The organism is Paenibacillus sp. EZ-K15, assembly GCF_002573715.1.
Classification (GTDB): domain Bacteria; phylum Bacillota; class Bacilli; order Paenibacillales; family Paenibacillaceae; genus Paenibacillus_AQ.
Window position 1 is genome coordinate 692791 of sequence record NZ_PDHM01000012.1, and the last position, 56860, is coordinate 749650.

Genomic DNA, 56860 nt, shown 5'->3' on the forward strand with positions numbered 1-56860 from the left:
AAGTGCGCGCATATTCATAATCTGAAAGAGTAGTGCGGGCAAGAGCCGGTTGCCCACATCATGAGGCATACGAAAACGTCTGAAGGCGCACAGCATGAAGATAAACCGCACCCCAGCGGTAGTTTTCTTTACGGTATTCGATGGCGGTGTCTAGTTGGTTTAGGCCTGTTCGATATCTTAAAAAAAACTGGACGGACTTTAAGGGGCAACCGTCATATTTTTGAACCCGGTACATATGATGTTACTAGTCCAAATGCATGTACGAGTTACGCCGCTTTGCCGTTTCCATCAAAACTCATGGAATACCGGCGGCGGGATGCTGGCGACATTGTAAAGGCTGCTCATCTGTTGCAATGGCTTTGGCTATGAGTGGAACACGAAGCGGATGCTCTTAAAGCATTTTTCCTTCGGAGTAATTTGAGGAGGGGATCTCTTTTGGAAAAAGTGGACATTTTTAAGGACATTGCCGAACGGACCGGAGGGGACATTTACTTAGGTGTTGTCGGTGCCGTCCGTACGGGAAAATCAACCTTCATCAAGCGGTTTATGGAGACGGTTGTTCTCCCGAACATTACGAACGAGGCGGATCGAGTAAGAGCTGTCGATGAGCTGCCTCAAAGTGCTGCAGGGAAAACAATCATGACAACCGAGCCGAAATTTGTGCCGAACAACGCGGTACAGATCAAAGTTACGGAAGGTCTTGAGGTCAACGTAAGATTAGTGGATTGTGTAGGCTATGCCGTTGAAGGCGCTAAGGGCTACGAGGATGAGAATGGCCCGAGAATGATCTCGACGCCATGGTTCGAAGAGCCGATTCCGTTCCAGGAAGCGGCAGAAATCGGAACCCGTAAAGTCATCCAGGAGCACTCCACACTTGGCGTTGTCGTCACGACAGACGGAAGCATTGCGGAAATTCCGCGAAGCTCTTATGTTGAGGCTGAGGAGCGCGTCATCGAGGAACTAAAGGAAGTCGGCAAGCCATTTGTGGTGGTCATTAACTCGACACGTCCACGCAGTGAAGAAGCGCTTCAGCTGCGCAATGAGCTGGCTGAGAAATACGACATTCCGGTAATGACACTAAGTGCAGCTACGATGACCGAAGATGATGTAACCGGTGTTCTTCGTGAAGTATTGTATGAGTTCCCAGTGCATGAAGTGAACGTCAATCTGCCTAGCTGGGTTATGGTGCTTAACGAGAACCACTGGCTGCGCAGCAACTATGAGAACTCGGTCAGAGATACCGTGAAGGATATCCGCCGTCTGCGTGACGTGGATCGGGTGGTCAGCCAGTTCATGGATTATGACTTCATCAACCATGCTGGACTTAGCGGCATGAATATGGGTCAGGGCGTTGCCGAGATCGATCTCTTCGCACCTGATGAACTGTATGACCGGATCTTGATGGAGGTTGTGGGTGTCGAGATTCGCGGTAAAGATCATTTGCTGCAGCTGATGCAGGAGTTCTCCCATGCCAAACGGGAATACGACCGCTTCGCTGAAGCGCTTGAAATGGTTAAAACGACAGGTTACGGTATTGCTGCTCCTTCCCTGGCTGAGATGGCGCTGGATGAGCCTGAGCTTATCCGTCAAGGCACTCGCTTCGGGGTAAGATTGAAAGCGACCGCGCCTTCCATCCATATGATTCGAGTCGATGTGGAATCCGAGTTCTCGCCGATTATCGGCACAGAGAAGCAGAGCGAAGAGCTTGTGCGCTATCTGATGCAGGATTTCGAGAACGATCCGATCAAGATTTGGGAATCCGATATATTCGGACGCTCGCTGCACTCGATCGTCCGTGAAGGCATTCAAGGCAAAATCGCGATGATGCCTGACAATGCGAGATATAAATTGCAAGAAACTTTAGGTCGGATCATCAACGAAGGTTCCGGCGGTTTGATCGCGATCATTCTTTAAGTGAGTATCGATAAGGTGTTGAATACGCAGTCGCTAACGGGTCTAAAGTCCCGATTAGCGGCTGTTTTTCGTGTTTTCTTTGGTTGGGCAGAGCAAAACGCTTGAAATTATGAGGTGGCTGTATTACTATAAATTTGTTCCGCGTCATGCATTCTAAACGCGAGATAGGGGTAAAATACCCGATTGCACGTATAATTTGCGGTAAAACGGAAACAGTGAATAGCAAGTGGAGCACATTCCTTGTTGGGGAGGTGAAAGAATGAATAAATCGGATCTGATTACACAAGTAGCTGAATCTACTGAGCTTTCTAAGAAGGATGCAACTAAAGCGGTTGATGCCGTTTTCGATGCAATCTCCGAAGCGTTGCAAAGTGGAGACAAGGTACAGCTGGTCGGCTTTGGCAACTTCGAGGTTCGCGAGCGTTCCGCACGGAAAGGCCGCAACCCGCAAACAGGTGAAGAAATCGAAATCCCTGCGAGCAAAATTCCTGCATTTAAACCTGGTAAAGCGCTCAAAGACGGAATCAAATAAAGATTTCTACATATTACCTAAGAGCACAGGTCGTGAATTCGTTCACGGCCTTTTCTTTTAGCTTACGGTGAGGAGGTCTGAACAATGGAGAACGTTCAAAACGGGGATTATTTTATCGTTAAAGCGCTGGACCATGGCGTGCAGGTGATTGGCCTTACCCGCGGTCAGGACACCCGGTTTCATCATACCGAGAAGCTGGACAAAGGCGAGGTCATCATCGCCCAGTTCACGGATCATACATCTGCGGTCAAAATCCGCGGCAAAGCTGAGGTCATGACCAAACACGGGAAGATTGAATCCGGCATCTGATTAGACTTATCATCTTGGCTAAGCCCCACCAAATTGGTGGGGCTTTTTTATGTTTGATGTTTCCGTGGATAGATTGTGTGGTAACCAATTGTTAAAGGACCCTTGTTGGATTCGCGAACGTTGTATATACTAGCGGAATGAATAAAAATACGAAAGGATGTTTAAAGAAATCATGGCAAAGCAATTTAGAGAGGGACAATATGTGGTGGTCCCTGAAAATCCGGTATCCCTGTTTCTGTTCAGCAGTACTCGCTCCGGCTGGATTTGGCTGCTCGTGAGGCTGTATCTCGGTTATTCCTGGTTAACGTCGGGACTGAAAAAGCTGACGGCGGAAGCCTGGACGGGAAGCGAAGCCGGCGCGGCCATTCAGGGGTTTGTCGGGGGAGCGCTGGCTAAGGCGGAAGAGGGGAAGGACGTCACCGGATGGTATGCTTCTTTTCTCGAAGGGTTCGTGCTTCCCAACGCCAAGCTGTTTTCGTATATGGTGTCCTTCGGCGAGGTGTTGGTCGGACTCGGGCTGATTTTGGGTCTGCTGACGGGCATTGCCGCGTTTTTCGGCGGATTAATGAATGCCAGCTTTTTATTCGCGGGCACGGTAAGCTCCAATCCGTTATTCTTTATATTGGCCACATGGCTGGTAATGGCCTGGAAAGTGGCGGGCTGGTATGGTCTGGACCGCTGGGCGCTGCCGCTGCTGGGTACGCCTTGGAGCCGCAGGCGCAAGGATCAGGACATTCCGGAATAAATTTGATTTTGCTCTAAAAGTAACATTCGTCACTTTTGCAAACGCGTTTGTCAAGTACAATTCCAACAGACCGCGGCCATGAAATCCTTTAATCTGAAATCAGATCAATTGGATAAAGGATGATGGTCATGGGAATCCGAGCTTTTTTTAAACTGGTGGAAATTCAGACAAAGGTAGCCAGCATGATTCCGTTTCTGTTCGGAACTTTGTATGCACTGTTTCGTTTTCAGCAGTTCGATGGGTATCATTTTGCCCTGATGCTCGCATCATTGCTGTCGTTTGATATGGCAACGACGGCGATCAATAACTATTACGATTATAAAAAAGCGATTAAAAAGAACGGCTTCGGTTACGAGGAGCACAATGCCATTGTACGTTATAATCTTAAGGAGCCTGCGGTGGTGTCCGCCATCATCTTGCTGCTCTTGACAGCCATTGGTGCGGGGATCGCGCTATTCCTGTCTACGGGCTGGTTGATCCTGCTGCTCGGGGGAATGTCTTTTGCCGTAGGGATATTATATTCGTTCGGACCGATTCCGATCTCGCGGATGCCGCTAGGCGAGCTGTTCTCCGGATTGTTCATGGGATTTGTCATTATATTTATTTCGGCTTGGATCCATTCGGAAGGCAGCCATCTGGCGGTTTTGGACCTGCACGGCAGCGTTCTGTCCCTTCAGGTGAACCTTCCTGAGGTACTGCTGCTGCTGGTGGTATCACTGCCGGCCATCCTTGGGATTGCCAACATCATGTTGGCCAACAACATCTGCGACATGGATGAGGATATGGAGAACAAGCGGTATACACTGCCGGTATATATAGGATTCAGACCTTCTCTAAAGCTGTTCCGAATTCTGTATTGCCTTGCTTATCTGGACCTGGCGGCTCTTCTCCTGATGAAGGTGCATCCCGTGTTAGTGCTTCTGGTGTTTGTCACCCTTGTCCCGATTTATAAAAAAAGCGCCGTTTTCACCGCCCATCCTTCCAAAGAGAAGACATTTGTGATAGCGGTGCAAAATTTCGTGCTCATGAATCTGGCGCGGATCGCCGCGCTGGGGGTAGCAGTGGTATTGACTTCTCGACCCTTTTTCTAAACCGAATACGGTTTGTTTTACCTGAAGCAGGCATAGCCTGCTTTTTTTCTTTATACAATGAGGTATGGACTAATGAGGACCGGAAGAAACTAGGAAAAGAGGAGGTTTAGGATATGAAGCACTGGCAATCTGTACGAGCCGTACTCCTACCCGCGGCGATTGCATTCATCATGCTCGCACTGTTAATGGGGCTTCAATCGCAAGCCCGTTATAAGGTCGGCGCTGTGACCGCGGCGATACCCTATCACAGCCGCGAATTAAGCGATGCCGGATTAGTGGACTCCCTAAAGAATCTTCCTCTTCATCTGAAAATAAGCCGGGCAGATTATGATGAAGGCGCGTTGACGCTGGATATCAAATTGAGCGACCCCGCGGAGACGGCTGCCGAGGTTTATGTAGATATCGCCAGCATTATGTCCTTTGCGTTCGAAGGAACGGATAATGTGCAGCAGTTGTATCTAAGAGTAGTAGCCATCGATCGTTGGGGAGGGAAGCGGTATATGCTGCTGGCTTCGAATATGAGCAAGGATACCTGGGACTCACGCTATGCAGAAGCTCTAACCCAACTTGAGAACGGCGATGTTCCGCCATCTATTGCTGCCGCTCTTAACCTAACGTTTACGAATCTTTGGCTAAAGCAGTTCAGCAGCCCATGATAGGGGTAAAATAGTAAGTGACAGGGCATGTACGTGTCTTGAACATGTGTTATAATAGATTGGATTGTGAGCTCAATTGGACAAAAGAACATCAAGTGCACGGAGGCTGAGAATGAAATCGTATCGCGTACCAGAACTGGCAGAGAAATATTTAAATTATGATATGATTCAAAACCACACGGAACTTCCGAATTTTCCGGATGCCCGTGTTCATTTGCTATACATATTTTTAAAGGATTCGGGACGAAATCTTGCCGGTCATGAAGAATTGTACGCACTGGTTACCTCACTGGTTCAAGTGGGACTCGATACGCATGAGAGCATCGACGTTACGGAGGGCAATCAAGGAGAGGCGATGATGCGATCCCGGCAGTTAAAAGTGCTTGCAGGGGATTACTTCAGCAGTCGTTTTTATCAACTCCTTGCCTTAAAGGGCGAAATTGCTGTCATCTCGCTTCTTAGCAAGGCTGTTAGCGATGTGAACGTGTTGAAGATGAGATTGTACGGCAAAATGAAAAAAACGCTGCTGCCTTCTGAAGAATATCTACGGCTAACGGTACAGCTGAATATGCAGCTGTTTCTTTCTTTTACTCCGCTGCTTGAGAAGTCCGTACAAGAAACATGGGAGAAGCTGCTCAAGGAATTTACGGAATGTGAAACACTTGTGAGGGAGATGGAACGCTGTGTGACGCCTGAAATTGGCAGATGCGGTTACGTGTACTGGCATCTGATCGAATCGGGGAGCGACGAGGAACGGAAAATGCTGGTTGGCAAGAAGACGGATATGAAGGACTGGAGGAAGTTGATCCTGAAGCACAAGGTTTCGGAGAAGCTGCTGGACAAGCTGCGCGAATCCGTTAATGCCGTACAGCTGCTGCTGGCAAGCCGTGTAGGAGAGAGCCCGTACGCCGGTATGCTGGACCCGTTCCTGAAACGGCTCAGCACGTATAGGTCCGTCGTTAGTGAAGGGTAGGGGGATGCTGTGGATAATCAAACAACGAAGTTAGACATGAATAAGCATGATGGCAAAAATCCGAAAGAGCAATACGTCCACTCCGTCTTTGAAAGCATTTCGGGAAAATATGATATTATGAATGATATTCTGAGCTTTCGAAGACATAAAGCCTGGCGCAAGTTTACGATGAAAAAGATGAACATGCGCCAAGGCGATACAGCTATCGATTTATGCTGTGGTACTTGTGACTGGACGATCAGTATGGCCCAGGCAAGTGAATCAGGACACATAGTCGGACTCGATTTCAGTGAGGGGATGCTGAATGTCGGCCGGGGGAAGGTTGCCAAACAGGGGCTGGACCAACAGATAGATCTGATTCAGGGAAACGCCATGAGCCTGCCGTTCGAAGACAATCAGTTCGATTACGCGACGATCGGTTTCGGTCTTCGCAATGTGCCGGATTACATGCAGGTTCTGCATGAGATGAAACGCGTGGTTAAGCCTGGCGGGATGGTTGTATGTTTGGAATTGTCCAAGCCGACTTGGCAGCCGTTCAAAGGCATTTATTATTTCTACTTTCAACAAGTGCTGCCTCGGATGGGGAAACTGGTAGCCAAGCGTTACGAGCAGTATAAGTGGCTGCCGGAATCGCTGGCTTTGTTCCCAGGACGAGAGGAGCTTGCCGAAGCTTTCCGTCAGACCGGACTTAAACAGGTTCAGGCCTATCCCTTGACTGGTGGCATAGCAGCCTTACATATTGGGATCAAGGAGAATCTGGATGTTTAAGAAAATAGGAACTTATCTTGAAATGATTAAAGTGGAGCATACACTGTTTGCTCTGCCTTTCGCTTTTATGGGGGCGATTCTAGGATCGGCCGTTGTGTTTGACCAATTACCATCCTGGGGAGATATCGGCTGGATCTTTCTTGCCATGTTCGGCGCACGCAGCGCAGCCTTCGGATTGAATCGGCTCACGGACCAGCATATCGATGCCAAGAACCCCCGCACCGTAAATCGCGCCATTCCGGCAGGGCTGCTGAAGCCGCTGGAAGTTATCTTATTCATTATTCTGTCTTTCGCGGTGTTTTTCTGGGCCACTTACATGCTGGATCCATTTGCTTTCCGTTTGCTGCCTATTGCTATTTTTATGCTTATTATTTATTCATACACCAAACGGTTTACTTGGCTTTGCCATCTGGTGCTCGGGCTTACAACAGCGTTGGCTCCGCTTGGCGGATGGGTTGCGGTAACCGGTCAAATCGACTGGAAGGCCATTGTGTTCTATATCGCGCTTGCGTTCTGGACGGCGGGATTTGATATTGTTTACGCTTGCCAGGATGAGAAGTTTGATGCTACAGAAAAGCTGTATTCGATTCCATCCCGGTTCGGCTTGCATAAAGCATTGTGGTTCGCACGCGGATTTCACGTTGTAACAGCCATCGGTTTTATCGTTCTTTTCTTTGCCACACCGGTTGGCTGGTGGTATTTGATCGGCATGATCATCGCCTGCGGAATTTTGTTCTATCAGCATTACATCTTGTCGCCTAACGATATGAGCCGTCTGCAAACTGCCTTTTTTACGATGAACAGTACACTGAGCATCATCCTATTTGTATTCACTTTAATTGATTTGGTGGTGCGGTATATCTGATGAAATCCATGCGCAGAAAAAGCTGGGTTGTCGGTATTACGGGAGCCAGCGGCAGCATCTACGGTGTTCGCCTTACCGAGAGCCTGCTCTCGCTGGGATATGATGTGCATTTGATCATTTCCAATGCGGGGTGGCGTGTCCTGAAGGAGGAAATGGGCTTTCAGGCAGGCAACCGCGAAGAAGTGCTGGCCGAGAAATTCGGCGGATACGAGGGGAGTGTGATGTACCATCCGATCTCCGACATTGGGGCCACGATCGCCAGTGGATCTTTCCTGGTGGAAGGCATGATCATCATGCCATGCTCCATGGGGACATTATCCTCAGTGGCACACGGATCTTCCGACAATCTGATGGGACGCGCCGCGGATGTGATGATGAAAGAAGGCCGTCCTCTGGTGCTTGTCCCGAGAGAGACGCCTCTGCATGCCATTCACCTGGAGAACATGCTGACGCTGGCCAAGCTTGGCGTCAAAATCATTCCCGCAATGCCCGCGTTCTATTACGGACCGAAGACCATTGATGATGTCGTGAATTTTCTGGTCGGCAAGGTATTGGACAGCTTGCGCATCGAACATCAACTGTATACGAGATGGGGAGACTAGCAGGCCCGGGGTGCATCGAAGGCGTTAGCGGCTGTTGAAATGACGACTCTACGAACCTGTGCTGCGATTTTGACGAACGACAACAGGAAGGGTTAAGCTTATATTTCAAGTCGTAGATCAACTTGGCTTGCTAAGATCGCAAGGTAGTGCCGGAGTTATGGAATGAGAATCTAAGCATATGGGTGAAAAGATGAAACGATTTGACATATTCGGAACATTAAAAAAAGATATGGACGTTATCGAGAAGGAACTCTATCTCAGCGTCGAGGGCGACAGCCCCGAGCTGACAGAGACTTCCTTGCATCTGCTTAGAGCAGGAGGCAAGCGGCTCCGCCCTGTTTTTGTACTGATGGGCGGTAAGTTCGGCGACTATGACATTGACAAGCTGAAACATGTGGCCGTGCCGCTTGAGATGATTCACAGCGCATCGCTCGTTCACGATGACGTGATCGATGATGCGGACACGCGGCGCGGCAAGCCAACGGTAAAAGCGAAATGGGACAACCGGATTGCCATGTATACCGGCGACTATATTTACGGCAAGGCGCTGGAGCTGACGACCCACCTGAAGCAGCCAGAGATTCATCAGATTCTCGCCAAGGCCATGGTTGAAATGTCCATCGGCGAAATGGAGCAGATTCGCGATTTCTTTAATACCGATCAAGACGTCAGAAGATACCTTCTTCGCATTCGCCGCAAGACGTCGCTCTTGATCGCCGTCAGCTGCCAGCTCGGAGCACTGGCTGCGGATGCGGACCGCAGAGTCGCAAACAGCCTGTATCGATTCGGATATAACGTCGGCATGGCCTTTCAGATTCAAGACGATCTTCTGGATCTATGCGGGACGGAGAAGCAGATTGGCAAGCCGCCGGGGAGCGATATGAGGCAGGGAAATATTACGCTGCCCGTTATATTTGCGCTCGAAGATAGCAAACGGAGGGAGCCGCTGCTGCAAGAGCTGGATCGAATTCATACACTGAATGGTCAGTGTGATGTGACTGACGCTGTGAAGCTTGTAACCTCTAGCGATGGTATATCGAGATCTGAGGCACTAGCTGATCGGTATATCCGTAAAGCATTGGACGCATTGGATACTTTGCCTGACATCAAGACCAAAAAACAGCTTAGAGATATCGCAAATTTTATTACGAAGCGGTCATATTAGCCTTAACCATGAGGTTGCTTTCTGTTAAAATACGGGTACAAACATGTAACATCACCTGAGCATGGAATGATTGTTCAATATCCTAGAATGAGGGGAAGCGTGATGAGGCCAATGGAACGTACTTTTTTAATGATTAAACCGGATGGTGTACAGCGTGGGCTGATCGGCCGAATCGTCGGCCGTTTGGAGGATAAAGGATTCAAGCTGGTTGCAGGCAAGTTCCTGCAGATTTCAGACGAGCAGGCCAAGCGCCATTATGCGGAACATGAAGGCAAAGATTTTTTTGAAAACCTGGTTGGGTTTATAACGTCCGGACCGGTGTTTGCGATGGTGTGGGAAGGGGACGACATTATAGCTTTGTCCCGCCAAGTGATCGGCAAAACGAATGTGAAGGATGCGCTGCCCGGGACGATTCGTGGGGATTTTTCAGCCCATACACCGCACAATCTGATTCATGGATCGGATTCACCGGAGAGTGCGCAACGCGAAATTGCCAATTTCTTTGAAGAGAAGGAATTGGTTGAATATAACAAGACGCTGTCCCCTTGGCTGTAAGCTAAGGAAGCGGCATAATCTGATTAAACAGGATGATACGATGACGGAACATGAACCTGTGCTGGATGATCCGGATTATATAGGCTTTGTTCGCAGTATCGAACGAAGCACGGGGATCAATCTGGCAGATTATAAAGAAGCGCAGATGAAGCGAAGGCTGACAACACTGCGTTTGAAGAAGGGGTTTGAAACCTTTTCGGCCTTCTACGACGCGATGATGAAGGACAAGCCATTATTTCATGAGTTTTTGGACCGGATGACAATTAATGTCTCGGAGTTTTGGCGCAATCCCAACCGGTGGGAAGTTCTCCGTGACAAAATATTACCAGAGATATCCCGGCAGAATCCCGGGGTATTGAAAATATGGAGCGCCGCCTGCTCCACGGGTGAGGAGCCATATACGCTTGCCATGATACTGTCCGAACAGAACATGCTGAGCCGTGCGCGCATCGTGGCGACAGACATTGATGATGGGGCATTACATAAAGCGAAGGAAGGCCTATATGTCGAGAGGTCATTGAAAGATGTGCCTCCGGATGTAGCCACCCGCTATTTTAAGGAAGAAGGTTCGGTGTATCGCTTCAGTGAGCATTTGAAGAAGGAAGTAACCTTTCATAAGCAGAATTTGCTGACGGACCGGTTTGAGACTGGATATGATCTGATTGTTTGCCGAAACGTGATGATTTATTTCACGGAAGGGGCCAAGCATAAGCTGTACCAGAAGTTTGCGTCAAGCCTGAAGCCAGGCGGATTTTTGTTTGTGGGCAGCACGGAGCAGATCTTTAATCCTGGACAATATAATCTGGAGAGCAACGAGACTTTCTTCTACCGTAAAATTTAATAGAAATGGCTATCATAACGCATAAGCGCTTTTCAATCCGGAGGATGAGAGGCGCTTTTGCTTGTCCTGCGGCATTCTTGTCAAAGCGTTAGACCTATACTATAATGAGCAGAAGATATTTACGGAGTTTAGCGGTTTAACGCTTAAAAGTTTAAAGGGGGAAAAGCATCATGAGCTTACGCTTTTTAACTGCTGGGGAAACACACGGTCCTCAGTTGACTACCATAATCGAAGGACTTCCAAGCAATTTGGAGCTTGATTTCGAAGCATTGAACTTTCAGCTTCATCGGAGACAGAAGGGGTATGGCCGGGGACGCCGCATGCAGATCGAGAAGGATACCGCGCAAATCCTTGGGGGTGTGCGTCACGGATATACAACGGGTGCGCCAATCGCGTTGGTCGTGCAGAATAACGACTGGAAGCATTGGCAGAACATTATGAACGTGGAGCCGATTGAAGGCAACGACGAGGTGAAAAGACGGGTGCACCGCCCAAGACCGGGGCATGCTGACTTGAACGGCGGTTTGAAGTACAACCTGAAGGATCTGCGTAATGTGCTGGAACGCTCCAGTGCCCGTGAAACCACAGTCCGCGTAGCGGTTGGCGCTATCGCCAGACAATTCCTGGCACAATTCGGCGTCAAAGTGGCAGGCCAGGTCATCCGGATTGGCGAGATCGAAGCTCCCCCGCATAATCTTTCGATTGATGAGCTGATCGAGCGTACGGAAGCCTCCTCGGTTCGCGTGGTGGATGAAGAGACGGAGAAGAAGATGGAAGCCTACATAGATCAGATCAAAAAAGAAGGCGACTCCATTGGCGGCATCGTGGAATGTATCATCGAAGGCTTGCCGGTCGGACTGGGCAGTCATGTCCAATATGACCGCAAGCTGGATGGCCGCATCGCACAAGGCGTGATGTCGATCAATGCCTTTAAAGGTGTTGAGGTCGGCATCGGATTTGAAGCAGGCGAACTGCCCGGTTCCAAGGTGCATGACGAGATTATGTACAGTGAAGAGCGCGGATACTACCGCGCAACCAATCGCCTAGGCGGATTTGAAGGCGGGATGACCAACGGCATGCCGATCGTTGTTCGCGGCGTCATGAAGCCGATTCCAACGCTGTACAAGCCGCTTCAAAGCGTGGATATCGATACGAAGGAAGCTTTCGCGGCGCAGGTTGAACGCTCGGATGCCTGTGCGGTTCCCGCAGCCAGCGTTGTTATGGAGCATGTGGTGACCTGGGAGGTAGCGAAGGCGTTTCTTGAGAAGTTTGGCGGTGATTCGATGGAAGAAATTCATGCGAATTACCAGAACTACCTGAAGCAGCTGGAGAACTACTGATATGAGAACACTTCAGGTGGAGCTGGGAGAGCGTTCATATCCGATTTATATCGGAGCTGGGATTTTGGATACGATTGGTGAGTTAAGCATGAAGCATGGAATTACACGCAAGAGCCCGCATTTGATCGTAACGGATGATAAAGTGGCGCCTCATTATTTGTCTCAAGTGGAAGAGCAGTTAAAGTCGGAAGGATATACGGTTATTTCTCACATTGTCCCTTCCGGTGAATCCTCCAAATCGCTTCAGGTCTATGAAGAGGTAATGACGACAGCGATCAACGGTAAACTGGACCGCAGCTCGGCAGTATTTGCGCTGGGCGGAGGCGTTGTAGGTGATTTGGCTGGATTCGTCGCGGCAACGTACATGCGCGGCGTGACATTTGTCCAGATCCCGACTACTATCCTGGCCCATGACAGCAGCGTCGGCGGCAAAGTGGCGGTCAACCATCCGTTAGCTAAAAATATGATCGGCGCGTTCCATCAACCCGTCATGGTGGTTTACGATGTGAATACGCTGATGTCTTTGCCTCCGCGTGAGGTATCTTCTGGTCTTGCGGAAATGGTGAAGCATGGCTTGATCCTGGACCGTGATTTTGCCTATTGGTGCCGGGAGAACGGATCGAAGCTGCTGAGCCTCGATCCCGATACATTGATATACGGCCTGGAGCGCGGATGTGCGATCAAGGCGAACGTAGTATCCCAGGATGAGCGGGAAGGTGGTTTGCGTGCCATCCTTAATCTGGGGCATACCATCGGCCATGCCATTGAAGCCGTTGGCGGCTACGGACGCTTCTTGCACGGTGAGGCGATTGCAATCGGAATGGCGGGCTCGGCCCGCCTTGCAGAAAAGCTTGGCAGATCTGCGGATCTGCACAACGAGACAGTGAGCATGCTGAAGGCGGTGAATCTGCCGGTAATCTTGCCAGGTGACGTCTCGGTTGAGCGGATTATGGATGCGATGCAGCACGATAAAAAGTTCGCCGAGGGGAATATGGTATTTATCGTACCGGAATCCATCGGCTCCGTTAGCATCGTTAAGGATGTACCGGTAGAAGCTGTTCGAACTGTGGTTGAACAGTTGAAGGGAGAGGGATAGTTCATGATGAATCGGGGAATCCGGGGGGCGACAACCGTCACCCGTAACGATGAGCAGGAAATTGTACAGGAAACGCTGCGGCTGCTTGAAGAGATGGTGAGACGCAACGAGCTCCAGCCGGAGTATATCAGCAACATATGGATTACGATGACACAGGATCTGGATGCGACGTTTCCAGCCAAAGCGATACGCCAGCTGGAGGGCTGGGATCTCGTCCCTTTAATGTGTTCGGTTGAAATACCGGTTCAAGGCAGTCTGCCGCGCTGCATCCGGTTTATGGTGCAGGTCAATACGGACAAAAGCCAGAGCGAGATCAAGCATGTGTATTTGAACGAAGCCAAGCGGCTGCGTCCGGATTTATCAGGCTCCAACGCTTGATGTTGAAATTTAGGGTTGCAGTAACACGGCATCATCCTGTATAGTGATATCAGAATAGCTGAGTAGAGTTAGGTTTTACAGATGAGTTGAGTTGAGAAGAGCTGAGGCATTTTAGGCAATAACATAATCGGGATTAAGGATGAACTTGATTTCATGATGAATAGTACAGCACGTTCACACGGCTGGTTACAAGCCTATTTCTTGTATCCGTCTAAGGAACAACAGCCGCTGTAGTTTGTCGTTGAATAGTTGGAATTCCTTGACCGCGCTCTTTTTTCATAGACTTATTCTGAACGTTAACCTCTACTTCGGTAGAGGTTTTTTTGTTGTATACCATCAATTAAGGAGGGATTGACATGGCGAATCCATCAATGGAGCAAGTGGTGGCTATGGCAGGTGAATATAACCTGATTCCGGTAGCGATCAGACTGTTAGCCGACATGGAAACCCCGATTCGCATTTTTCAGCGGTATGCGGAACGGAAGCGGGCATTTTTACTTGAAAGCGTTGAGGGTGGAGTACAGTGGGCACGGTATTCGTTTATCGGAACAGACCCCTTCTTAATGATTACGGGTAAAAAAGGCAAGATCGAAATTGAAAGGAACGGAGAGCGTTCCCTGCTGAAAGGAAAGCCTGTCGAGGAGTTAAAGGCGCTGCTGCGAACGTACCGCAGCCCGCAGCTGAAGGAGATGCCACCTTTTACCGGAGGGGCTATCGGATTTTTCGGATATGACTTGCTCCAATATTATGAGAAGCTTCCGGCACATGCGATGGACGATCTCGGAATGGATGATATCCGGTTCATGTTTTGCGATCAAGTCATTGTCTTCGACCATGTGAAACAGCAGATCATGCTGGTTGGCAACGTACACGTGAAACCGGGTGATTCGGACGAAAACATTCGGCAAAGCTATCGGGATGTATGCCGCACCTTGGAAGCAGCAGCCGAGCAGCTGCAAGAGCAGGGACCGCGGGAGAACGTGAACTCCAAAGGCATTCCGGCGGATGTTGATATGGGAGACATTAAATCCAATATGACAAAAGAGAAGTACCTCTCCAATGTGGAGCAAGCGAAGGAATACATTCGCGCAGGGGACATTTTTCAGGTGGTATTGTCCCAGCGCTTCCATATTGAGACCGAAGTATCGCCGCTTCACGTATACCGGGTGCTGAGAACGCTGAATCCTTCGCCATATATGTATTACCTCAAAATGGACGACGACATTATCGTAGGAACCTCCCCGGAAGCCCTGGTGAAGGTGGATGGACGAAGATTGGAAACTAGACCGATTGCAGGCACCAGGCCTAGAGGCAGCGATGAGGCCGAAGACCAGGCGCTGGCCGATGATCTGCTGCAGGACGAGAAGGAACGCGCCGAGCATTTGATGCTGGTGGATCTGGGGCGTAATGACCTGGGCCGTGTGTCAGAGTTCGGCACGGTGAAGTGCGACACGTTCATGGAGATTGAAAAATACTCCCATGTGATGCATATGGTATCCAGCGTTTCAGGTCAGCTGAGTGAGGATAAGGATTTCTTCGATGCTTTTCTGTCCTGCTTGCCGGCAGGAACAGTATCCGGTGCTCCGAAACTAAGGGCCATGGAAATTATTGCGGAGCTAGAGCGGGAGGCCAGAGGCGCGTATGCCGGGGCCATCGGTTATCTCGGCTTTGGCGGCAATATGGATTCCTGCATTACGATCCGTACGATCATTTTCCGTCAGGGCAAAGCTTATGTTCAGGCGGGGGCAGGCATCGTATGGGACTCCGTACCGGAGAAGGAATATGAAGAAACCGTCAACAAAGCCAAAGGGATGCTGAAGGCGATCCGCGTCGCTGAAGCGATGTTCCCGTCCAGCACGGATGCTAACGATTTAATTAATCAGGATTATCTGTACCAATACACACCTTAAACCGAAGGAGGAGAACGTAATGAACGTCATGGAAACGATGCAATCCAGCCTTACGAAGCTGATTCAAGGTCATGATTTGAGCCGGGACGAAGCACGCGGGGTCATGCAGTCCATTATGGAAGGCCAGGCAACCCATTCTCAAATCGGGGCGCTGCTTACTGCCCTGAGAATGAAGGGGGAGACAGTTGAAGAGATCACCGGCTTCGCCGAGGCGATGCGTGGTGCGGGCGGGCGCGTCGTTACCGAGCGGAACCAGCTGCTGGATACATGCGGCACAGGAGGATCCGGGATTCACAAGTTTAACATTTCTACCGTATCCGCCATTATCTCCTCCTCGGTTTCGGTCAGAGTGGCCAAACACGGCAACCGCTCGGCATCTGGAAGAGCGGGCAGCGCCGATGTGCTGGAAGCGCTGGGCGTGAATATCCACTTGACGGCAGAGCAAGCGACAGCCTGTCTGAATGATATCGGAATCTGTTTCCTGTTTGCCCAGATCTATCATCCATCGATGAAATATGCGGCAGGTCCTCGCAAAGAGCTCGGGGTTCGAACCGTATTTAACATGCTGGGGCCTTTGACAAATCCGGCGGGCGCAGATCGGCAGATGCTCGGGATATACGACATGAACAAAACGGAAACCATCGCACAGGTGCTCAAGGAGCTTGGCTTAAAGCGTGCCATGGTGGTGACCAGCCATGATGGTTTGGATGAAATCAGCATCTCCGCGCCTACGCGAGTCTCCGAGCTCCGTGGCGGAGAAGTCCGTACTTATGATATTCATCCGCATGATCTGGGACTGTCAGTTCATCCGATGAGCGATATTCTGGGCGGTGATGCCAAAGAGAACGCAGCCATTATCGGATCGGTGCTGCGTGGTGAGCGCAGTGCTTATCGGGATATCGTGCTTGCTAATGCCGGTGCCTGCATCTATGTGTCTGGGCTTGCGGATAGTTTGGCCGAAGGTGTGCAGCGCGCAGCGGGAGCCATCGATTCAGGGCTGGCTCAGTCTAAGCTGGAGCAGCTGATCTCAAGAACGGGGGAAATGAGTTATGTATCTTGATCGAATAGTCGAAACGAAGCGCAGAGAGGTTGCGGAGCTGCGAGAAACATTCAGCATCTCGGAGGCCAAGAGGCAAATCGCGGATTTACCGCCGACTCTCGGTTTTGAGAAGGCGTTGTCCACGGGGCGTAAACGCAGCATGGGATTAATCGCCGAGGTGAAGAAGGCTTCGCCGTCCAAAGGATTAATTCGTCCGGACTTTGACCCGGTTATGATCGCCAAAGCTTATGAGGCAGCCGATGCCGATTGCCTATCCGTGCTGACCGACAAGGACTATTTTCAGGGCAGTGGAGAGTATTTGAAAGCGGTAAGGGCGGCTGTCAACATTCCTTTGCTGCGCAAGGATTTTATTATCGACGAAACTCAGATTTACGAAGCGCGCCTGTTGGGTGCGGACGCGGTTCTCTTGATCGCGAGCATACTGGAGCCGCAACAGATCGCGGTGTTTATAGACATCGCCGGCTCTATTGGCTTGGATTGCCTGATTGAGGTCCATGATGGGCAGGAGCTGGAATCGGTTCTTAAGCTGGGAACAGCACAGCTTATCGGAATTAACAACCGCAATCTGCGGACCTTTGAAACATCGCTGCAGACAACGGCGGATATCGCGGCACAAGTTCCGCAGGGAGTTACGTTGATCAGCGAGAGCGGAATATCAGGCCCCGCCGATATTTCCTACTTGCATTATGTTGGGGCACATGGTGTTCTGGTAGGGGAGCATTTCATGCGCCAGCAGGATGTGTTCCGTGCAGTAAACGATTTGATGGGACCCTTGCCGATCGCTGCAGACATAGAATAAAGGGGATATTAAGTGATGAGTACGGCGCTAAAAATATGTGGACTTCAAAGCGTTGAAGTGCTAAAATCTATGATAAACTTACCTGTGGATTATATCGGATTCGTATTTGCCAAGAGCCGGCGGAAGGTATCTCCGCAGCAGGCTGCGCAGCTTATTCAAGTATTGCGGGAATGGGATCATGACATGATTCCCGCAGCCGTCGGCGTCTTGGTTAACCCTGATTTGGATGAGCTGGAAGAGCTTCTACGAGAAGCAGCGCTCGATGTGGTGCAGCTGCATGGTCAGGAATCGCCGCAATTTTGCCGGGAAGTGAAGGAGCGCTTCCCGGTTTCCGTTTTTAAGGCGGTATCGATCGAGAGTGACCGCTCGGAAGCGGAACGTCTGTCAGCACTGGATACGTATGCGGGCAGCATCGACGGATTGTTGATCGACACGTACGATCCGGTATATGGCGGAGGGTCTGGTAAGACATTTGCCTGGGATCTCATCCCACCTTACCAGCAGTGGGCGAAACGGCAAGGGATCCCCTTGTTTGTAGCCGGCGGATTGGATTCGGATAATGTATCGCATTTAATAGGTCAATACGCTCCGTACGGCGTGGATGTATCCAGCGGCGTTGAGAGTGAACCTGGCGTGAAGGACATAAACAAAGTGATTGCATTCGTAGAAAGGGTGAAGGGGAAATGACACAGCTTCCTGATCGTAATGGACGTTTCGGAGTGTTTGGTGGCCGGTTCGTACCGGAAACACTCATGAACGCTTTAATAGAGCTTGAACAAGAGTATAACCGCTTTTCGGAGGATCCTGCGTTCAAAGAGGAGATTGCCTATTTGCTTAAACAGTATTCCGGACGGGAAACGCCGTTATATTTTGCCGAGCGGCTCAGCAAACACCTCGGCAAGGCTAAAATTTATCTGAAGCGTGAGGATTTGAACCATACAGGCGCACACAAAATCAACAACGCCATTGCTCAGGGCGTGTTAGCCAAGCGTATGGGCAAAGGCAAGGTCATTGCCGAAACGGGAGCCGGACAGCATGGCGTTGCCACTGCAACCGTGGCCGCTCTGCTCGGTCTCGAATGCAAGGTGTTCATGGGCGAAGAGGATACCAAGCGGCAGCAGTTGAACGTATTCCGTATGAAAATGCTTGGAGCCGAAGTGATTCCGGTGACGTCGGGAAGCCGAACGCTGAAAGATGCCGGCAATGAGGCGCTTCGCTACTGGGTCAGCAACGTAGAGGATACCTTCTATGTACTTGGCTCCGCAGTAGGTCCGCATCCGTATCCGATGATGGTGCGGAACTTCCAGCGGATTATTGGTGACGAGACCCGCAAGCAGATTCTGGAGACGGAAGGAAGACTGCCCAACATGATTCTTGCACCAATCGGTGGAGGGAGCAATGCGATCGGCATGTTCTACCCGTTCCTGGAAGATGAGGAAGTCGGTTTGGTTGGTGTCGAAGCGGCTGGCAAAGGGGTAGATACCGATTTTCATGCGGCTACCATGTCCAAGGGGACCCATGGCGTATTCCAGGGATCGATGAGTTATTTGCTACAGGATGAGTATGGACAGGTTCAGGAGGCGCATTCCATTTCTGCCGGCCTTGATTATCCCGGCGTTGGACCTGAGCACTCCTACTTAAAAGATATTGAGCGTGTGCAGTATGTGCCTATAACCGACCAAGAGGCATTGGATGCCTTGCAGCTGCTATGCCGCACGGAAGGTATTATTCCTGCGCTGGAATCTGCGCATGCCGTAGCGCAAGCAGTAAAAATGGCGTCTGACTGGACCGAAGACGATATCGTCGTCATTAATTTGTCCGGTCGCGGTGACAAGGACGTGGAGTCCATCATGGCTTACACGGGAGGGAAAACCGAATGAACCGAATTGACCAGACCTTTGCGTCGTTGAAACAACAAAACAAGACGGCCTTGATTCCTTATCTGACCGTTGGGGATCCGGACGTGAAATCGACGCTCGATATCATTCATGAGCTTGAAATTGCAGGAGTCGATATTATCGAACTCGGTGTTCCTTATTCTGATCCCCTCGCCGATGGCCCGGTCATCCAGCGTGCTTCCGAGCGCGCCCTGAAGAGCAAGGTGACCATTCGCACTTGCATGGAGACTGCGCGCCTGGCGAGAGAACGGGGCAGTAAGCTGCCGTTCATCCTGTTCACCTATTACAATCCGGTTCTGCAGACCGGACTGGATGTTTTCTTTGAAGAAGTGGTAAGGAATGATATCAGCGGCCTGATCATTCCGGATCTGCCGGTGGAAGAATCCGCAGAGATTCGGAAACGGGCTCATGCTGCGGACGTTCACCTGATTCCGCTGGTGGCACCTACCTCCCATGAACGGATTGCTAGCATCGCTTCGGAAGCGACCGGCTTTGTGTATTGCGTATCCTCGCTTGGCGTGACAGGCGAGCGCACCGATTTTTATTCGGGAGTGGAAGCCTTTCTTGAAACGGTGAAGCAATATAGTAACGTGCCCATCGCGATTGGCTTTGGCATTTCGTCCGGGGAACAGGTCGCCAGGTTCTCGAAAATCTGCGACGGCGTTGTTGTTGGCAGTGCCATCGTGCGTCAGATCGAATCGACGATTCCTCTTCTTGAGAAGGAAGAGACAAGACAGCACGGACTTTTGCAAATCAGGGAGTTTGTGGCACAATTAAAGGGTTAGTGTTGTCCATAGCAGTTATGAAAGGTGAGGCGAATATCGTATGAAACCGAAAGCGCAAATTGTTAATCTTCCTGTATATCAACCCGGGAAGCCCATCGAAGAAGTCAAAAAAGAATTAGGCCTGGATGTTGTCATTAAACTGGCCTCCAACGAGAATCCATACGGCTGCTCGCCGCGAGCAACCGAAGCCATTACCGCTGAACTCGGTACGCTCAGCTTGTATCCGGATGGAAGTGCGGCTGATTTAACGGCGGAGCTTGCTGAGCAGCTTGGTATTGAACGCAATCAGATTATTTTCGGATGCGGATCCGATGAAATCATCGCTCTCATTATTCGGGCGTTCCTGGAGCCGGGAGACGAAACCATTATGGCCGATCAGACCTTCTCGGTTTATAAAACGAATGCGGATATCGAAGGCGCAACAAGCATTGAGGTACCTCTGGTTAATGGGAAGCATGATCTGCCGGGCATGGCTAAAGCCGTTACGGACCAAACCAAAATCATCTGGGTGTGCAATCCGAATAATCCGACCGGAACTATCGTTTCCGAAAGCGAGCTGGTATCTTTCCTGGATGAAGTCCCGGCTCACGTGATGGTTGTTCTCGATGAAGCTTATTTTGAATATGTAACGGACGCTTCGTATCCGGCCAGCATCAAGTTAATGGAACGTTATCCGAACTTGGTAATCCTGCGTACCTTCTCCAAAATATACGGCCTGGCTGCCCTTCGCATCGGCTACGGCATCGGGCAATCTGAGGTTATTTCCTTGATTAACCGGGTACGTGAGCCGTTTAATACAGGACGCCTGGCCCAAGTGGCGGCGAAGGCAGCCCTGAAAGATCAGGAATTCGTTGCTAAATGCCGACAATTGAATGCCGAGGGAATCACTTATGTCCAGCGGGAGTTTGATCGTCTTGGATTATCCTATTTCCCTGCGAACGGTAACTTTATCATGGTGGATGTGAAGAAGCCGGGCACCGAAGTGTTCAAGTCCCTGCTAAGTAAAGGCATTATCGTACGTCCGGGATTTGAAGTTTATCCGAACTACATTCGCGTAACCGTTGGCTCTGAAGAACAGAATAAGGCTTTCATCGGCGCATTGGAACAAGTGCTCCAGGAAGTGAATGCTCCAGCCTAATCTAATGACATACAATAATCGCAGCTAGAAACGAGTGAGAGAGAGAACATGACCATGGAAATTTCTATATTCGGCGTCGGCTTGATCGGCGGTTCGTTAGCATTAAACTTCAAAGGAAAACCAGGCATAACCGTGACCGGTTATGCCCACACGCAAGAGTATGCCGACCAGGTTATCGCTAAGGGAGTTGTCGATAAAGTTACGCTTTCGGTAGAAGAAGCTGCCCAGGGCGCGGACATCATATTTTTGTGTGTTCCGGTAGGAAGTCTCGAGATGTACATAAAACGTCTGAGTGAATTGCGGCTTAAGCCCGGATGCATTATTACGGATGTAGGCAGTACCAAAGCGAGTATTGCCGAATGCGCATCCCAACTTGCGCTGAAGGATGCCTACTTTATCGGAGGACATCCGATGGCTGGTTCGGAAAGATCCGGTGTAGGCGCTGCTTCCACCGTATTATTCGAGAATGCATATTATGTGCTTACTCCGCCGGATGAAGTCCCTCAGGAGAAGGTGGACGTACTTGTAGAGCTTCTATCGTATACGCGTGCACACATTGTAAAGGTGGAGCCGAGACTGCACGATGAGATTGTTGGAGCCATCAGTCATCTGCCTCATGTGATCGCAGTGGCTTTGGTGAACCAGATCAGCTCCTACAATGACGATAATCCGTTATACCGTACGCTGGCTGCAGGCGGCTTTCGGGATATTACCCGTATCGCTTCCAGTGACCCGGTCGTTTGGCGGGACATTCTATTAAATAACCGCAATGTCATGCTGCCGCTTTTACGAGACTGGAACGAAGGAATTCAGCGTTTCATGGATATGCTGGAGTCGAAGGACGGGGCAGCTATTGAAGAGGCCTTCCGCAGAGCGGGGGAATTCCGCAGCGTGCTCCCAGAGCGACGGAAGGGGATGATTGTATCCCAATACGATTTGTATCTGGACGTGCCTGACCATCCGGGTATCATCGGCCGCATCGCGACGGATTTGGGGACAAATAGCATCAACCTCAGCAACATGCAGATTATCGAGAGTCGGGAAGATGTGCCGGGCGTGATGCGGCTTTCCTTCCGCAATGAAATTGAGCAGGAGCGGGCTAAGGAGCTATTGTTGTCGCAAGGGCACTCGGTGTACCAGTAATTTTCCGGTTGTTTTTAAACAACCGGAAATAAATGCGTTTTCAGTGTTGACAAAATGAAAACGTATACATATAATAAAAGTACAGTATGGTTTCTCTCCACTCCTATCCAAAATATTGCACTGTGTGCAACCGCCTTCAATGTTGAAGGCGGATTTTTTTTGTTCTTTTTCCTATCTGTGGGAAACCTACTGCCACAAACCTGAACTTTTCTCCAATATGTGCTATAATGCTAGAGTGCTAGTGTAGAAGATTTGGGGAAATTGCCAAATACATAGAATAGTCAGACATCTTGAGGCGTAACTATATATGGTTTGACGGTACTTTTGCACAAATCCTTGATCATTGCATCCGTGGAGATGTATAGGACAGGGAAGAGGCACCGGATGGTGAAGGAGGAACGAAAAATCATATGACGGATTCCCAACTAATCCAAGAAATTAAGCAAGGCAACACCGAACTTTATTCCGAATTAATGCGGCGTTATCAGAGAAAAATATTAGCATTTGTCTATCATATGTTAAAAAGTTCGCACATGGAGCTTATGGCTGAAGACTTATGTTCGGAAACATTTTATAAGGCTTTCCGGAGCTTGCACTCATTCCGGGAAGTGGATGCATCCTTCTCGACCTGGCTCTATACCATTGCCCGCAACACCGTGCTCAGCGAATTGCGGAAGCATCGAAGCGGCACATTGCCGCTGGAGGAGAGCGGGGTCGTGCCAGTGGCTCCGATGGAAGTTGCTCCGGAGCAGGCCATACTGCGCAGTGAACGAGTACATATGGTAAGGGAAGCAATAAATAATTTACCGGAGAAACAGAGGTCGGCGCTGATACTTCGGGAGTATGATCAACTGGATTATCAGGAAATCGCAGATATTTTAGGTCAAAGTGTCAGTTCGGTTAAGTCGTTGTTGTTCAGAGCTCGCGGCAGCGTCAAAATTCAGCTCGAACCCTATTTTTATGAGCCGGTTTTTGAGGATCTGAGAGGGATGAAGAATAGATGACTTGCGATGAAGCCCAAGAGCTGATGGAAACTGTCTGGGATTTGCCGGACAATGATCTGCGGCGACAACGGCTGATCGCACATGTTCAAACCTGCAGCTCATGTGCAGCGGAGTACGAAATGTGGGTGGAAAGCCAGAACATGGTTCATGTTCTGGAGCATGAGATCCCCGACATGGACGCTGAACAGATCAACCGCAACGTGATGGACCGCATTTATCGTGATTTCCCATGGCTGGTGGAGGAAACGTCTAAGAGTCGGGCGGTAAGCCGAGTGTTCCGCAAACGGCTGACACTTATGATTGCCGGTTTTTTGGCTCTGTTTGTATGCAGCTTCGTTTATTTTGCAGCGACCGGCAACCAGCCGAAGCCGGTTCCGGAAGCGGTAACGACAGGGATAATCCCTACAGGGGTGGCCGACACGGCCCAAACCCTGAACACTAAGGACGATTATAACATTCCGAAAACCAACAGCGGCATTATTGATCCTTTTGTGGTTGATATGAGCCCGACCCAGCCAGAATATTGGATGATACTATCCCTATTGGGCATCGGATTCGCCATGTTTTTCCTGAAGAAATTAAATCGGGTCAGAAGATAAAAAGTGGTTAGGATGGAGGAGATGCGGCATGCAAATCGGCTTGGTTCGTCATGGATTAACGGATTGGAATGCGTTAGGCAAAATCCAAGGTCAAACGGACATTCCACTGAATGAGGAAGGCCGTCGTCAAGCGCGTTTGCTTGGGGAAAGACTTCTGCAGGAGCCTTACCGATGGGAATTTGCAGTTAGCAGCGGGCTTTCCCGTGCTGAGGAAACAGCAAAGATCATCTCGTCCATGCTGAACATTCCATTGATGCCACCGGATAATCGTTTGCGCGAGCGCAAGTACGGTCAGGTGGAAGGGTTGACAGCGGAAGAGCGTGAATCGCGGTTTGGTGCCGATTGGCACCTGCTCGATTTGGGACAGGAGACGGATCTGGAGCTTCAATCCAGGGGGCTTGTCTTTCTGGATGATATGTGGCATAAACACCCGGATGCCAATATTCTGGTTGTCAGCCACGGTGGTTTTTTAGCGCAGCTATATAAGCTGGTGTGCCGCGGCGTCCTGAGCGAGAGGATCGGCAATCTGTCGCTCACCGTCCTGGAGAGAAAAGATGATGATTGGTCGCCCTTGCTGTTTAACTGTACCAAACATCTGTTGACAAAACAGTCGCAGCATGGAGCTTCATGAATAGTAAAAAGAGCCTTCCCGCGGGAAGGCTCTTTTTACATCTATACTGGCGGTAGCTGACGGCCTTTTACTATATAGTCACACACGAATCGGTCAGTTCAAAATACCACTCTAGGAAGGAGTTAAAGCTTTTCCATTGCGATTTCAATTTACCAGCAAAAAAATCCCCATCGGCTGGCCCAATCCTAAGCCTAACACTTCGTCTGCGTTCTTATTATAAAAAAGCCGAACTCTCCTTCAAAGCTATCCAACGGAATATATTCTTCAGGCAGGTTTAAAACGACATGAGTTCTATCTACGCCTAACATATAATCCGAAGAATTGATCATAAACCAACAAATCTGATAAATTTCACGTCGTCTACTATAGAAAGTCGGACCATCCTCTGCATGCAAATAAAAGGCAGCAAAATCTGAACTCAAATCGATGCCTAACTTTACTAATGCGTGTTCATACTCCTCTGTAATGTCATCAAACCACCAGTTTTTGCTTTTGCAATAATGGACCACTTTTTCCGATAGCATCTCGACTTCTCCTCCGATATAAAATAAACGATTAGAATGGTTTCCCTAAGCATATCACATCGCCTTTCCTATCGTTGTTCGTGTCTTGCTAAATTACGCTTTATAAGTCATTCGGGTACAGTCGATAAAATGGATAACTATATAGGACAAAGTTTTATGCTTGTGCTATTAAAATAAACCGATGCTGCTGCACCTCGAAGTAGCCCTTCGTTCGGATAACCTGATGAATCTGATATAAAGGTTCGAGGTAGCGTTCCACCGTAAAATCAGGAATCTGCCAAGGGATCGCCTGTAGGTAATAGATCAGTGCACCGACGTCGTAAAACCGCTGCGGTGAAAAGTCCTCCCGGCTGAAGGTGACGTTGAAACCGTGATCCTGCAGTTCTTGAACAGCGGTTCCCAGATTCCAATGAGCGAATTCTTCATTCAAGGGAACGCCAAACCACTCGTTGATGCCATAACAGTCGGTTCCTCCGGATTGCTGGGTAACGAACACGCCATGATCGTTTAGAATTCTTTTGATTTCCGCCACAGAATAGGATTCATGCTGATTGATGATCAGATCAAAAAAATGATCCTTCAACGGAAGTGAGGAATCCTCTTCAAAATAGACAACCTTTACGCCAAGCGGTTCAAGTTTTTGCTGTGCAATCGGTACGTTTGGTTTATACCCTTCGGTTGCATAGACCGTTTCCGGCAGTGGCTGGAGGGAGGATAAGAACTCTCCTCCGCCCGTACCCATGTCCAGCATCGTAGCGGCATCTCGCATCAACGGAATTACCATGCTGCCCAAAGACCAGGGGAGAGCATGGGACTGCATGCGGCCTGAAGCCGTAATTCGTGAGAAGTCCCATCCTGAAAATGGTTGATCCATATCTTGAATAAAGGCCATAAATTCTGCTTCTTTTATCATTTCACATAACCTCCAAGCTTTTTATAATGAATGGTACTTTCATTTTTTATAAAAAGCTCTTAAGGGAGGCCCTCGAATTCGATTTGCACCTAGTTATATCTCATGTTCTGGAGTTCTCATGATTTTATTCCTCCTGTAGTGATTGAATAATTCCTTCATATAAAGCGGTTTTTTATTTGATTTAGATGTAATACATTATATGTAAATTCTCTGCAACACTTAGTAAGTATTCTATCATTTAATAAGAGAGCATAGTCATTTCTATATACAAAAAAACAAAAAAATATTTCGTTAAACCGAAGCGTATCAGGTATCAAATGTCTCAAACCTTCCCATAATGGTTGTAAAACGGCGAGGCGATGGAAGATGAATCTAGCGGATATGCTCACATATGCCGATATTGGACAGCTTAGCAATATAGCGAATCACTATGATTGTGACGCTAAGCGGAATTCAAAGCACGAACTGATCCAGAGTATTCTGTCCAAGCTCGGACGCAGAGAGTTTTTCGAGGAGCAGGTCAGCAGCTTGTCACCAAGCGATTTGCGTTTTCTGAACAACCTGGCATTTGACACTCGAACAGGCTACAGTCTGGAAGAATTGACGGCTGCGATCCGTCATACGGCGGAATTGGAGGAGAAGGATGATCAAGCTTCTTCAAACAAGAAAGCTGCCGCCGCCAAAACCGAAAGTCCGCGTGAGGCGGTCGCACGTTATCGCCGAAGCGGCTGGTTGTTTAACGGTTTTACCCATTCCACCAAGTATTTGTTTCAAGTGCCATCGGATTTGAAGGAGCGGTTTCGTGACGTGCTGCGTCAACGGCTTCATCAAAATCTACAGCGATTAAGTGATGACCCGGAAGTGTACCGGGATGAGCAGGGACTAGCCGCAGAAGATCTCATGCTGATTCTTAAATATGTCGGCAGACATGATATTGAGTTGAATCAGGAAGGATTTATGTATAGGCGAAATCAGCAGCAGCTCATGAGTACGCTGCATATAACGGAACCGCCCATTACCAAGGGAGCATGGCGGTTCGGGTATGGGCGCTCCTGCATTGAATATCCCGATCGGTTTGCGCTGCTGTACGATTATGCTTACGCTAAAAAATGGATCAGGGAAAACAATGCCCGGTTGATTCTCACCGAAAGTGGAACTGCGTTTATGGAGGAAGGAAATCAAGTTAGCGTGATACAGATATTCCGCTTTTGGTTAAGACTTTATAAAGGCGCAATTCCCAATATCTCTTCTCTTGTATACTGGATCAGTCAATGTGCAAGAGATTGGGTCACCGCAGCCTCTCTTTACGAATCGCTGGGCTGGCTAATCCGTCCTTTCTATTATGACAGTCCGCAAAATATTTTGGAGCAGAGGATTATCCGTATGCTAATGCATTTGGGGATGCTCAGAATAGGGGAGAGTCAGAGCATGGGAACTTCGTACAAAATGACCGCGCTTGGCCTCAAGGCAGCGGAAGCCGGCATACATATCAGCGATTCGAATGATTTGATCCTCTAGCATGGTTGTTTGGTTACATTTATTTGCAGCAGCCGTAAAAAATTTTTGAAAGTAAAGTATTTAAAGGGAAAGAATATAAGGTATACGCAAATTTAGTTTGGAGGTGCATCCTAATGGATAAGATGAAGGTTACTTACGAGGTTATGTTAGGCCTGGCGGCCGAAATGGTGTGGGACGAAGCATTGCGCAAGCATCGGAGTGAAGAGCTGTATAAAGAAATTGATGAAGCGCTGGCTTCCGGCGACGAAGTGGCTTTCCGAAACCTGACGGATGAACTGAGGACTTTGAATTGAAGAAATGCTTCATCGCATTTCTTCTTTTTTTTTTGCTTTACCCGTCCCTCCACTCGTATAATGATAACAAAATGATGATGAGTGAGCAGAAAGGATGTACCTTGCATGAAATTTAGTGAAGTAGACGAGCAGACTTGGCCGGAACTTAAACCTTTTTTGGATACGTGCCTGATTCCGTTTACCGGATTATCGGGTTTGGAAACGCCATGGGAGGCTACAGCTGCGCTTGAAAGGCTGCGGGATTTTATGGATTTAGCAGAAATTCCGTTTAAGGGAAGATTGGTTACATATCCTGCTATGCAATATGGAAATACTGAAGATATAAAGCTTCTAAATGAAGTTTGTCACAATGTCAAATCCATCGGGTTTAAATTTGTTGTTATCATGACAGCGGATGTTGAGCTCTCTAAAGAGGATGTTCCTGAAAGCACGCTTGTACTGTCCCGGCGCAGGTTGGAAGGCAATGAAGGTATCCCCCTGTCAGCCACCGTTTCCGGGCAAATCAGTGAAATGTGGCAGCAGGAAAGCTGAGTTCAAATGTGACAAAAAACCAACAATTTGCGAAAGGGCTATTGGAAGCGAACCCAAATTTGGGGTTCAAATTCTTGACGGTCTTGGGTGCCTAAGATATTATTAGTATGTCCTAGTAAGTCGTGTGATTTTAATCATTGATGACACTTAAGAACGGTTGACAAAGGGGGTTGAACACAGAATGAGCAGCAACCACAATGACGAGCATGAAGAATCGCACAATCCACCCCGACAGAAAGAGATGTCCCGCAGACAATTTCTTACATACACGTTGGGCGGTGCCACAGCTTATATGGCTGCTGGAGTAGTTTTGCCAATGCTTCGCTTTGCCGTTGATCCGATTCTTCAAAATAAAGAAGAAGGGTCTTTTGTAAAGGTCGCGGAAGAGAGCAAAATTACTAACGATCCACAGGAATTCCATTTTGAGCTCAAACAGCAGGACGGCTGGTACAACAGTACAGCTACTTTGACGGCGTGGATTCGTAAGAACGATCAAGGTGAAATTGTAGCGCTTTCACCAATTTGTAAGCATTTGGGATGCCTTGTTGGATGGAATAACAACAAAAATTTCCCTGATGAATACCACTGCCCTTGCCACGGTGCGCGTTATACACCGGACGGTAAGAACCTGGCAGTCGCGCCGAAGCCGCTTGACCAGTACGAGACGAAAATCGAGAACGGCTGGATTTACCTCGGCGCCATCGTGCCAAATACCGTAGTTAAATAGGAGGCGTAGATTCAGATGTTGAAGAATGTCTACAACTGGATTGATGAACGTCTCGATATCACGCCGATTTGGAGAGACGTTGCAGATCACGAGGTACCGGAACACGTAAACCCGGCGCATCATTTCTCCGCGTTTGTGTACTGTTTCGGCGGCTTGACGTTTTTTATCACAGTCATCCAGATTCTGTCGGGGATGTTCCTGACGATGTATTATGTACCGGATATCATAAACGCTTACAACAGTGTTGAGTACCTGCAAACACAGGTAGCCTTCGGACAAATTGTCCGCGGCATGCATCACTGGGGCGCCAGCTTGGTAATCGTCATGATGTTCTTGCATACGATGCGCGTGTTCTTCACAGGCTCTTACAAAGCGCCGCGTGAAATGAACTGGGTCGTTGGTATGCTCATTTTCTTTGTTATGCTCGGTCTTGGTTTGACAGGTTACCTGCTGCCATGGGATAACAAAGCTTACTTCGCTACAAAAGTTACATTGGAGATTGCGAACTCCGTACCTTGGCTTGGACCTATCATTAAAGAATTGCTGCAAGGTGGTACGATCGTAGGTGCCGAAACGTTAACGCGTTTCTTCGCGATTCACGTATTCTTCCTTCCGGCTGTCCTTCTTGCTCTATTGGTAGGACACTTTATCATGATCCGCAGACAAGGTATTTCCGGTCCACTATAAGAAGAAGGGAGGCGCATATTTATGGCACATGGTCATAAATCTGATGAGAAAGTAGTTTATGTCGGCGATTCGCGTGTGAAAAAAGGCAGCGGTTGGGTTACGCCGCCGGATTACACCGCTTATCCCGGCAAATCAGAAGCGTTCATTCCTAACTTCTTGTTGAAGGAATGGATGGTTGGTGTAGTTGTATTGGTCGGTTTCCTTGTGCTGACCATCTCGGAGCCGGCTCCGCTCGGTTATCCGGCGGATCCGGGAGCTTCTGTAATCCCGATGCCGGACTGGTACTTCCTGTTCCTGTATGAATACCTGAAGCTTCCATACGCTTCCGGTGATTATGTAGTACTGGGTACCCTTGGCGTTTCGGGCGTTGCCTTTGGCGCATTGCTCTTGGTTCCTTTCCTTGATACGGGGAAAGAGCGACGCTTCTACAAGCGCCCTATTACTTCGGCCCTTATGATTCTGTCGTTATTTGCAGTCATCTATCTGACAAATGCAGCATGGACCCACTATGCGCATGAGCTGGAAGCGACTGGACAGAAGCCTGAGCATATCCAGCGTGAAGAAGAGGCGGAAGAGAAACATGCAGCTGGTCTACCAACGACTAGTGGCAAGCAGGCTGAAGACAGTGTTGTAGCGATCGTTGATAAGGATAATCCCGCGATGGAAACCTTTAAGACAGCTACCTGTATCTCTTGTCATGCTGCAGATTTGAAAGGGGCATCTGGACCATCGCTTCGCGGTGTCGGGGATACCCACACGAAAGAAGAGATCGTGGCTATTATTGAAAATGGCCAAGGTGGCATGCCACCTATGAAAGACATGGCCCTGGGTGCTGGTGTCACCGAAGAACAACTTGATCAGCTGGCTGATTGGCTTGCAAGCCAAAAGGCAGAAGCAGCTGCAGAGTAAGATAAATAGAAGAACCTGACCGCATTCGGTCAGGTTCTTTTTTAAATGTTGTACATAGATGAAAAATATGCACAGTTTAGGTATAATCGGCATTAGTCGTAAAAGTAAGAATACAAGGAACAGGACAGGAGGACGGAGTTTGTCGATTTCGTATTTTTGGAGCCGGGAATTTCTAAGCAAGCGATCGATTCTCTGGCTGCTGCTCATCTGCAACATCCTTGGAACGATCTATGGATACATATGGTACGGGGGGCAAATGGTCGATACGGTGGATCATGGCTTGCTATGGCAGGTCATATTCGTACCGGACAGCCCGACGGCCAGTTTATTCTTCAGTTTGGCGCTTCTGCTGCTCCTCTACCCGCCTCGGGGGCTTGGGGGCTCCTTGTTTCAGCAATTCATTGAGGCGCTGGCGGTCGTGACATCCGTGAAGTATGGGATATGGGCTGTTGCCATCATATTTGCCGGACAAGCCCAAGGGGATGTGCTGGGATGGCAGGATTGGATGCTCGTCGCTTCGCATACGGCGATGGCGGTGGAAGCGCTATTGTTTGTACGATTGTTTCATTATCGCTGGACAGCGCTCACCGGGGCCATTGCCTGGACACTGCTGAATGATACCGTAGACTATACGTACGGCGTATTTCCTTGGCTGCCGGGTCAGTTATATGACGACCTATCAGCGGTCGAGCTGTTTACTTATCTTTTGACTCTTTTCAGCGGTTTCGCCGGCTGGATCTTCATGAAATATGGGAATTCCAAACAACGTTAGCCGTTTAGGTTACACGGTTCTATGAGCATCCCTTCTGCCATACATATACGGTAGGAGGGATGTCCCATGTTTCGAACCTTTCCGAAGCTCCTGCTGTGTCTGTTTGCACTGCTTATGCTGGTTACTGTCAGCATGGGTGATCCTGTGGTGTGGGCTACCCCGGCAAACGGACAGTCGGAGACTTCGCCCGCTGCATCCATACAGGCTAAGGCGCTGAACAAGGAAGTGGAGCAGCTATACCGCCATGTGGAGGAAGGCAATGTACAAGCTGTGCTGGAGGATGTTCGCCGGGTATCCGGGATGTTTGAGGCTTCGTCATTTCAGGGATTGACCGGTGTAGAAGGGATTCATGCGTTGGCTGAGAGCATTTTGGAGATGAAAGAAGCCACGGCAAGGGCCACGCAGGAGCCGCAGCACTGGATGGTGTCCGCAGGTAAACTCCGAATGGCAACCGATAGCCTGATTCATACCAGAGATGCGTTATGGCTGCAATATTACAAGGTCATACGTGAAGACCTGAGGGTCATGGGGGAGTATGCCGTCCAGCAGGATCAGGCTGGCATGAGACGAGCGTATGACAGCCTGAGTGAACATTATGAACTCATCCGTCCTTCTGTTGTCATACAGCGAAAGCCTGAGGAGGTTAACATGATGGAGTCCTGGATTTCTTATGCCGGGGGTCTGGTGTCATCTGGGGACACGGCTCAGGTGCAAAAAATGGTTCCGCAGGGCGAGGGAATGATCAACACGCTGTTTGGCAAGAAAAAGGATGAGCCCGCCCTAGCTCCGCTGGGAGAGGTCAAGGAGCCATGGACGTGGCAGCTGGTCATCGGCGCTTTCATTTTGGCGGCATTAACGTTTGCGGGATACCGCAAATACCGAGGTCAGTTGTATAGCGCAAAACCCATGTTCCCTCGCAAAATGTAGGCGGGAATCCATAGTTGTTCTGATTGAGGCCCGGTGCAAACCGGGCTATTCTTCTTTAAATCCTTCGCCATGCACATCATTGACATCATTAATGATAATAAATGCCTGAGGGTCCAATGATTTGGCGATTCCCGTTAGGCGGCGAATTTCCTGCCTCGATACGACGCAGTACACCATATGCTTGGCTTGCTTGGAGTAGGCGCCGATGGCCGGGATCAGTGTTACTCCGCGTTCCATCTCGGTTGATATGCGATGGGCGATATCGGGTGCGTGATCACTGATGATAGTGAAGGCTTTGGCGGCGTAAGCTCCCTCCTGTATGAAATCGATGACCTTGGAAGCGATGAATACGGCAACGAGGGTATACAATATCCGCTCGAGCGGGATAAAGAATAAAGAAAGCCCAATGATCAAGATATCAAGGGATAGAATGATCTGGCCCATACTGAAGCCGAATTTTCGGTTGATGATTCTGGCAATGATGTCTGAACCGCCTGTCGTCCCGCCAAACCGGAACACAATGCCGAGTCCAGCGCCCAATGTGACACCAGCGTAGAGCGCAGCAAGAATATAATCCTGCTCGGTCTGAAACGGTACAACATAGCCGCGATCGATCAAAGCTTCAAACAGCCACAAAAACAGGGTTAATGAGGCGATACCGAGACCTGTGTAAATCGACTGGCGTTTACCGAGGATTTTCATGCCGACCAAGAATAACGGGATATTGAGCGCCATAGTTGAGATGGACGGCGATATGTTAAAGGCATAGTTCAGCAGTACGGTAATACCGGTGACGCCCCCCTCCATGAGTTCATTCGGAATGATGAAATACAGAAGGCCGAATGCGTAAATGGCGGAACCGGCGATGATCGGAATGATCGTATGAAGCTGAATTAACATCTTGGACGTTTTCATAAGACCCCTCACATTTCCAATTGTGGATATTACCCGTATGGCAGGTTGCTTGTACACCTGCTTAGTATGTGCCGATCATGTTCCAGCCATAAAAAATTATTTGTTTTCAAATCCGCTTTACGATAACATAGGTTTAAAACCAATCGCTCGTCATAAGAGAATGCTGCTTACAGCTTGGATATTGCAAGTTGAGGCAGACTGCGCAGTGAAGGGAGTTATAGAGTCTTGGAAAAATCAATGGCTGAAATGCAGCAGGAAGTCGATCAATACATATCACAATTCAAGGAAGGTTATTTCAGTCCTTTATCCATGATGGCCCGGATGTCCGAAGAGGTGGGCGAACTCGCCAGAGAGGTTAATCATCAGTTCGGTGAGAAACCGAAAAAGGCCGATGAAGCAGACAATTCAATCGAAATGGAACTTGGAGATATATTGTTTATTACGATTTGTTTTGCCAATTCCCTTGGCATCGATCTCGCGGAAGCGCACGCTAAAGTCATGCATAAATTTGCGACGCGTGATGCTGATCGTTGGACGAAAATAAACACCGATTAGGCTGCTGCTACATATGCTGTACCAAACCCGCTGTGGGGAGGGACAGCCCGTGAAACCTGAAAGTTATATACAAAAAGCATATCGATGCATCCTTCAAAATGATTTCGAAGAGGCGTTACGTTGGTTTGAGCAAGCGATCATTGCGAATCCGGGAGATGCCGAAGTGCATTACCGATGCTCCATTACCTACGGTAGAAGCAACAAACTGGAGATGGCGATTACTCACGCGGAGGAAGCCGTCAGGCTGCAGCCGGACAAACCGGAATATGCGCTTCACTTACAGCATATCAAGGCGGCGGAGCTGGTGCAGCGTGCCAGAAAAATGGTGGAAAACCGCAAGGATGTGACCAAGTCTGAGCTCTATCAGGCCGTGTCTCATCTGAAATCAGCCGTAGCGATGGACCCTTTGTACGCTCAAGCCTACGTGTGGCTTGCTCTGGTATATAGCGAACTCGATGAGCATGCGCGCGCCATTTCTACACTAAAAGAGGTCATCTCATTGTACCCGCAGGAGAGTGGGCTTCAGCATATAATGGAGGAACTCAAACAGCGCTTGAAATCATATATGCAGGATACAGCATCGGATTGAAAGTGAGGACATGTACAATGGCAAACAAATGGACAGTTGCGGTCGTCGGTGCCGGCGGCCGTATGGGTAAAGAAGTAGTGAAGCTTGTTTTGGGCGATGAGGAACTAGAACTGGTTGCCGCTGTGGGCCGATCGGATGAAGGTGCTGATGCAGGGACGCTTGTGGGTCTTCCTGCCTGCGGCATTACGGTGACATCCGATCTGGAGATGGCGCTGGTCGAATCGAAACCAGATGTTATGGTTGACTTTACAGCACCGCAATTTGCCTATAGCAACACGGCTCTGGCCATCAAGCACGGCGTGCGTCCGATCATGGGCACTACTGGCTTCACGCCAGAGCAAATCGAAGAGTTGGACAAGCAGTGTATGGAGCAGAATATCGGCGGTTTGATCGCACCGAATTTCTCCATCGGAGCGATCCTGATGATGAAGTTTGCAGCTGCGGCTGCCAAATATTTGCCTCATGTTGAAATCATTGAAACCCATGGCGACCAGAAGCTTGATGCGCCATCCGGAACATCGATCAAGACAGCGGAAATGATTGCCGCAAACCGCGAGGAGATCCGGCAAGGCAATCCGAAGGAAGAAGAGGTCATTGAAGGCGCCAGAGGCGGATATTATAACGGCTTCCGTATTCACAGTGTTCGTCTGCCGGGTGTATTTGCTCAGCAGGAAGTTATATTTGGCGGTTACGGACAAAGCTTGAAGATCCGACATGATTCCTATGAGCGTGCAGCTTATATGCCGGGCGTGAAGATGGCTATAGAGAAGGTAATGGGTTACACCGGCTTGGTCTATGGATTTGATCATTTTATCGACTAACATAGGGGAGAAATTACTATGAATATTTCATTTATCGCTCATGACCGTAAAAAAGAGGAAATGGTCAACTTCGTTATTGCTTATGAAAATGTATTCGAAGATCATAATCTTTACTCGACGGGAACGACGGGGACCCGTATTATGGAGCAAACCAAACTCAGCATTCACCGTTTCGCTTCGGGACCGCTTGGTGGCGACCAGCAAATTGGCGCGCTTGTTGCGGACAATGAGATGGATCTCATCATTTTTTTACGGGATCCTTTGATGGCACAGCCTCATGAACCGGACATTAATGCACTCCTTCGTCTGTGCGACGTGCAGGGAATTCCGCTTGCTACCAATGTGGCAACGGCCGAGATTCTTGTTAAAGCGCTGGACCGTGGCGATTTTGCATGGCGGGAACTCGTTCATAAATACAAACCGGGTGTGGATAGCTAATGAACAGCCAACTGGACATCTTAATTTTCGGAGCACACGCTGACGATGCCGAGATCGGAATGGCAGGAACGATTGCGAAGCATACGGCGGCTGGACTGTCGGTCGGGATCTGCGATCTGACGCAGGCTGAGATGTCGTCTAACGGCACCGTCGACATGCGCAAGCAGGAGGCGGAGCAAGCAGCCCGGATTTTGGATCTTACGGTCCGGACGAATTTGGGACTGCCGGACCGCGGTTTATTTGTGACGCCGGAGCATATTGAACGGGTCACGGCCGAGATTCGCAAGTTTTCTCCCTCGATTGTGTTTGCTCCCTACTGGGAGGATCGCCATCCGGACCATGTGGCTTGCAGCCGTTTAGTTGAGGAAGCGGTATTTAATGCCAAGCTTCGTCGTTACATGCCTGAGCAGCCACCGGTTAAGGTGGACGAGCTTTATTTTTATTTCATTAATGATATCGGAAGAACGGACCTGGTCGTTGACGTTACGGATCATTATGCCGTTAAGGAGCAGGCCCTGTCTTGTTACCGTTCCCAGTTCCAGAAGGCTGAAGAAAATGCAGTCTCTACCCCGTTGACTGAGGGGTACATCGAGCGTGTGCGGGCCAGGGATTCACTGCTTGGAGCGCGCAGGCTTATTCCATATGCAGAAGGTTTCGCTTGTAAAAGTCCGTATGTTGTTCATCTATTCGGCTCCAAGCAGGCATAATATATAGAGGCGTACGTAAAGGAGGCCTGACATGAATCAACAACCATTAAAAATCGGCATTACCTGTTACCCTTCATTGGGCGGGTCGGGCGTGGTGGCGACAGAGCTGGGGAAACTCCTGGCCGAGCAAGGACACCAGGTTCATTTTATTGCTCACAGCATTCCGTTCCGGTTAGGGACTTTCCATAAAAATATTTTTTATCATGAAGTTGAAGTGAACGACTACTATGTGTTTCGATACCCGCCATATGATTTGTCGCTAGCGACAAAGATGGCTCAGGTAGCCAAAATGCAGCAGCTTGATGTGCTGCATGTGCACTATGCGGTACCACATGCCGTGTGTGCCTTCCTAGCGAAGCAGATGGTCGGAGATCAGCTGAAGGTCGTTACGACGCTGCATGGAACCGATATTACGGTTCTGGCGCAGGATGAATCGCTGAAGGACTTGATTCGACTCGCTATTAATGAAAGTGATGCGGTTACGGCTGTTTCTCAGGATCTCATCCGAGAAACGCGGGAGCTGCTGGATATAAGCCGGGATATTGACCTTACCTACAATTTCGTGGATCCGCGGGTGTATTATCCACGGGATTCGGAATCGCTGCGTAAAGATTATGCAGATCCGAATGAGAAGATCTTGATGCATATTTCCAACTTCCGTCCGGTAAAACGGGTAGCTGACGTGTTGGAAATATTCGCCCAGGTGCAGGAACAGGTGCCGGCGAAACTGCTGCTTGTCGGGGAAGGGCCCGAGCTTCCGAAAATCCAGTGCCGGATCAATGAGCTGGGACTCGCTAGCAAGGTACATTTTCTAGGCAAGCAAGATGAAATTGCGCACGTGATATCGATGGCGGATGTGCTGCTGCTTCCTTCGGAGAAAGAAAGCTTTGGCCTGGTTGCTCTGGAAGCGATGGCCTGCGGAGTGCCTACCGTCGGCTCTACGGCGGGCGGGATTCCCGAGTTGATAACACATGGCGAAACCGGATATTTGGCTCCTATCGGAGACACCTATTCGATGGCTCAACATGTGCTTGAAATTTTAAAGGATGAAGCGCTTAGTGAGCGGCTGCGCAAGGCTTGTTTGCATCGTTCCAAGACGATGTTCTGCAATGAATTAATACGGGGCAAGTACGAAGAAATCTATTACCGAGTATTGGGACGGGAGGTTAGCGAGCTGAAGCCGGTATGCGGTTAAGCTCGACCCTCTCGTTGTTTTTCGGATAAAGGAACGGGAAACTATGGCAGATATGTTTAATTCAATACGATGGCGCAACGCGGATCCCGATATGGCCGAGCGGAGTGCGGACGTGATCCGGACTCTGCTTCGGCATGGACATGAAGCGTATTGGGTCGGAGGCTGTGTCCGTGATGAATACATGGGACGCAGGGTCAGTGATATGGATATTACCACCTCCGCCTTGCCGGAAGTCACCTGTTCCGTCTTTCCCAAGGTCATTCCTACAGGAATCAAGCATGGGACCGTGACGGTGCTGATGGAAGGTCAGTCTTTCGAAGTGACGACTTATCGGGTGGAGAGCGGTTATGAGGATCACCGTCATCCAACGGAGGTCGCTTTCGTCAGGGATGTGAAGGAAGATTTGCGACGGCGCGATTTTACGATGAACGCAATGGCTAGGGGGATTGATGGATCCTGGGTGGATCCGTTTGGCGGACGAGCGGATGTTGACAGGCAGGTAATCCGCTGCGTGGGCGATGCTCGTCTTCGTTTCCGTGAAGACGCCCTGCGCATGGTTCGCTGCATCCGTTTCGCCTCCGTGTTCGGTTTCTCCATCGCGGTGCATACATGGAGAGGGATTCTCTCGGAGAGAGATACCTTAAGCTGGATTGCGATGGAGCGCATTCGCAGTGAATTTGAAAAGATATTGACAGGACCGGCCCCCTTACGCGGATTGGAGATGTTTGTCCGCAGCGGCTTGTACACCCGAATGAAAGCGCCGTTTCCGTATACCGGGCATGACACGCAGGCGATAGAAGCAATGAATCGGATCGAGCCGGAGCAATCTACGATCCGCTGGACGCTGCTGCTGCTTGCTTGTGGCATTTCAGCCCAAGCAGCAGAGGGACTGCTACGATCATGGACGTTCTCCAATAAGCAGCGGGAAGCCATCGTTAAGCTGCTGGCGCTTCATGAATCCTATCTGCAAGGTCAGGAAGAAGATACCAAGAGCGCTAGGCTCCAGTGGATTAAGCTGGTTCTTTTCCACGGAGCCGAGGCAGCTCAAAGCTGGCTGCATTTGCAGACGGCGTTGAACCGAACGGGAGCGGCGTCTGCCTCACTTAGCGTAATCGAGCAGCTTGAAGGTTGGCTCCGGGAACTCCGAATTCGGAGTTTGAAGGATTTGGCCATCACCGGAAACGAACTGCTTGAAGCGCTGGACAAGCGTGGGGGCCCATGGCTAGGCGAACTTCTCGGGCAATTGCTGGAGAAAGCGGCAGCAGGTTTAATTAACAACGATAAGGAATCGTTGATTGAAGAAGCAAAGCGGGTGGTAATTCATAATGAAGGATTATGATCAAGACAATGCACTTCTGAAAATGTTCCAGGAGCATTCCGGCCAGTTTTTGTCCGGAGAAGAGATCAGCCGTAAATTGTCCATCAGCCGGACGGCCGTATGGAAGCAGATCAATAAGCTTCGTCATTTGGGTTATGATTTCGAGGCCGTTCCGCGGCTTGGCTACCGCATGATGGATGAGCCGGACAAACTGAGCGTGGAACAACTGACAGCGGGGATGACTAGTCAAACCTTCGGGAAACCGCTGAAGTTGCTTGACAAAACGACGTCAACGCAGGAAGATGCCCGGCAATTGGCGGAAGAAGGGGCAACCGAAGGCACGCTTGTGATCTCGGAAGAGCAGACGGGCGGCCGCGGGAGAATGGGAAGGAAATTCCACTCTCCGAGAGGCAAAGGCATATGGATGAGCCTGGTGCTCAGACCGAAGCAACCGCTGCATTTAACCCAGCAGCTCACCTTGTTGACAGGCGTAGCGGTATGCCGTGCGATCACGAAGTGCGCCGGTGTCCAGACCGATATCAAATGGCCAAACGACATTCTGTTTCAAGGCAAAAAGGTGTGCGGCATTCTGCTGGAGTCTGCAACAGAAGACGAAAGGGTGCGCTACTGCATTGCCGGTATCGGCATCAGCGCCAATCTGAAAGAATCGGATTTTCCGGAGGAGCTGCGCAGCGTTGCGACTTCGATTCGCATGGCTGGCGGAGCAACCGTCAACCGGACAGAGCTGATCCAGTCCATCATGGCGGAGATGGAGGTTTTATATGAACTGTACAACGAGCAGGGCTTCGAACCTATAGCCTCTCTCTGGGAAGCTTTATCCGGCACGGTGGGCAGGGAAGTTCAAGTGCAGACGGCCCGTGACCGTTTTAGCGGGATTGCCACAGGACTCAACCGAGATGGTGCCCTGCTGGTTCGCAATCAAGATGACGAGCTGATCCCCGTGTATTCCGGTGAAATTCTTTTTTAATACCAGGTAAATGAAACATGGTGAAATCGTAGTTGGATTTTGTTATACTATGACCAAGAGGCGGTATCGCCATGAGCGAATTGCACTCTACAGCAAGTGGTATTGAACAGCATTATTTTTTTAGAACACCTTCATAACTGTTATGCCGGTTACGTTGGATTCTGCTCTGAGCCGAAAGGACCGAGACAGAAGGGACGATCGCGAGTGACTCTTTTTTGCCTTTCGGACTTTTTAGCAAGTATGTGCTAAAAGGTTTTTTTTATTGTGTCTAACTTATTTACACAAAGGAGGCTGTGTCACAATGGCAGGCAAACAACCACTGAACATCGTGAAGATGAAGAACATGAAGAAGAAGGGTGTACCGATCACCATGCTGACCGCGTACGATTATCCTTCCGCCAAGCTGGCGGAGGAAGCGGATATTGATATGATATTGGTAGGCGATTCCCTCGGCAATGTCGTGCTCGGCTATAACTCCACAATTCCGGTAACGCTGGACGACATGGTATACCATACCCGTGCCGTCGCTCGTGGAGCGGAAGAAACTTTTATCGTAGCGGATATGCCGTTTATGACCTATCACGGAGATATTGATGAAAGTCTGCGCGGGGTGCGGAGATTGATGCAGGAAGGTCATGCGCATGCCGTGAAAATGGAGGGCGGCGAAGAAATCGCCGGCACCGTGAAACGGATCGTACAGTCCGGCGTACCGGTACTGGGTCATATCGGGCTGACGCCTCAGTCGGTGAATCAAATTGGAGGCTACCGGATCCAAGGCAAGGATGCCCAAGACGCGCAGCGGCTCATGAATGATGCAAAGGCACTTGAAGCGGCTGGAGCATTCGCAATTGTATTGGAGCTGGTTACGGAAGAGGCAGCGGCGGAAATATCCAAAGCGCTGAGCATACCGACGATTGGCATCGGAGCGGGTCGTTACTGCGACGGTCAGGTTCTGGTATTCCACGATTTAATCAAATATGCGTCTCCCTATCGGGACAAACGCTTCGTGAAAACATATGCTGATGTGGGCTCCGTCATCCGTGAAGGCATTACGCAGTATGTGAAGGAAGTGAAGGACCGCTCATTCCCGGCAGAGGAGCATGTCTTCAAGGCGGAGAATCATGCAGGTTCAGAAACGACAACAACATTATATGGAAGCAAAAAGGAAAAGGTGGGCACGACATCATGAAAGTGATTCGCACCATTGCGGAATTAAGATCAGAACTTAAGGACCGCCGGGAATCCGGCAGTGGTACGGTAGGACTTGTGCCTACGATGGGTTATTTGCATGAAGGACACGCCAGCCTGATGCGTAAGGCGCGAGAAATGGCAGGTACGGTGGTTGTCAGTATCTTTGTCAATCCGATTCAATTCGGACCGGGTGAGGATTATGAGACCTATCCCCGGGATGAGGCACGCGATCTGGCGTTGGCGGAATCCGAAGGGGTGAACGTGGTTTTTATTCCCACGGTTCAGGAAATGTATCCCCAGCCGACCAAAACCAAAATCGCTGTATCGGAAATTACGTCTTTGTTGTGCGGGGCCTCCCGTCCCGGGCATTTTGACGGTGTTACCACGGTTGTTAATAAATTGTTTAATATCGTAAAACCTGACTATGCTTTCTTCGGAATGAAGGATGCCCAGCAGGTAGCCGTCATTGAGCAAATGGTTCAAGATTTGAACATGGACGTAACCATCGTGCCTTGTCCGATCATCCGCGAATCTGACGGCCTTGCTCTAAGCTCACGCAACGTGTATTTGAAGCCGGAAGAGCGGGAACAGGCACTTGTGCTGTCGGGCTCTCTGCGGACCGCTCAGGAGATGATCCAGCAGGGACAAGCGACGACGGCAGGAGAGATCCGTGCTCATCTTCGGGATTTTATATCCCAGTCCCCGCTCGCTGATATTGATTATGCAGAATTGCTCACTTTCCCGGAACTTGTTCCCGTGGAAGATTCATATCGCATTGCGGATGAAGGCAGAACCGTCATTATGGCGCTGGCCGTACGATTTGGCCGCACCCGTCTCATTGACAATGCGTTACTTCAACCAAAAGTAGGGGGATCCCATGTTTAGAACAATGATGAAATCCAAAATCCACCGCGCAACGGTGACGGAAGCCAATCTGAACTATGTGGGCAGCATTACCATTGATGAGGATCTAATGGAGGCTGCAGACCTTTTGGAGAATGAAAAAGTTCAAATCGTGAACAATAACAATGGCGCCCGACTGGAAACGTACGTGATCAAAGGCGAACGCGGCAGTGGCGTGATTTGTCTGAACGGTGCAGCTGCAAGGCTTGTACAGCCTGGCGACAACGTCATTATCATTTCTTATGCCATGATGTCTAAAGAGGAATACGACAATCACACCCCAACGGTTGTGATCGTTGACGAAATGAATAAGCCGGTTAACACGGAATACCGTGAGGTTCACGCCGCGGTTCTCTAATTGGTCTCCTAAGAGCCAAAATGTGTCGGGACCTTAAAGGGATGAAAAGACCGACTTCTACAGAAAATGAGTTCAGGTCGACGCACTGATCTCATTTTTCCGCTAAGGGTGGGATGCAGCTATGTTTCAACATGTATTCGCTGAAATGAACAACATGTTAGATGAAATTGTGAAGCATTACCCTTCTGCTCAAGGTCCCCAAAAACAGGCGCTGGTACAAAACTGGAACATGCTCAAAAGCATGAGCGAGGGCATTATCGAGGAATGGCTCCATTTTGAAGAGAAGATGGCTATCTTCCGCGAGAGTGCCGCCTCACCTCCTGTTTTTCCACCGACCGAAGCGCCTGAACTGCAGCTTGATGCATTCATTCGCGGCCAAGGTTATTACAAGTTGTTGATGTTCCAGCCGGCTATACAGCAATTTGAGGTGGCCGCCACAGTATTTCCGGATAGCCTTCTGATCAAGCTGTATATTGCGATGTCCCATCTTTATTTGGGGCAAACCATACCAGCGTCCGATGTATTGGTGTCCATCCTGCCCCTGGCAGACAACAAGAAGATGCGAGCGATGATTTACAACGCGCTTGGATGCATCGAGGTGTTGAATGGACAACAAGGGAAAGCCGAGGAGCATTTTGCACTGGCGATTCACAGCGACCCGACGCTTCCCGACCCCATTATCAATTTGGAGGTCTGCAAGCAGAATCGCGGTGAGCTCCAATACGGCAGCCAATTAATCTCTTTGCTGTAGAAATCAAGCCATTACAAGAAGCGATGCCAGAGCTCATTCCTGAGTCCTTGGTATCGCTTCTTGTCGTATGGAGCGATGGAGGAGTAACAGGGGATTTTTTACCCGGAATGTTCAAAACCCGCAACTTCTGGTATGCTGTTAATTAGTCTGGAGGAAAGGGATTTTATCGAAATGAAATTTGCCGTATTGGATTTTGAAACCACGGGCAACCAGTCAGCAGATGAGATCATTCAGGTTGGACTGGCCATCATCGAAGAGGATCGAAGCATCTCCCGCGTATACGGCACCTATGTCAATCCCGGGATTCCGATCCCTCCTTTTATTACCGGTTTGACCGGCATTTCCGACAGTGATGTAGCGAATGCTCCGTCATTGGAAGAAATGATGATGGAACTCGTGCCCATGCTCGACGATGTTGTATTGGTTGGGCATAATGTCGCTTTTGATTTTAACTTTTTGCAAAATGCACTCGATCGCTGCGGCTATTTACCGTTCAGCGGCCGAATTCTAGATACGATGCACTTCTTAAAAATATGTTTTCCCTCGCTGCCTTCTTATCAGCTCGGGATGGTCTCTTCTCATTTCGGTCTGGAGCATGACCGTCCGCATCAGGCGGACAGCGATGCGCTTGCCACAGCCTATGCGCTGCTGAAATGCCTGGAGGAGATCGATGAGCTACCTCTGCTTACCGTGCAGCGGTTAAGCGACCTGTTTGCCGACGAGGACAGCGACCTGGCCTGGTTCTTTGACGGCATCCGTGCTGACAGGGAGTTTCAGGCTGTACAAGCCGGAGACACCCATACGTACTATCGTCAATTTGCCCTGGCCGTTGACGATTGGAACGATATTGCGCCTGTCAGGGATGAGTCGGAGCCTAATCCGCTGGCGGATGTAAGCTTTGAGCAATACATGAATGATGTCCGTGAACGCCTAAAGGAAACGCTGCCTCATTATGAGAGCAGGGATGCCCAGGACATGATGTTTCAGGAAGTGATGCAGGCCCTGGATGACAATAAACATTTATTGATCGAAGCCGGCACGGGAACAGGCAAATCCCTCGGGTATTTGCTGCCGTCGATTTATCAAAGCGTGAAGCAGGAACAGAAGGTTATGGTGAGCACGCATACAATCAACCTTCAAGAACAGCTGCGTGACCGGGATATTCCCCTGCTCACCCAGGTTGTTCCTTTTCCTTTTAAAGCGGCTATTTTCAAGGGAAGAGGCCATTATTTGTGTTTGAGAAAATTTGAACATAAAATAAATAGAAGAGATTTTCATTCCCCGAAGGAAGATGTGATCACCGCGGCGCAGATGCTGGTCTGGCTGACCCAGACGGAGAACGGGGATGATGAAGAGCTGAACTTTGGCGGTCGCGGAGGGGATTTCTGGGAAACGATCTCCAGCGATTCGGATTCCTGCCTTGGCCGTGCCTGCCCATGGTTCCGCAAATGCTACTATCACAGGGCCAAACATGAAGCGGGCATCGCGGATGTTGTCATTACGAACCATTCGAAGCTGTTCACCGACGTAAAAGCGAATCATCAGCTGCTTCCGAGTTATGAGCGTCTCGTTATTGACGAAGCGCATCATCTGGAGGACGTCGCCGGCAAGCACCTTGGCTTGCAGATGAAATATTTTTCGGTTGTCCATACGTTGACCCGTATGTACAAAGACAGCCGCAGCGGTCAGCTTCCGGCTCTTCGCCAGCTGCTGCAAGCATCATCGCATGAGAAGGCTGTCGAGTGGTCCTCCATCATAGACCGGATTTATCCGGATCTGATCACCGCAAAAGAGAATTGGGACCGGCTCAGCGATCAATTGTTCGGACTCCTTCCGGAACGCGGAGACGCGACTCCGGGGGATGCCGGTCAATTCTCGCTTCGCTTATCGCCTCTGAAGAAGCCGAAGGATTGGGATTCGCTGGCCGAGCTGGAGCATCAAATTCATGTGACGCTGGGCGATGTCGTTCGCAAGGGTGACAAGCTGATCGCCGAGATGAAGGAAGATCTGGACGACTACAGCGCGGACAGTTTGTTAACAGACCTATCGGGTCTGTTTAAGGACCTGGCCGCACACCGCGAGGACCTGAGGTCCTTCATGGCTCTGAATGATGAAGGCACGGTATACTGGATGGAGGCTAACGGGAATTTCCGCGGCAAATCGCTGCAGCTTTATGCAGTGCCTGTCGATGTAAGCACCCACTTGAAGGAATTGTTTTTTGACAAGAAACAAAGCGTGATCCTGACATCGGCGACCTTGTCGGTGGACAAATCGTTTCAGTTCATGATCGAGAACTTGGGTCTTCAGGAAGCGGCAGATAGCGGCAACCTGAACACGGTTCTGCTGCCGTCCCCGTTTAATTACAGGGAGCAGGCCCTCCTTGTCGTGCCGCGCGATTTTCCGAGCGTGAAGGGCTCGGTCGGGGATGCACTCTTTGTGAATACACTTGTGCAATCATTGGCCGATACGGCAATCGCTACGCATGGCCGCATGCTTGTGCTGTTCACCTCGTACCGCATGCTGCGTCAGGTGCACGAGCCGTTGAAGGAGGCGCTGGCATCCAGCGATATTACGGTACTGGGACAAGGGATGGACGGAACCAGCCGTACCAAGTTAATCCGGAGATTCCAGGATAGCAGCGCTTCCGTCTTGCTGGGTACCAGCTCCTTCTGGGAAGGGGTAGACATACCCGGTGAGGCGCTCACTTGCCTTGCGATCATCCGGCTGCCGTTCCAGCCGCCGAATCATCCCTTGGTCGAAGCCAAGAGCGAATTGCTGCAGCAGCAGAAGAAGAACCCGTTCATGAAGCTTTCGGTTCCGCAAGCGGTCATTCGCTTCAAACAGGGATTTGGCCGACTGGTGCGGACCGCGCAAGATAAGGGGATTGTCATCGTCTACGATACCCGGGTCATTGAATCCTATTACGGGAAATATTTCTTATATTCTTTGCCGGGGCCGAAGATGGAGCACATGCCGACAGAGGGGATCGTTCCCCGAATTTCGGAATGGCTGCAGGAAGAGGCAGGCGTAGAGAACCAAGCTGAATAAAAGCGAAACAATGAACGAAATGATCGGTCACAAAAAAATGTAGTTATTAACCTATTATTAGGGGGAGCATGAATGAAATCGGAAAAAATTTCGGAAGCCGTGGTCCGCAGATTACCTGTATACTTGCGCTATTTGAATGAGCTTCAGAAAAGGGAGGTCTCCACGGTTTCCTCCCAGGAACTGGGACAAAAACTGGACCTCAATCCTGCTCAAATTCGTAAGGACCTAGCGTATTTCGGTGATTTTGGACGGAAAGGGATCGGATATGACGTATCTTATCTGATCGAGAAAATTCGCCAGATTCTAAAGCTGGACCAGAAGATCAATGTCGCATTGATTGGGGCCGGTAATCTTGGACATGCATTATCGAATTACAATGCATTTCTGAAGGACAATATGAAGATTGTGGCGGTTTTCGATTCGTATTCTCCCAAAGTTGGTATGAAAATTAACAATTTGGTTGTACAGCCGATGGAGGAACTGGAGAAGACGGTTCATGAGTACGGCATTCGTATCGGGATAATCACCGTTCCGGATTTTGAAGCGCAGAATGTAGCAAATCAGCTTATCGCTGCAGGCATCGAGGCTATCCTGAATTTTGCGCCAACCATCCTGAAAGCCCCATCCCATATCCGGATTCATACGGCTGATTTTACTACGGATTTGCAGAGTTTGGCCTATTATTTGGATAACGGCAAGGAGGATGCAGCACATGACGACAACGAAGTGGATGGTTAAGAACGGAACGTTTGCGGTACTAGAGGAAGGAAGATCCGTGCTACGCGGATATATGGTTGTGGAGAATGACCGGATAACCTACCTAGGTGAAGAAGAGCCAACCGTCCAAGAGGGAACAGAAGTTATCGACGGAACTCATCTGTTTTTCCTACCTGGGTTGGTGAACACGCACGGACATGCGGCGATGTCGCTGCTCCGCGGTTATGGCGACGATCTGGCACTGCAGGTATGGCTTCAGGAAAAAATGTGGCCTATGGAAGCCAAATTCACGGCCGACGATGTATACTGGGGAACCGCACTCTCCGTGCTGGAGATGATCAAAGGCGGAACCACGACGTTTGTGGATATGTATGATCATATGGATCAGGTTGCTAAGGTTGTACAGGACTCAGGAATGCGCGGCGTTCTGACACGCGGTGTGATTGGATTATGTCCGCCTGAGGTGCAGCAGCAGAAGCTGGATGAGGCGGTTGCATTCGCAAAAGACTGGCATGGCAAGGCTGACGGGAGAATTACGACTATGATCTCGCCGCATGCACCTTATACATGCCCACCGGATTTCATCGAAAAATTCGTTCAGGCATCCCATGATTTGAATCTGCCTTTGCATACGCATATGTCCGAAACGGAAACGGAAGTAGCTCAGAATGTAAATGACTACGGACTTCGCCCTGTTGCCCATTTGGAGAAGCTTGGCATGTTCTCCCGGCCAACGCTGCTTGCGCATGCCGTCCATCTGACCGATGAAGAAATCGAAATCCTGGCCAAGCATCAAGTTATGGTGTCGCATAATCCAGGCAGCAATTTGAAGCTTGCCAGCGGCATTGCACGCGTGCCTGCACTGCTGAAAGCCGGGGTCACCGTGTCATTGGGTACCGATGGACCTGCGAGCAATAATAATCTGGATATGTTTGAAGAGATGCGTCTGGCGGCATTGATTCATAAAGGGGTAAGCGGGGATCCTACCGCAATTCCTGCATCCGAAGCGCTTCGGATGGGTACAGAGTATGGAGCCAAGTCAGCCTTCCTTACGGATATCGGTACGCTTGCGGTAGGTATGAAAGCAGATATGATCGCACTGAACACGGATCAGGCGCACTTCCTTCCGAAGACGGATTACATTTCTCATGCTATCTACTCCGCAAGTACGAAGGATGTTGAGCATGTATGGGTTGACGGTAAGCAGGTAGTAAAGAATGGCGCGAGTCTTACTCTCGATGAGGAACGTATCCGCCGGGAAGCGCAGCGTGCCTTTGAGCGTCTTACAACCCTCTAGGGAATAATCAAGGGGAGCGAGGAAGACGGAATTGAAGAAAAAAACGAAGTGGATATTGCTGAGTGTGTCCAGCGTGCTGCTGTTACTGCTTGGTCTACAGCTCTATTATTCATATGTTATGAAAGATACTTGGAATGAAGAAAGAATGGCGATTGTTGCCGCCAAACAACATGGCCAATTGGTTACGTCCGGGAAGACCTATAAATCGGTGTGGGGCGAGGATAATAACTATTGGGTGGTAACCGGGAAGGATCAAGACAATCAAGATCGTATGGTATGGGTAAAATTTACGGATGACAACGTACCTGTTGAAGGTGCTGACGCTGTCCAGTCCGTTTTATTGAATACGGGGATGTCAGAAGCCCAAATGCGGGATCAGATCTATAACGAATTGCCTGGAGTGGAAATTAAGCGGTTGCTGCCTGGAATGTATGAGGGCGAGTATGCATGGCAGCTGCAGTATGAACACAACGGTCAGCGCGGCTATCGGTTTTATCGTTTTCAAGATGGTAACACTATCGGGAATGACATTATTCTTCCAAATCAATAAAAATGTAGAAGAGAGGCGCCCTTTAATATTCATTGGGCGCCTCTCTTTTCCTTTAGTAATTGTAAGCGCATTCAGAAAGAATATGGAAAAACTGTTCTAAATATTTTCACAGACATGCATGAAAAAGTATATAAGATGTGATATACTCGTACTTGTACAAAAAGAGCATACAAAATACATGCATCGCAATATATCGTTGTTATATGTATTATTGTGTCATAGAATGATAGACAAAATTTCATATAGGAAATGAAGGAGGAACTTCATGAAACTACGCATTGTACCTATCATGCTGACTGTCGTGATCTCAGCATCGGTTCTCTTTGGCGGATGGTTTCTGTATCGGCAGATGGCTTTGCAGAACCCGCTGGCAAATGTTGTGTCACAATATGACGGCGTGAAGGATTCTCATATAGATATTAAACAGAATACCGTTACTTTGAATCTTGATTTGGCTCCGGATACGAATTTACAAGGCTTGGTTCAGCATATTAAGAAGGAAGGCAAGTCTGTGATTGGTAAGCGGGAATTGAAAATCCAGGTGGAGGACCATTCCTCGGAAGCACTGGATCAATGGTGGGAGAAGGCGATGCTGTCTGTCGCTGAAGCGATGGACAATAAGCAGTATACCGATATTCAATCATCGCTTGAGCAGCTTGCTGATCAGTCGCCGAATTTGAAAGCAAAGGCAACGATTGATGACACCCATGTCTATGTCAGCTTGTCAGACGGCAAGTCTGGTAAATTTATAATCTTGCCGCGTCAACCTGGCAAAATGGAGGTGTGGAATCATGCCTAAATTAGCTAAAGAAGTCATGTTAGGCTTTATTCCCGTTTTGTTGGTATTCCTAGTGTTTGTCGGCGTGAACATCGTGCCCTTGCTCATCGCTGCAGCACTTGTAGGCGGCTTGTTGTTTATTGCTAAGATGAAGGGCGGCATCGCTGTAGGCGCAGGGAATGAGCGCAAGCGGAAAAAGAGCGGACCTGCCAAGCTGACGTTCGAAGAAATCGGCGGGCAGGATAATGCCAAGCAAGAGCTGCGAGAAGCATTGGATTTTCTGATTCGTCATGAAGACATTAAGAAATTCGGCATTCGTCCGTTAAAGGGCATTCTCCTCACCGGGCCTCCGGGAACAGGGAAGACGTTGATGGCGAAAGCCGCTGCCCATTATACGGATTCGATTTTTGTCGCTGCATCCGGCAGTGAATTTGTTGAGATGTATGTCGGTGTTGGTGCAGGTCGGATCCGGGATTTGTTCAAGGATGCCCGGAACCGTGCGGCAAAAGAAAACAAGCAAAACGCCATCATCTTCATCGATGAGGTTGATGTTATTGGCGGTAAACGCGAAGGTGGCCAGCAGCGAGAGTATGACCAGACGCTGAATCAGCTGCTAACCGAGATGGATGGCATCTATTCACAGGATACTCCTCGCATCCTGGTTATCGCCGCAACAAACCGGAAAGAAATGCTGGATAGCGCACTGCTGCGTCCAGGTCGATTCGACCGTCATATTCAGGTGGATCTGCCGGATAAGAAGGGGCGCACCCACATCTTGAATCTGCATGCGGGTAATAAGCCGCTGCATGAAGATGTTGACCTGGAGAAAATCGCCGAGGAAGCTTACGGCTTCTCGGGTGCACAGCTTGAGAGCGTCATGAATGAAGCTGCCATTTATACGATGCGTGAGAATGGGCAGTTTATCCATCAGCGTCATTTGTCCATGGCGATTGACAAGGTCATGATGGGTGAGCGTTCTGATCGCGAATCGAATTTGGAAGAGAAGAAGCGCGTTGCCATCCACGAATTGGGACATGCAATCATGGCAGAGCTTGTGCGTCCCGGCAGTGTGAAACAAGTTGCCCTCAGCCCGCGTGGTAAGGCACTTGGTTATGTTCGTCATAACCCGCAGGAGGAGCAATATCTGTACACAAAATCCTTCCTGGAAGAGCAAATTATGATCGCGCTTGGCGGTGCGGCCGCCGAAGAGATCTTTTACGGGGGGCGAAGCACAGGCTCAAGCAATGACTTTGAGCAATCGCTGAACATCGTGGAGACGATGATGAAGTCTGGTTTGACGTCGCTGGGCATTGTTAACATGAATATGGTAACAACTGAAGAGTTAATGAAAGAGAATAATGTGATTCTGGAAGAGTTAATGAACCGCACCAAGAATCTATTGGAACAGAAACGGCCAATATTCGACAATTCTCTCGATATCCTATTAAAGGAAGAAATCCTCTCCGGGGAACAATTTCGTTGTCAATTTCGTGAAAACGCGCTTTTACCAGCATAAATTGTTATGCTGGTTATTTTTTTTTACTTTTTTGTCGTGCTAAGATATTATTATACTTTGTGCTCTGAAAATGTATTTTTCGACAAATGGGGTACAATAAAGTATAGAGATAAGGAAAGGGTGGAGTAGAAACCATGTACTTCAAAAAAATCGGCGTTGTAGGCGGCGGGACTATGGGGCAGGGCATTGCGGAGATGCTCGCAGCCAAAGGTCTTGACGTACTGCTCGTAGAGAAAACTCCAGAGAAACTGGACTATTCATACCGAATGATCGAGACCAGTCTAGATAAACAATTGGAGAAGTGGGGAATTACCCAGGCAGAGAAGAAACTTATACTGAACCGGATTCAAAAAGTAACTCATTTTGCCGAGCTTAGCACCTGCGATATGGTGATTGAGACCATAATAGAGGACTTGGAAGCGAAGAAAGAAGTATTTTCACAGCTTGATCAAGTATGTCCGAGCCATGTGATATTAGCAAGTAATACATCCACGCTTAGTTTGACGGAGCTCGCCAGCTCTACCAAATATCCTGAGCGTGTTATTGGCATGCACTTCATTCATCCTGTTTCCAAGGTAGACCTTGTTGAAATCATCCGCGGCTTGAAAACTTCGGAACATACGTTTACGGAAACGAAACGCTTTGTTGAAGAAGTTTCGGATAAAAAAGGCATCATGGTGTATGAGTCTCCAGGTTTCGTTACAACCCGCATGATTACCCTCATGATCAATGAAGCGATGCATCTGCTGCAAGAAGGCGTGGCTTCGGCGGAAGATATCGATGACGCGATGAGAATCGGATATAACTTCCAGCATGGACCGCTTGAGATGGCCGACCGTTTCGGCCTGGATTCCATTCTCGCTGCGCTCGAACGCATGTTCCGCGAGTACGGCGAACTGAAATACCGTCCATCGATTGTCTTGAAGAAACTGGTCCGCGCAGGGCAACTGGGCGTCAAAACCGGAGAAGGCTTTTTCAAGTACGATAAGGATGGTGACCGGGTATGAATATTCTCGTAATTAATGCAGGTAGTTCTTCACTGAAGTATCAACTGTACAATATGACGGATGAATCCGTATTGGCAAAAGGCTTGGTTGAGCGGATCGGTATGGATTCCTCGATTCTGACGCATAAGCCGACGGGAAAACAGGATGTTACGGAAGTCAGCGAAATTCTGGAGCATACCACGGCGATCCGCAAAGTGCTGGGCATGCTTACAAACGAGGAGCACGGTGTGATCGATTCTATCGAAAGCATTCAGGCGGTTGGACACCGCGTAGTGCACGGGGGGGAATCTTTTAAAGAATCCGCGCTCGTTGACAGTGATGCCAAAGCGGAAATCCGTCGCTTGTTCGATTTGGCTCCGCTGCACAATCCCGCATCGATGATGGGGATTAAGGCAGCAGAAACCAATATGCCGGGCGTTCCGCAGGTCGTTGTATTTGATACGGCGTTCCATCAGACGATGCCGGAGAAATCATACCTGTACGCTATTCCGAGAGTACTTTATAATAAATATAAAGTACGTCGTTACGGTGCGCACGGTACGTCCCACGCCTATGTCAGCCAGGCAGCGGCAGAATTCCTGAACAAGCCGCTGGAGGATCTGAAGATCATTACCTGTCATATCGGTAACGGTGCTTCCCTGACAGCAGTAAAAGGCGGGGAATCCATCGATACTTCCATGGGGATGACCCCGCTTGAAGGGCTCATGATGGGTACGCGCAGTGGTGATTTGGATCCGGCAATCGTACCGTTTGTTATGAACAAGGAAGAGCTGACCGTCAATGAAGTGAACTCTATGCTGAACAAGCATAGCGGACTGTTGGCGATTTCCGGAATCAGCAGTGATATGCGCGAGATTACGGAAGGCATGGAAAAAGGCGATCCGAACTCCACGTTAGCTTTTGAGATGTATGAGTATCGTGTTCGTAAATACATCGGGTCTTACGCTGCTGCCATGAATGGCGTGGATGTCATCGTATTTACAGCGGGCGTCGGCGAGAATTCGATCGTCCTTCGTCAAAGAGTGCTTGAGCAGCTTACCTATCTCGGAGTAGAATTGGATGAGGAGCTGAACAGCATTCGTTCCGGCGAGCCACGCCGTATTTCTGCGGCAAATTCGAAGGTCGAGGTACTTGTGATCCCTACCAACGAAGAACTGGTTATTGCTCGGGATACGCATCGTATCGTACAAGCTTCCAACCGTTAAATAGTAGTGATATAAGGGAGAGATTTAAGCATGGCCACCAAAAGTGTGATTCGTAACGTCAACCAGCATGTCGGTGAGACCGTCACGATCGGCGCCTGGATCAACAACAAGCGTTCCAGCGGGAAGATTCAATTCCTGCAGCTTCGTGATGGCTCCGGATATATCCAGGGTGTTGTTGTGAAGAGCGAAGTATCCGAACAAGTATGGGATGACGCGAAAAGCCTGACACAAGAAAGCTCTTTGTATGTGACGGGTGTTATACGTGAAGAGCCGCGGAGCCAATCGGGTTATGAGATGACGGTTACCGGCATTGAAATTATACATCTTACGGAAAACTATCCGATTACGCCTAAAGAGCATGGTGTCGATTATTTGATGGACCATCGTCATCTGTGGCTTCGTACACAGAAACAACGTGCGATCATGGTGATCCGTGCTGAAATTATCCGTGCGGTTCAAGATTACTTTGATACCAACGGATTTACGCTTGTGGATCCGCCGATTTTGACCCCAACTTCCGCGGAGGGTACAACCAACCTGTTCCACACGAAGTATTTTGATGAGGATGCCTATTTGACCCAGAGCGGACAGTTGTACATGGAAGCTGCCGCCATGGCGCTCGGTAAGGTATACTCGTTCGGGCCGACGTTCCGTGCCGAGAAGTCCAAAACCCGTCGTCACTTGATCGAGTTCTGGATGATTGAGCCAGAGATGGCCTTCACAGACCATGAGGAGAGCCTTCGCGTGCAGGAGCAGTTCATTAGTCATGTGGTGCAATCCGTGGTTAAAAACTGCCGCCAGGAGCTCGAAACGATCGGTCGCGACATTTCGAAGCTGGAGGCGATCCAGGCACCATTCCCGCGGATTACGTACGATGAGGCTATTGAATTCCTGCATACGCAAGATTTTGATATTCCTTGGGGTGAAGACTTTGGCGCGCCACACGAAACAGCTATTGCCGAGAAGTATGACAAACCGGTCTTTATTACGCATTACCCGGCGGGAATCAAGGCTTTCTATATGAAGCCGGATCCGAATCGTCCGGAAGTCGTACTTTGTGCGGATATGATCGCTCCGGAAGGTTATGGCGAGATTATTGGCGGATCGCAGCGGATAGACGATCCACAGCTGCTTGAAGAGCGCTTCAAGGAGCATGATCTGTCGATGGAAACCTATCAATGGTATATGGATTTGCGTAAATACGGCACCGTGCCTCATTCCGGCTTCGGTTTAGGTCTTGAGCGTACCGTTGCCTGGATTTGCGGCTTGGACCATGTGCGTGAAACGATTCCGTTCCCACGGACCCTGTACCGGTTGTATCCGTAAGCCGTGAGAGGTAAGTCTATGGACCACGACGGTAACGTGGACACGGATGTGAATGGCTGGACGGCCGGCGCCGCTGCCGGCATGAGCCAAGGAATGGCGATCATTCCTTATGCCTTGCTCCGGCATTACCGGTCACTTGGGTTAAGCGACCGTGAAGCCATGCTGGTGATCCATTTGATTGGTTATCAGCAGGTGGAGTTCAAGACGTTTCCTTCGCTGGAGGAGCTTGCGGAAGTGACGGGGGCTCCCACCGGATTCATCGCTACCAGCTTGCAGCGCTTGATGAAGGTAGGGCTGATCGGAATTGATGAGTATGTGGACGAAACACAGGGGATTCATTACGAGCGCTACAATCTCCACGGATTGTATGAAAAGCTTGCTTCGTGCCTGGCTGAAGAGCACAAGGAAAAGACCCCTGATGGAACCAAGTTTGCGTCTCCGCTGTTGAATGCCCGTCCTGCTACCGACAAATCAACTGCATCGGGGAATCCCGTTCCTGAGAAGGAAGAGCGGAATTTGTTCACCATTTTCGAAAAAGAGTTTGGACGTCCGCTATCGCCCATGGAGCTGGAAACGATCTCCGGCTGGGTTGATGCGGATCGCTATCCGGACGAGTTGATCCTCTTGGCTTTGAAAGAAGCGGTGTTTGCGGGCAAACTGCATTTCCGCTACATTGACCGGATCCTGCTTGAATGGAGCCGCAATCGGGTGCGTACCGCACAGGATGCCAAGGCCTATACGCAGAAATTCAGAAATATCGGAAGATAGATGAGAAGCACGTCCGCTACGGGCGTGCTTTTTTATGTGTAATATCTATTCTATATATAACGCAGTTTAAGTCCCATGATTAGCAGGAGACCGTCTCCGAATTGGCGAATGGATATAGTTGCAGCACGGCTAGAAGGGGAGTTGGAAATGAGATATAAAGCGATTATTTTTGATCTGGATAACACGTTATTAGATTATAGTCAGAGTGAAAGGACATGTATGCAGCAGGCCCTGGAGCACTACCGGCTGCATGAGGAACTGACGTGGGAGGAATTCTGGAGCACGTTTGGACCGATTAATTTTAATTATTGGATGAATCGAATTCAGAACAATCACGATATTAGGCAGGTGCTGGAGCATTCCTTTACGGATACCTTCCTGAGATTGAAACGGGAATTTCGTCAGTTCCGGGAGATTTCGGAAACCTACTGGGGGTTGTTTTGCAGTTCCAACCATATGGAGCCGAATGCCGATCTTATTTTGGAACACCTTCATGGCGATGTTGCGCTAGGGGTGATATCTAACGGCATTGGCGAAGCACAGCGTAAACGCCTGACAACAGGAGGATTGTTTCATTATTTTGACTCCTTTATCATTTCGGATGAGGTGAAGTGCTGGAAGCCGGACCCGGGAGATCTTTGAACTCGCTTTGCAGGAATTGGAGGTAGGTCCGGACGAGGTGCTGTACATAGGGGATTCGCTTACGGATGATTATGAAGGAGCAACGAGATCAGGAATTGATTTTTGTTATTATAATCGTCGGGGTGCCGTTTTAAGTGATCATCATCGACCTGATTATACGATCAGGGATCTCCTGGAAATTAAGGATCTGGCTTAGGAATCATCTTTGAAGGAGAATGATCGAATGAGATACAATCATATTCTATTTGATTTGGATGGCACTTTGACGGATCCGCGTGAAGGCATTACGAAAGCCGTGAAGTACGCACTCGGTAAACATGGGATTAACGTAAGTGATCTTTCCGAGCTGGAATGTTTTATCGGTCCCCCGCTCCAGGCGACCTTCACCGAGAAATATCATTTTAGTGAGGCCGAGGCATGGGAAGCCGTTCTTAGCTACCGTGAATATTACAAGGACACCGGTCTTTATGAAAATGAGGTATACGGCGGCATACGCGAATTATTGGATTTGCTGTTATCCCAAGGGCGCCGCTTGTATGTTGCTACCTCCAAACCTACGGTTTTTGCTGAAACGGTTCTAGAGCATTTTCAGCTTTCCGCTTATTTTTCCATGGTGTGTGGAAGCGAGCTGGACGGCACCCGGTCCGCCAAGACCGAAATCATTCAACATGTTCTGGAT

63 protein-coding genes (1 of these 63 cut by a window edge) are annotated in these 56860 nt (G+C 49.4%); 60 read left to right on the plus strand and 3 right to left on the minus strand.

Annotation, left to right across the window (positions count from 1 at the left end):
- Window positions 1-435 precede the first annotated feature (435 nt).
- The 27 genes from spoIVA to CRG97_RS11425 all read left to right on the plus strand — a co-directional run bounded on the left by spoIVA (window position 436) and on the right by CRG97_RS11425 (window position 24797).
- Window positions 436-1914, plus strand: coding sequence for a stage IV sporulation protein A (gene spoIVA, locus CRG97_RS11295; RefSeq protein WP_098743015.1), 1479 nt, complete (start codon window positions 436-438; stop codon window positions 1912-1914).
- Window positions 1915-2173: 259 nt separating this feature from the next.
- Window positions 2174-2446, plus strand: coding sequence for an HU family DNA-binding protein (locus CRG97_RS11300; protein WP_006209463.1), 273 nt, complete (start codon window positions 2174-2176; stop codon window positions 2444-2446).
- 84 nt (window positions 2447-2530) lie between these two features.
- The gene (mtrB, locus tag CRG97_RS11305; protein ID WP_071223937.1) at window positions 2531-2755 is read left to right on the plus strand and encodes a trp RNA-binding attenuation protein MtrB; all 225 of its coding nucleotides are present in this window, start codon (window positions 2531-2533) and stop codon (window positions 2753-2755) included.
- A gap of 172 nt (window positions 2756-2927) precedes the next feature.
- Window positions 2928-3500 carry a DoxX family membrane protein gene (locus CRG97_RS11310; protein WP_076320960.1) on the plus strand — a complete coding sequence of 191 codons (573 nt, stop codon included), beginning with the start codon at window positions 2928-2930 and terminating at the stop codon, window positions 3498-3500.
- A gap of 128 nt (window positions 3501-3628) precedes the next feature.
- Window positions 3629-4591 carry a 1,4-dihydroxy-2-naphthoate polyprenyltransferase gene (locus CRG97_RS11315; protein WP_098743016.1) on the plus strand — a complete coding sequence of 321 codons (963 nt, stop codon included), beginning with the start codon at window positions 3629-3631 and terminating at the stop codon, window positions 4589-4591.
- A 113-nt stretch (window positions 4592-4704) separates the two neighbouring features.
- Window positions 4705-5247: a hypothetical protein gene (locus CRG97_RS11320; RefSeq protein WP_098743017.1), complete on the plus strand. Its 543-nt coding sequence runs from the start codon at window positions 4705-4707 to the stop codon at window positions 5245-5247.
- Window positions 5248-5359: 112 nt separating this feature from the next.
- Window positions 5360-6220 (plus strand): heptaprenyl diphosphate synthase component 1, encoded by an 861-nt coding sequence (locus tag CRG97_RS11325; protein WP_098743018.1) that lies wholly within the window; start codon window positions 5360-5362, stop codon window positions 6218-6220.
- 36 nt (window positions 6221-6256) lie between these two features.
- Complete coding sequence (locus CRG97_RS11330) at window positions 6257-6988, plus strand: demethylmenaquinone methyltransferase (protein ID WP_202618907.1); 732 nt, start codon at window positions 6257-6259, stop codon at window positions 6986-6988.
- Window positions 6981-7853, plus strand: coding sequence for a UbiA-like polyprenyltransferase (locus CRG97_RS11335; RefSeq protein ID WP_098743020.1), 873 nt, complete (start codon window positions 6981-6983; stop codon window positions 7851-7853). Before CRG97_RS11330 ends, CRG97_RS11335 begins: the two co-directional genes overlap by 8 nt.
- Window positions 7853-8455 carry a UbiX family flavin prenyltransferase gene (locus CRG97_RS11340; protein ID WP_098743021.1) on the plus strand — a complete coding sequence of 201 codons (603 nt, stop codon included), beginning with the start codon at window positions 7853-7855 and terminating at the stop codon, window positions 8453-8455. Before CRG97_RS11335 ends, CRG97_RS11340 begins: the two co-directional genes overlap by 1 nt.
- 190 nt (window positions 8456-8645) lie before the next feature.
- Complete coding sequence (locus CRG97_RS11345; protein WP_098743110.1) at window positions 8646-9620, plus strand: polyprenyl synthetase family protein; 975 nt, start codon at window positions 8646-8648, stop codon at window positions 9618-9620.
- A 111-nt stretch (window positions 9621-9731) separates the two neighbouring features.
- Window positions 9732-10175 (plus strand): nucleoside-diphosphate kinase, encoded by a 444-nt coding sequence (ndk, locus tag CRG97_RS11350; RefSeq protein ID WP_098743022.1) that lies wholly within the window; start codon window positions 9732-9734, stop codon window positions 10173-10175.
- A 40-nt stretch (window positions 10176-10215) separates the two neighbouring features.
- Window positions 10216-11016, plus strand: a complete 801-nt coding sequence (locus CRG97_RS11355; RefSeq protein ID WP_098743023.1) for a CheR family methyltransferase — start codon at window positions 10216-10218, stop codon at window positions 11014-11016.
- Window positions 11017-11186: 170 nt separating this feature from the next.
- Window positions 11187-12356 carry a chorismate synthase gene (aroC, locus tag CRG97_RS11360; protein WP_098743024.1) on the plus strand — a complete coding sequence of 390 codons (1170 nt, stop codon included), beginning with the start codon at window positions 11187-11189 and terminating at the stop codon, window positions 12354-12356.
- 1 nt (window position 12357) lies between these two features.
- On the plus strand, window positions 12358-13452 hold the full coding sequence (gene aroB / locus CRG97_RS11365; protein WP_098743025.1) for a 3-dehydroquinate synthase: 1095 nt from the start codon (window positions 12358-12360) through the stop codon (window positions 13450-13452).
- 3 nt (window positions 13453-13455) lie between these two features.
- On the plus strand, window positions 13456-13830 hold the full coding sequence (aroH, locus tag CRG97_RS11370) for a chorismate mutase (RefSeq protein WP_009595253.1): 375 nt from the start codon (window positions 13456-13458) through the stop codon (window positions 13828-13830).
- A 356-nt stretch (window positions 13831-14186) separates the two neighbouring features.
- Entirely contained in the window at window positions 14187-15740 is a 1554-nt protein-coding gene (trpE, locus tag CRG97_RS11375; protein WP_098743026.1) for an anthranilate synthase component I, read from the plus strand.
- A gap of 19 nt (window positions 15741-15759) precedes the next feature.
- Window positions 15760-16800, plus strand: a complete 1041-nt coding sequence (gene trpD / locus CRG97_RS11380; protein WP_098743027.1) for an anthranilate phosphoribosyltransferase — start codon at window positions 15760-15762, stop codon at window positions 16798-16800.
- The gene (gene trpC / locus CRG97_RS11385) at window positions 16790-17599 is read left to right on the plus strand and encodes an indole-3-glycerol phosphate synthase TrpC (RefSeq protein ID WP_098743028.1); all 810 of its coding nucleotides are present in this window, start codon (window positions 16790-16792) and stop codon (window positions 17597-17599) included. Before trpD ends, trpC begins: the two co-directional genes overlap by 11 nt.
- Window positions 17600-17668: 69 nt before the next feature.
- A complete protein-coding gene (locus CRG97_RS11390) occupies window positions 17669-18286 on the plus strand; it encodes a phosphoribosylanthranilate isomerase (protein WP_481856189.1) in 618 nt (205 codons plus the stop codon).
- A complete protein-coding gene (gene trpB, locus CRG97_RS11395; RefSeq protein ID WP_098743030.1) occupies window positions 18283-19479 on the plus strand; it encodes a tryptophan synthase subunit beta in 1197 nt (398 codons plus the stop codon). The genes CRG97_RS11390 and trpB overlap by 4 nt, the downstream gene beginning before the upstream one ends.
- Window positions 19476-20282, plus strand: coding sequence for a tryptophan synthase subunit alpha (gene trpA / locus CRG97_RS11400; protein WP_098743031.1), 807 nt, complete (start codon window positions 19476-19478; stop codon window positions 20280-20282). The genes trpB and trpA overlap by 4 nt, the downstream gene beginning before the upstream one ends.
- Window positions 20283-20322: 40 nt before the next feature.
- Window positions 20323-21420, plus strand: a complete 1098-nt coding sequence (hisC, locus tag CRG97_RS11405; RefSeq protein WP_098743032.1) for a histidinol-phosphate transaminase — start codon at window positions 20323-20325, stop codon at window positions 21418-21420.
- A 54-nt stretch (window positions 21421-21474) separates the two neighbouring features.
- Window positions 21475-22563 carry a prephenate dehydrogenase gene (locus CRG97_RS11410; protein WP_202618908.1) on the plus strand — a complete coding sequence of 363 codons (1089 nt, stop codon included), beginning with the start codon at window positions 21475-21477 and terminating at the stop codon, window positions 22561-22563.
- Window positions 22564-22973: 410 nt separating this feature from the next.
- Window positions 22974-23567, plus strand: a complete 594-nt coding sequence (locus CRG97_RS11415; protein WP_076321323.1) for an RNA polymerase sigma factor — start codon at window positions 22974-22976, stop codon at window positions 23565-23567.
- Window positions 23564-24166, plus strand: a complete 603-nt coding sequence (locus CRG97_RS11420; RefSeq protein ID WP_076320977.1) for an anti-sigma factor family protein — start codon at window positions 23564-23566, stop codon at window positions 24164-24166. The genes CRG97_RS11415 and CRG97_RS11420 overlap by 4 nt, the downstream gene beginning before the upstream one ends.
- Window positions 24167-24194: 28 nt before the next feature.
- A complete protein-coding gene (locus CRG97_RS11425) occupies window positions 24195-24797 on the plus strand; it encodes a histidine phosphatase family protein (RefSeq protein WP_098743034.1) in 603 nt (200 codons plus the stop codon).
- A 191-nt stretch (window positions 24798-24988) separates the two neighbouring features.
- Here CRG97_RS11425 and CRG97_RS11430 read toward each other — a convergent pair whose 3' ends face one another.
- The gene (locus CRG97_RS11430; protein WP_237566354.1) at window positions 24989-25321 is read right to left on the minus strand and encodes a hypothetical protein; all 333 of its coding nucleotides are present in this window, start codon (window positions 25319-25321) and stop codon (window positions 24989-24991) included.
- A 154-nt stretch (window positions 25322-25475) separates the two neighbouring features.
- Window positions 25476-26234, minus strand: coding sequence for a class I SAM-dependent methyltransferase (locus CRG97_RS11435; protein ID WP_098743035.1), 759 nt, complete (start codon window positions 26232-26234; stop codon window positions 25476-25478).
- Window positions 26235-26600: 366 nt separating this feature from the next.
- On the opposite strand from CRG97_RS11435, the gene CRG97_RS11440 reads away from it, so the two are divergent.
- The 8 genes from CRG97_RS11440 to CRG97_RS11475 all read left to right on the plus strand — a co-directional run bounded on the left by CRG97_RS11440 (window position 26601) and on the right by CRG97_RS11475 (window position 32598).
- The gene (locus CRG97_RS11440) at window positions 26601-27752 is read left to right on the plus strand and encodes a hypothetical protein (RefSeq protein ID WP_098743036.1); all 1152 of its coding nucleotides are present in this window, start codon (window positions 26601-26603) and stop codon (window positions 27750-27752) included.
- 113 nt (window positions 27753-27865) lie between these two features.
- Window positions 27866-28045 carry an IDEAL domain-containing protein gene (locus CRG97_RS11445; RefSeq protein WP_006209497.1) on the plus strand — a complete coding sequence of 60 codons (180 nt, stop codon included), beginning with the start codon at window positions 27866-27868 and terminating at the stop codon, window positions 28043-28045.
- 105 nt (window positions 28046-28150) lie between these two features.
- Complete coding sequence (locus tag CRG97_RS11450) at window positions 28151-28576, plus strand: DUF2487 family protein (RefSeq protein ID WP_098743037.1); 426 nt, start codon at window positions 28151-28153, stop codon at window positions 28574-28576.
- A 181-nt stretch (window positions 28577-28757) separates the two neighbouring features.
- A complete protein-coding gene (locus CRG97_RS11455; protein WP_015734548.1) occupies window positions 28758-29303 on the plus strand; it encodes a Rieske (2Fe-2S) protein in 546 nt (181 codons plus the stop codon).
- A gap of 15 nt (window positions 29304-29318) precedes the next feature.
- Complete coding sequence (qcrB, locus tag CRG97_RS11460) at window positions 29319-29990, plus strand: menaquinol-cytochrome c reductase cytochrome b subunit (protein WP_006209500.1); 672 nt, start codon at window positions 29319-29321, stop codon at window positions 29988-29990.
- 21 nt (window positions 29991-30011) lie between these two features.
- Window positions 30012-30899, plus strand: coding sequence for a menaquinol-cytochrome c reductase cytochrome b/c subunit (locus tag CRG97_RS11465; protein WP_098743038.1), 888 nt, complete (start codon window positions 30012-30014; stop codon window positions 30897-30899).
- A gap of 139 nt (window positions 30900-31038) precedes the next feature.
- Window positions 31039-31671, plus strand: coding sequence for a DUF1405 domain-containing protein (locus CRG97_RS11470; protein WP_098743039.1), 633 nt, complete (start codon window positions 31039-31041; stop codon window positions 31669-31671).
- A 66-nt stretch (window positions 31672-31737) separates the two neighbouring features.
- Entirely contained in the window at window positions 31738-32598 is an 861-nt protein-coding gene (locus CRG97_RS11475; protein ID WP_098743040.1) for a sporulation protein YpjB, read from the plus strand.
- Between the two features lie 45 nt (window positions 32599-32643).
- Here CRG97_RS11475 and CRG97_RS11480 read toward each other — a convergent pair whose 3' ends face one another.
- On the minus strand, window positions 32644-33513 hold the full coding sequence (locus CRG97_RS11480; RefSeq protein ID WP_098743041.1) for a YitT family protein: 870 nt from the start codon (window positions 33511-33513) through the stop codon (window positions 32644-32646).
- A 225-nt stretch (window positions 33514-33738) separates the two neighbouring features.
- On the opposite strand from CRG97_RS11480, the gene CRG97_RS11485 reads away from it, so the two are divergent.
- From CRG97_RS11485 to CRG97_RS11600, 25 genes are all read left to right on the plus strand, one after another.
- Window positions 33739-34068 (plus strand): nucleotide pyrophosphohydrolase, encoded by a 330-nt coding sequence (locus CRG97_RS11485; RefSeq protein ID WP_076320987.1) that lies wholly within the window; start codon window positions 33739-33741, stop codon window positions 34066-34068.
- Between the two features lie 49 nt (window positions 34069-34117).
- Window positions 34118-34657, plus strand: coding sequence for a tetratricopeptide repeat protein (locus CRG97_RS11490; RefSeq protein WP_071218386.1), 540 nt, complete (start codon window positions 34118-34120; stop codon window positions 34655-34657).
- A gap of 17 nt (window positions 34658-34674) precedes the next feature.
- Window positions 34675-35478 carry a 4-hydroxy-tetrahydrodipicolinate reductase gene (gene dapB / locus CRG97_RS11495; RefSeq protein WP_098743042.1) on the plus strand — a complete coding sequence of 268 codons (804 nt, stop codon included), beginning with the start codon at window positions 34675-34677 and terminating at the stop codon, window positions 35476-35478.
- 18 nt (window positions 35479-35496) lie between these two features.
- Window positions 35497-35916, plus strand: coding sequence for a methylglyoxal synthase (gene mgsA / locus CRG97_RS11500; protein ID WP_098743043.1), 420 nt, complete (start codon window positions 35497-35499; stop codon window positions 35914-35916).
- A complete protein-coding gene (bshB1, locus tag CRG97_RS11505) occupies window positions 35916-36623 on the plus strand; it encodes a bacillithiol biosynthesis deacetylase BshB1 (RefSeq protein ID WP_098743044.1) in 708 nt (235 codons plus the stop codon). The genes mgsA and bshB1 overlap by 1 nt, the downstream gene beginning before the upstream one ends.
- Window positions 36624-36654: 31 nt before the next feature.
- Window positions 36655-37818 carry an N-acetyl-alpha-D-glucosaminyl L-malate synthase BshA gene (gene bshA / locus CRG97_RS11510; RefSeq protein WP_076320991.1) on the plus strand — a complete coding sequence of 388 codons (1164 nt, stop codon included), beginning with the start codon at window positions 36655-36657 and terminating at the stop codon, window positions 37816-37818.
- A gap of 43 nt (window positions 37819-37861) precedes the next feature.
- Complete coding sequence (locus CRG97_RS11515; RefSeq protein ID WP_098743045.1) at window positions 37862-39157, plus strand: CCA tRNA nucleotidyltransferase; 1296 nt, start codon at window positions 37862-37864, stop codon at window positions 39155-39157.
- On the plus strand, window positions 39144-40124 hold the full coding sequence (locus CRG97_RS11520; protein ID WP_098743046.1) for a biotin--[acetyl-CoA-carboxylase] ligase: 981 nt from the start codon (window positions 39144-39146) through the stop codon (window positions 40122-40124). Before CRG97_RS11515 ends, CRG97_RS11520 begins: the two co-directional genes overlap by 14 nt.
- Window positions 40125-40425: 301 nt before the next feature.
- Window positions 40426-41313: a 3-methyl-2-oxobutanoate hydroxymethyltransferase gene (gene panB, locus CRG97_RS11525; RefSeq protein WP_098743047.1), complete on the plus strand. Its 888-nt coding sequence runs from the start codon at window positions 40426-40428 to the stop codon at window positions 41311-41313.
- Window positions 41310-42200, plus strand: a complete 891-nt coding sequence (gene panC / locus CRG97_RS11530) for a pantoate--beta-alanine ligase (RefSeq protein ID WP_098743048.1) — start codon at window positions 41310-41312, stop codon at window positions 42198-42200. The genes panB and panC overlap by 4 nt, the downstream gene beginning before the upstream one ends.
- Window positions 42193-42576 (plus strand): aspartate 1-decarboxylase, encoded by a 384-nt coding sequence (gene panD, locus CRG97_RS11535; RefSeq protein WP_076320996.1) that lies wholly within the window; start codon window positions 42193-42195, stop codon window positions 42574-42576. The genes panC and panD overlap by 8 nt, the downstream gene beginning before the upstream one ends.
- 121 nt (window positions 42577-42697) lie before the next feature.
- Window positions 42698-43327 carry a hypothetical protein gene (locus tag CRG97_RS11540; protein ID WP_076320997.1) on the plus strand — a complete coding sequence of 210 codons (630 nt, stop codon included), beginning with the start codon at window positions 42698-42700 and terminating at the stop codon, window positions 43325-43327.
- Window positions 43328-43498: 171 nt separating this feature from the next.
- A complete protein-coding gene (gene dinG / locus CRG97_RS11545; protein WP_098743049.1) occupies window positions 43499-46375 on the plus strand; it encodes an ATP-dependent DNA helicase DinG in 2877 nt (958 codons plus the stop codon).
- Window positions 46376-46447: 72 nt separating this feature from the next.
- Window positions 46448-47113: a redox-sensing transcriptional repressor Rex gene (locus tag CRG97_RS11550; RefSeq protein ID WP_076320998.1), complete on the plus strand. Its 666-nt coding sequence runs from the start codon at window positions 46448-46450 to the stop codon at window positions 47111-47113.
- Window positions 47088-48389 (plus strand): amidohydrolase, encoded by a 1302-nt coding sequence (locus tag CRG97_RS11555; protein WP_098743050.1) that lies wholly within the window; start codon window positions 47088-47090, stop codon window positions 48387-48389. The genes CRG97_RS11550 and CRG97_RS11555 overlap by 26 nt, the downstream gene beginning before the upstream one ends.
- A 31-nt stretch (window positions 48390-48420) precedes the next feature.
- Complete coding sequence (locus tag CRG97_RS11560; protein ID WP_098743051.1) at window positions 48421-48939, plus strand: cell wall elongation regulator TseB-like domain-containing protein; 519 nt, start codon at window positions 48421-48423, stop codon at window positions 48937-48939.
- A 265-nt stretch (window positions 48940-49204) separates the two neighbouring features.
- Window positions 49205-49738, plus strand: a complete 534-nt coding sequence (locus CRG97_RS11565) for a hypothetical protein (protein WP_098743052.1) — start codon at window positions 49205-49207, stop codon at window positions 49736-49738.
- A complete protein-coding gene (locus CRG97_RS11570; protein WP_098743053.1) occupies window positions 49731-51233 on the plus strand; it encodes an AAA family ATPase in 1503 nt (500 codons plus the stop codon). Before CRG97_RS11565 ends, CRG97_RS11570 begins: the two co-directional genes overlap by 8 nt.
- 134 nt (window positions 51234-51367) lie before the next feature.
- The gene (locus CRG97_RS11575) at window positions 51368-52240 is read left to right on the plus strand and encodes a 3-hydroxyacyl-CoA dehydrogenase family protein (protein ID WP_076321003.1); all 873 of its coding nucleotides are present in this window, start codon (window positions 51368-51370) and stop codon (window positions 52238-52240) included.
- Window positions 52237-53445: an acetate/propionate family kinase gene (locus CRG97_RS11580; protein WP_098743054.1), complete on the plus strand. Its 1209-nt coding sequence runs from the start codon at window positions 52237-52239 to the stop codon at window positions 53443-53445. The genes CRG97_RS11575 and CRG97_RS11580 overlap by 4 nt, the downstream gene beginning before the upstream one ends.
- A gap of 30 nt (window positions 53446-53475) precedes the next feature.
- Window positions 53476-54771 carry an asparagine--tRNA ligase gene (asnS, locus tag CRG97_RS11585; protein ID WP_076321005.1) on the plus strand — a complete coding sequence of 432 codons (1296 nt, stop codon included), beginning with the start codon at window positions 53476-53478 and terminating at the stop codon, window positions 54769-54771.
- Between the two features lie 18 nt (window positions 54772-54789).
- Complete coding sequence (locus CRG97_RS11590) at window positions 54790-55539, plus strand: DnaD domain-containing protein (RefSeq protein ID WP_098743055.1); 750 nt, start codon at window positions 54790-54792, stop codon at window positions 55537-55539.
- A 147-nt stretch (window positions 55540-55686) separates the two neighbouring features.
- Complete coding sequence (locus tag CRG97_RS33995) at window positions 55687-56181, plus strand: HAD family hydrolase (protein WP_272914359.1); 495 nt, start codon at window positions 55687-55689, stop codon at window positions 56179-56181.
- 7 nt (window positions 56182-56188) lie between these two features.
- Window positions 56189-56377 (plus strand): HAD family hydrolase, encoded by a 189-nt coding sequence (locus CRG97_RS34000; RefSeq protein ID WP_272914360.1) that lies wholly within the window; start codon window positions 56189-56191, stop codon window positions 56375-56377.
- Between the two features lie 27 nt (window positions 56378-56404).
- Window positions 56405-56860, plus strand: the 5' portion of a protein-coding gene (locus tag CRG97_RS11600) for an HAD family hydrolase (RefSeq protein ID WP_098743056.1). Its footprint extends 201 nt past the window's final position; only the first 456 of its 657 coding nucleotides appear in the window; the start codon lies at window positions 56405-56407; its stop codon lies beyond the right edge, outside the window.

Coding starts and splice junctions, on each gene's coding strand:
- CRG97_RS11300 (WP_006209463.1), top strand. CDS start 2,174: ATGAATAAATCGGATCTGATTACACAAGTAGCTGAATCTACTGAGCTT.
- mtrB (WP_071223937.1), top strand. CDS start 2,531: ATGGAGAACGTTCAAAACGGGGATTATTTTATCGTTAAAGCGCTGGAC.
- CRG97_RS11310 (WP_076320960.1), top strand. CDS start 2,928: ATGGCAAAGCAATTTAGAGAGGGACAATATGTGGTGGTCCCTGAAAAT.
- CRG97_RS11315 (WP_098743016.1), top strand. CDS start 3,629: ATGGGAATCCGAGCTTTTTTTAAACTGGTGGAAATTCAGACAAAGGTA.
- CRG97_RS11320 (WP_098743017.1), top strand. CDS start 4,705: ATGAAGCACTGGCAATCTGTACGAGCCGTACTCCTACCCGCGGCGATT.
- CRG97_RS11325 (WP_098743018.1), top strand. CDS start 5,360: ATGAAATCGTATCGCGTACCAGAACTGGCAGAGAAATATTTAAATTAT.
- CRG97_RS11330 (WP_202618907.1), top strand. CDS start 6,257: ATGAATAAGCATGATGGCAAAAATCCGAAAGAGCAATACGTCCACTCC.
- CRG97_RS11335 (WP_098743020.1), top strand. CDS start 6,981: ATGTTTAAGAAAATAGGAACTTATCTTGAAATGATTAAAGTGGAGCAT.
- CRG97_RS11340 (WP_098743021.1), top strand. CDS start 7,853: ATGAAATCCATGCGCAGAAAAAGCTGGGTTGTCGGTATTACGGGAGCC.
- CRG97_RS11345 (WP_098743110.1), top strand. CDS start 8,646: ATGAAACGATTTGACATATTCGGAACATTAAAAAAAGATATGGACGTT.
- ndk (WP_098743022.1), top strand. CDS start 9,732: ATGGAACGTACTTTTTTAATGATTAAACCGGATGGTGTACAGCGTGGG.
- CRG97_RS11355 (WP_098743023.1), top strand. CDS start 10,216: ATGACGGAACATGAACCTGTGCTGGATGATCCGGATTATATAGGCTTT.
- aroC (WP_098743024.1), top strand. CDS start 11,187: ATGAGCTTACGCTTTTTAACTGCTGGGGAAACACACGGTCCTCAGTTG.
- aroB (WP_098743025.1), top strand. CDS start 12,358: ATGAGAACACTTCAGGTGGAGCTGGGAGAGCGTTCATATCCGATTTAT.
- aroH (WP_009595253.1), top strand. CDS start 13,456: ATGATGAATCGGGGAATCCGGGGGGCGACAACCGTCACCCGTAACGAT.
- trpE (WP_098743026.1), top strand. CDS start 14,187: ATGGCGAATCCATCAATGGAGCAAGTGGTGGCTATGGCAGGTGAATAT.
- trpD (WP_098743027.1), top strand. CDS start 15,760: ATGAACGTCATGGAAACGATGCAATCCAGCCTTACGAAGCTGATTCAA.
- trpC (WP_098743028.1), top strand. CDS start 16,790: ATGTATCTTGATCGAATAGTCGAAACGAAGCGCAGAGAGGTTGCGGAG.
- CRG97_RS11390 (WP_481856189.1), top strand. CDS start 17,669: ATGATAAACTTACCTGTGGATTATATCGGATTCGTATTTGCCAAGAGC.
- trpB (WP_098743030.1), top strand. CDS start 18,283: ATGACACAGCTTCCTGATCGTAATGGACGTTTCGGAGTGTTTGGTGGC.
- trpA (WP_098743031.1), top strand. CDS start 19,476: ATGAACCGAATTGACCAGACCTTTGCGTCGTTGAAACAACAAAACAAG.
- hisC (WP_098743032.1), top strand. CDS start 20,323: ATGAAACCGAAAGCGCAAATTGTTAATCTTCCTGTATATCAACCCGGG.
- CRG97_RS11410 (WP_202618908.1), top strand. CDS start 21,475: ATGGAAATTTCTATATTCGGCGTCGGCTTGATCGGCGGTTCGTTAGCA.
- CRG97_RS11415 (WP_076321323.1), top strand. CDS start 22,974: ATGACGGATTCCCAACTAATCCAAGAAATTAAGCAAGGCAACACCGAA.
- CRG97_RS11420 (WP_076320977.1), top strand. CDS start 23,564: ATGACTTGCGATGAAGCCCAAGAGCTGATGGAAACTGTCTGGGATTTG.
- CRG97_RS11425 (WP_098743034.1), top strand. CDS start 24,195: ATGCAAATCGGCTTGGTTCGTCATGGATTAACGGATTGGAATGCGTTA.
- CRG97_RS11430 (WP_237566354.1), bottom strand. CDS start 25,321: ATGCTATCGGAAAAAGTGGTCCATTATTGCAAAAGCAAAAACTGGTGG.
- CRG97_RS11435 (WP_098743035.1), bottom strand. CDS start 26,234: ATGATAAAAGAAGCAGAATTTATGGCCTTTATTCAAGATATGGATCAA.
- CRG97_RS11440 (WP_098743036.1), top strand. CDS start 26,601: ATGAATCTAGCGGATATGCTCACATATGCCGATATTGGACAGCTTAGC.
- CRG97_RS11445 (WP_006209497.1), top strand. CDS start 27,866: ATGGATAAGATGAAGGTTACTTACGAGGTTATGTTAGGCCTGGCGGCC.
- CRG97_RS11450 (WP_098743037.1), top strand. CDS start 28,151: ATGAAATTTAGTGAAGTAGACGAGCAGACTTGGCCGGAACTTAAACCT.
- CRG97_RS11455 (WP_015734548.1), top strand. CDS start 28,758: ATGAGCAGCAACCACAATGACGAGCATGAAGAATCGCACAATCCACCC.
- qcrB (WP_006209500.1), top strand. CDS start 29,319: ATGTTGAAGAATGTCTACAACTGGATTGATGAACGTCTCGATATCACG.
- CRG97_RS11465 (WP_098743038.1), top strand. CDS start 30,012: ATGGCACATGGTCATAAATCTGATGAGAAAGTAGTTTATGTCGGCGAT.
- CRG97_RS11475 (WP_098743040.1), top strand. CDS start 31,738: ATGTTTCGAACCTTTCCGAAGCTCCTGCTGTGTCTGTTTGCACTGCTT.
- CRG97_RS11480 (WP_098743041.1), bottom strand. CDS start 33,513: ATGAAAACGTCCAAGATGTTAATTCAGCTTCATACGATCATTCCGATC.
- dapB (WP_098743042.1), top strand. CDS start 34,675: ATGGCAAACAAATGGACAGTTGCGGTCGTCGGTGCCGGCGGCCGTATG.
- mgsA (WP_098743043.1), top strand. CDS start 35,497: ATGAATATTTCATTTATCGCTCATGACCGTAAAAAAGAGGAAATGGTC.
- bshB1 (WP_098743044.1), top strand. CDS start 35,916: ATGAACAGCCAACTGGACATCTTAATTTTCGGAGCACACGCTGACGAT.
- bshA (WP_076320991.1), top strand. CDS start 36,655: ATGAATCAACAACCATTAAAAATCGGCATTACCTGTTACCCTTCATTG.
- CRG97_RS11515 (WP_098743045.1), top strand. CDS start 37,862: ATGGCAGATATGTTTAATTCAATACGATGGCGCAACGCGGATCCCGAT.
- CRG97_RS11520 (WP_098743046.1), top strand. CDS start 39,144: ATGAAGGATTATGATCAAGACAATGCACTTCTGAAAATGTTCCAGGAG.
- panB (WP_098743047.1), top strand. CDS start 40,426: ATGGCAGGCAAACAACCACTGAACATCGTGAAGATGAAGAACATGAAG.
- panC (WP_098743048.1), top strand. CDS start 41,310: ATGAAAGTGATTCGCACCATTGCGGAATTAAGATCAGAACTTAAGGAC.
- panD (WP_076320996.1), top strand. CDS start 42,193: ATGTTTAGAACAATGATGAAATCCAAAATCCACCGCGCAACGGTGACG.
- CRG97_RS11540 (WP_076320997.1), top strand. CDS start 42,698: ATGTTTCAACATGTATTCGCTGAAATGAACAACATGTTAGATGAAATT.
- dinG (WP_098743049.1), top strand. CDS start 43,499: ATGAAATTTGCCGTATTGGATTTTGAAACCACGGGCAACCAGTCAGCA.
- CRG97_RS11550 (WP_076320998.1), top strand. CDS start 46,448: ATGAAATCGGAAAAAATTTCGGAAGCCGTGGTCCGCAGATTACCTGTA.
- CRG97_RS11555 (WP_098743050.1), top strand. CDS start 47,088: ATGACGACAACGAAGTGGATGGTTAAGAACGGAACGTTTGCGGTACTA.
- CRG97_RS11565 (WP_098743052.1), top strand. CDS start 49,205: ATGAAACTACGCATTGTACCTATCATGCTGACTGTCGTGATCTCAGCA.
- CRG97_RS11570 (WP_098743053.1), top strand. CDS start 49,731: ATGCCTAAATTAGCTAAAGAAGTCATGTTAGGCTTTATTCCCGTTTTG.
- CRG97_RS11575 (WP_076321003.1), top strand. CDS start 51,368: ATGTACTTCAAAAAAATCGGCGTTGTAGGCGGCGGGACTATGGGGCAG.
- CRG97_RS11580 (WP_098743054.1), top strand. CDS start 52,237: ATGAATATTCTCGTAATTAATGCAGGTAGTTCTTCACTGAAGTATCAA.
- asnS (WP_076321005.1), top strand. CDS start 53,476: ATGGCCACCAAAAGTGTGATTCGTAACGTCAACCAGCATGTCGGTGAG.
- CRG97_RS11590 (WP_098743055.1), top strand. CDS start 54,790: ATGGACCACGACGGTAACGTGGACACGGATGTGAATGGCTGGACGGCC.
- CRG97_RS33995 (WP_272914359.1), top strand. CDS start 55,687: ATGAGATATAAAGCGATTATTTTTGATCTGGATAACACGTTATTAGAT.